This window comes from Kosakonia oryziphila, from assembly GCF_900094795.1.
GTDB classification, from domain to species: Bacteria; Pseudomonadota; Gammaproteobacteria; order Enterobacterales; family Enterobacteriaceae; genus Kosakonia; species Kosakonia oryziphila.
The window spans coordinates 1-43,818 of the sequence record NZ_FMBC01000014.1; the positions used below are offsets into that span (position 1 = coordinate 1).

Sequence of the window (43,818 nt, forward strand, 5' to 3'; positions counted from 1 at the left end):
TGGGACTGAAACACGCCCGCGTAACCTCGCGCTTAACTACATTGTGAGAGCTGCATAATGGATAAAAATGTCGCTGTAATGACTGATGGGTTTGCATCCAGCGAAGGCTGGCTCGACGTTTATCACTTTGATCGTGAAACGTCAGAATACACCGGAACAACAAACGAGTGGATATCGTTTGCCACCAGCGTTCCTGCATGGTCTACGGATGTTGCACCGGGAGAATCAAAGCAGGGCTTCACGCAAGTTTTTGACGTGGATAAAAAAACGTGGGGTTACATTACCGATCACCGGGGAGAAACCGTTTACTCAACAGCCAGCGGTGAATCGTCAGAAGTTGACTATATCGGTGATATTGCAGATGGCTATGTAACTAGCGCTCCCGCAACAGTTTACGATAAGTGGGACGGCGAAAAGTGGGTGACCGATACGGATGCACAGCATGCAGGAGAGGTGGCCAGCGCTAAAGCGCTTCAGGAGAAATACATCGCTGCTGCTAATGCGTACATGTCCGATCGGCAATGGCCAGGCAAGGCCGCAATTGGGCGGCTTAAAGGTGATGAGCTGACTCAATACGGTCTGTGGCTGGACTATCTTGACGCGCTGTATGCAGTAGACACATCAGCAACAGACATTGAGTGGCCTTCACAGCCTGCATAAAACAATGGTGCTGCATCACAGCACATGAAAGAGTGTGATGCAGCCAGACCGTCTGGTGTTCATGCCTGGCAGTCGGCTGCGGATGCTACACCAGTGCTATCGTGAAAACCAGTCATCCGCCGATTCCCACACTTCCTGAAGCAACTCCTGCACATATTCCTTATCACCTTCCTTATCCGCCGATCGCAGCACTGACAGCCCGTCGTTGCTGGCCGTCTTCACTATCACCTCAGCATCTTCATATCTGGCGCTGAGACGCTTAATCATTTCCTGCGTCAATGCCTCAATGGAGCCTTTCGGCATGGCTTTGGCTTTCTCTCTGGCAATGCTGATTTCTACACGCACGATAATCACCTTTTAATTGCTGGTTGGATGTACAGTATTATGTCGGCGGGGATAATCAGTCAAATGGAGAATTAGCTATTTGAGTACATTATTAAGTACATACTGTAGTTGGTGTGTTAATTAAATTAAATAAAATCAATTAATTAATATGAGATTAATATAGTCGTGAAAGAGAAAAGTGGGCGTTGCTGCGGAATCAGACACCAGTTGCTCATCCTGTCAGTAAATATGTCGCTTATGGTAAACCATCCCACCCTGTGCGCCGAAGAAAAAACCGTCACTGTTCCACAGAACCTCGCAAAACCAGTCTGTTAAAACTGATCTGTGTCACATTTTTTTGCAATTTAACCAGGTAACGACACACGAAGTTCCGTAAAAAGGACAGCGATTTTTGATGCTATTGAGGATATTTCATTGAAACGCCGTTTGTTTGCTGCTTCTTTGCTGGCGATTTGCGTATATAACGCCCAGGCCGACGACTTACCTTTTGCCCCACAGCCGCCGGCTATTCAGGCTGGCTCCTGGGTATTGATGGATTACACCACCGGGCAAATCTTAACTGCGGGCAACGAGCATCAGCAACGTAATCCGGCGAGTTTGACCAAACTGATGACCGGCTATGTGGTGGATCGGGCGATCGACAGCCATCGTATCAGCGCGGATGATGTAGTGACGGTAGGAAAGGATGCGTGGGCGAAAGGCAACCCGGTTTTTGACGGTTCATCGCTGATGTTCCTGAAGCCCGGCGACCACCTGACCGTGCGTGATTTGAGCCGTGGTTTGATTGTCGATTCGGGTAACGATGCCTGTGTGGCGCTGGCTGATCATGTTGCGGGCGGCCAGCCACAGTTTGTCGCTATGATGAATGACTATGTGCAGAAGCTGAATCTGCGCGATACCCACTTCGAAACTGTCCACGGGCTGGATGCACCTGGGCAGCACAGTTCGGCTTACGATCTGGCGGTACTGTCCCGCGCCATCATTCACGGCGAGCCGGATTTCTATCATATGTACAGCGAAAAAAGCCTGACGTGGAACGGCATCACCCAGCAAAACCGTAACGGGTTATTATGGGACAAAACCCTCAATGTCGATGGGCTGAAAACCGGTCACACTTCAGGTGCGGGCTTCAATCTGATTGCCTCTAGTGTTGACGGCCAGCGCCGTCTGATTGCGGTGATCATGGGGGCAGATAGCCCGAAAGGCCGTGAAGAGCAGGCTCGCAAATTGCTGCATTGGGGACAACAAAACTTCGATACCGTCGAAATTTTGCGTAACGGCAAAAAAGTTGGCAGCGAGCGCACGTGGTACGGCGATAAAGAGCAGATTGCGGTTGGTACGGATCAGGATTACTGGCTGGTGCTGCCAAAAGCAGAAGTGCAAAACGTCAAAGCAAAGTATGTGCTGAGCAGTAAAGAGCTGGATGCGCCGCTGGCGGCGCATCAGCGGGTGGGGGAGATTCAACTTTACGATCGTGACCAGATGATCGCTCACTGGCCGCTGGTCACGCTGGAAAGTGTCGGCAAAGGCGGTTGGCTCTCGCGTCTGAGCGACTGGCTGCATCATAAAGGTTAATGCGTATACGGGCAGAGTGGCGGTGATGCGAGTCTGCTCGCATAATTGATGACTCCGACACGCCAGACGATCGTCGGACGCTATACTGTATAAACAAACAGTAACGCTACGGGAGTCAACATGAGTTACAACGTGAAGCAACTGGAAAAACGGCGTATCGCCGGGTTCCATCTGGTCGGGCCCTGGGATTTGACGGTGAAAGAGGGCTTTAAACAGCTAATGATGTGGGTCGATAGCAATAAGATTGCACCGCTTGAGTGGGTGTGCGCCTATTACGATAACCCTGACGAAGTGCCGCCAGAAAAGCTGCGCGCTGATGTTGCCATCACCGTCGACGCTGGCTTTCAAATCCCGGCAAATAGCGAAGGAGTGATCCTCACGGACATTCCCGGCGGCCAGTACGCAGTGGCGCAGGCGAGGGTGTACAACGAAGAGTTCGAGGCGTGCTGGGATCTCTTCTTTGATGAGCTGCTTAGCGATCAATCCGTGCAAATTGCTGCGGGTCCTTGCTTTGAAGTCTACCTGAACGATGCTCAACAGGATGGTTACTGGGAAATCGACATGCATATCCCGGTTGAGCCGAAAAATCTGTAAGCGATAAATTAACCAGAAGAGGCAACAGAGAAGCGCTGTCGCCTCTTTTTTTCGCGCAGGGGTGCTATCTGCATCCGAAAAAACCTACAATTGCGCCTTTGTCGGTTCAACCGGGGGAAGCGACTGTGCGTCGTGACAAATCACTCAGTCCTTTCGAAATTCGTCTCTACCGCCATTATCGTGTCGTACACGGTGTGCGTATCGCGCTGGCTTTTATTCTGACCTTTTTGCTGATCCGCCTGCTGAAGGTGCCGGAAGGAACCTGGCCTCTGATCACGCTGGTGGTGCTGATGGGGCCGATCTCCTTTTGGGGAAACGTGGTTCCGCGCGCATTTGAACGCATTGGCGGCACAATTTTGGGTGCGGCGCTGGGTCTGGTGGCATTAAAACTGGAGCTTCTCTCACTGCCCGTGATGCTGCTGTGGTGTGCGGTGGCCATGTTTCTTTGCGGCTGGCTGGCGCTGGGCAAAAAGCCTTATCAGGCGCTGCTCATTGGTATTACGCTATCGGTGGTGGTGGGGGCGCCGCCAGGTGATATGCATACCGCGCTGTGGCGTAGCGGCGATGTGATTATCGGTTCGCTGCTGGCAATGCTGTTTACCGGGATCTGGCCGCAGCGGGCATTTTTGCACTGGCGTATTCAGATGGCCAACTATGTCACCGCATTCAACCGCGTTTATCAGGCGGGTTTCTCCCGTAACCTGGTCGAACGGCCGCGGCTGGAAAAACATCTGCAAAAAATCCTCAACGACGTGGTGAAGATGCGCGGTCTGATAACACCCGCCTGCAAAGAGACACATCTGCAAAAAGCGATTTTCGAAGCCATCCAGACCGTCAGTCGCAATATGGTCTGCATGCTGGAACTGCAAATCAATGCTCACTGGGGCTCACGTACCAGCCATTTTGTGATGATCAACGCACATACGTTACGGGATACGCAGCGGATGACTCAACAAACGCTGCTGACCATTGCTCATGCGCTGTATGAAGGCAACCCGCAGCCGATTCTGGCTAACACTGAAAAGCTAAGTGAAATTGTGGCGGAATTGCGCCAGTTGGGCGACGAACATAAAGGCGATGCGCTGGCTGAAACTTCGATTCACGGTTACGTCTGGCTGAGCATGGAGCTGGCCCGTCAACTGGAACTGCTGTCACATTTGATCTGTCGGGCATTGCGCAAATAACGGCCAGATAACCGCATACCGTTGTTGGGTTGTTTCGATTCAGCTACATTTACGGTTATGATAGCCGACAGGAAAAACCATTGTCTTATGCGACCACATTGGGTAGGTTTGCCTCTAAGGTGGTTGCTTTAACGAATCCGAATCTCACATTATCAGGGGTGTAAAAATGGAAACAAATAAGCCTTCATTCCAGGATGTTCTGGAGTTTGTGCGTCTGTTCCGCCGCAAAAATAAATTGCAGCGCGAAATCCAGGACGTGGAGAAGAAGATCCGTGATAACCAGAAGCGCGTGTTGTTGCTGGACAACCTGAGCGACTATATTAAGCCGGGTATGAGCATAGAAGAGATCCATGGCATTATCGCCAGTATGAAGACCGACTACGAAGATCGTGTGGACGATTACATCATCAAAAATGCTGAACTGTCGAAAGAGCGCCGCGAAATATCCAAAAAACTCAAAACCATGGGCGAACTGAAGCCGATTGAGCCAAAAGCGGAATAACGCCTCCAGCGAGTGGTGAGAGGTGTGCCTCTCACCCTTCCTGTACGCCTCCTGCCACCATTTTCAGCAGATAATTTTGCGGCCAGTGCGCCGTCAACCCGGCCTCTTTCAACTTCCGGCGAACGCTTTCCACATCATGGCGCTGTCTATCAAGCAGCAACCCAACCACGCTTCCGCTGTGGGCAACATTCAGCCCATACAGATCGCAACGCTCCACCAGCTCGAGCAGGTCGGGAAACGCTGGTTTCGGCAGCAGCACCTGGCTGGCAATCGCGCTTAACGTCGCGGCTTCTCCCAGCCGCGCGGCATCATTTTCTACGCAGGCCTGCTGCAACAGGCGCCATGCATTATCCAGTGTACAGGCATTTTCCAGCAGCGCCTGCTGGCGCGGCAGACGATGATAAGCGGCAGTGGTCAGGGTTAGCGGACTTTCAAGCAGCAGCACGTCGCACCCTGGCAAACCGCCGCAGGTAATCTGTGTTGTGGCAGTATTGTGATCGAACAGCGTCAGGCGCGAAAAGATAGTGCTGTCGGTCGGCTCCAGCGCCACGCACAGTTGCGCCAGCGTTTTCTCATCCAGCGGTTGCTCAAGGTGACGGGCCGTTGCCACTGCGGTGGCGGCAATATCCGCGGTGCTGCTGGCCATGCCTTTGGCCAGGGGAATTGTAGAGCGGCACTCGATGCGCAGTGTGTGCGTCAGCGTTGCAGGTAACTGCCAGTGTGCCAGGAGCTGGTTAACCATACGGCGTGTCAGTGGCCGTTCATTCACCTGAGGTTTGCCGTGCGTGACTTCGACACTGCTGTACCAGTCCACCGGGCAGGAGACCAGTTTTTCACCTCCCAGGATCCAGCCCTGGATTATTTCACCGCACGATGCGGGACAATGCGCCAACGCCACGCTGCAACTCCTTTCACAATCAAAGCCCGGATAGTGTCATTTCGACCCGGCGAACGCCAGAAATTCGCGCAGACCCGCTATTTGTGCAAAGTTTTTCGCCAGATCGGTCAATTGACTCCGCAGGCATTTCGTCTGCGAAATAAGGCAAATTATAAGGGCGATTAAATTTCCGTTAGCAATATTTTGTTATTCCGTATGTGCCTGAGCACTTTCTGAAGCCTTAATATGCCAGGGGGGCGATGAAAAGGGTGAGCAATAAATTGTCATAGCGCAACAAATTATTATTTGCTCAAAGATAAACTGAACCCGCTTTTATTTCCCTGCTGCGATATAGTGCGTTCAGGGGAAAATCAGGGTAATAATGACGTGCCATGATTAAAACTCTATCAGGTTTGCCGCAAATGCATTTTGCGGCTGGGAAGGGGGTGTAAATCCCCCGCAGCCCCCGCTGCTGTGATGCTGACGACCCCGTAATCGCCACTGATCGTAAGATCGGGAAGGGCGGGTGAGGATGACGCTAAGCCAGAAGACCGGCCTGATGGACATTATCAACAACTTCGGTGGGAAGTGGGTTGCTCAGTAGCGTACGGTCGAAAGACTGGGTCAATACGCGTCCTGGCTCCGTTCTTTCTACCTGCCACAGGGTTACAGGAATGTCAGACAGACGCAGCGCCTTTATCCTTGCCGGAACCGGCAGCGGCTGTGGGAAAACCACCGTCACGCTCGGATTGCTCACCGTGCTGCAACGTCGTGGTTTGCGCGTACAACCCTTCAAAGTGGGGCCGGACTACCTTGACACCGCCTGGCACAGTGCCGTTACCGGCGTGGCTTCCCGCAACCTGGACAGCTTTATGTTGCCGCCGCCTGTGCTAAATGTACTGTTTCGCCAACATGTTGCCACCGCCGATGTCGCTGTGATTGAGGGCGTGATGGGGCTTTACGATGGCTACGGCTCCGACCCCGACTATTGCAGCAGCGCGGCGCTGGCAAAACAGCTTGCGGTTCCGGTGATCCTGCTGATCGACGGCAAAGCCGTTTCCACCTCAATTGCCGCCACGGTCATGGGGTTTCAGCACTTTGACCCGTCGTTGCACATTGCCGGAGTGATCGTCAACCGGGTAAACAGTGACAGCCATTTTCAACTGCTGAAACACGCCATTGAGCATTACTGTAACTTACCGGTGCTGGGATATGTTCCTGTTACTCCCGGCGTGGCGCTGCTGGAACGTCATCTTGGTCTGGTCACTGCTCGCGAATCGGTCGTCGACGCGCAGCCATGGCATGAATTTGCCACACACCTGGAACAGACCCTCGATATTGACCGCTTACTCACCCTGAGCCAGACAACCACGCTGCCGCAGGGGACGTTTCCTGACATGCCCGCGCCAGAGGCGGGAGCAGGGTTGACACTGGCACTGGCTGACGACGAAGCCTTCAACTTTTATTACGCCGATAATCTGCAACTGCTTGAACACGCCGGCGTGCGCATCGTGCGTTTTAGCCCGTTGCATGACTATGAGTTGCCCACATGCCAGATGCTGTGGCTGGGCGGCGGTTATCCGGAGTTGCATGCGCGTGCATTGTCGGCAAACCAGCCGATGCGGGATGCCATTCTCACCGCACACCGACGTGGCGTGGCGATCTATGCCGAGTGCGGTGGCCTGATGTATCTCGGTGATACACTGGTGGATGCCGCAGGCGATAAGTGGCCGATGGTTGGTGCCATCCCCGGCCACAGCCGGATGAGCAGCAAGCTTATCCGCTTTGGTTACTGCGAAGCCCGTGCAACGCAGCAGACGTTACTTGCTGCCGAAGGGGAAACCCTGCGCGGCCACGAGTTTCACTATTCCGATTTCACCCCGTGCGTCGATGCCGTGCTGGCATGCCATAAAACGCGAGATGGCGAAGTGCTGAAGCGCTGGCAGGGCGGCTGGCAGGTGGGAAACACCTTTGCCAGCTATTTGCATCTGCATTTCGCCCAGCGTCCAACGATGCTGCAACACTGGTTTGCCGCCGCAAGGAGCGCGTCATGACGCTGCTGGCCTGGTGTGTTGCATTTCTGCTCGATCGCTTACTTGGCGACCCGCCACACTGGCCGCATCCGGTGCGCTGGATTGGTGCGCTGATTAACCTCGTACAAAGCACCGTCCGGCGAGTGTGCCGCAGCGATACAGCATTGCGCATCGGCGGCGGCGTGATGTGGCTACTGGTGGTGGGGATCACCTGGGGTGTTGCCTGGGGTGTGCTTGCGCTGGCGCAGACAATCAATCCGTGGTTCGGCTGGTGCGTGGAGGTGTGGATGATTTACACCCTGCTTGCCACACGTTGTCTTGCGGATATGGCGCGGGAAGTTGAGCAGGCGCTGCGCTTCGGCTCTCTTGCCGAAAGCCGCGAGAAGCTGTCGTGGATTGTCGGTCGCGATACCGCGCAGCTCCAGCCACCGCAAATCACCCGCGCGGTAGTGGAAACTGTGGCGGAAAACACCGTCGATGGCGTGATCGCGCCGCTGTTCTTTTTATTGCTCGGCGGCGCGCCGTTGGCAATGGCCTACAAAGCGGTCAATACACTGGATTCGATGGTGGGCTACAAGCATGAAAAGTACCGCGCGATCGGCATGGTTAGCGCGCGGCTGGATGATGTCGCCAACTTTATCCCGGCACGTCTGAGCTGGCTGTTACTCAGTACGGCGGCATGGCTCGCAGGTGATCACGCGGGCAATGCGCTGCGTATCGGTTTTCGCGACCGGCGCAACCACAGCAGCCCCAACTGCGCCTGGCCGGAAGGCACTGTCGCCGGGGCACTTGGCGTGCGGCTTGGCGGGCCAAATGATTACTTTGGCCAGCGGGTCGAAAAACCGTGGATTGGCGATGAGCTTCGCGCCATTACGCCGGATGATATACCCCGCACCATTCGCATGATGTGGTTTGCCGCCACGCTGGCGCTGGTACTGTTTGCGCTGATACATCTTGCCCTCGCAGGCGCATAAGGATGAAGACGATGGATTATTTGCAACAACCGCAGGCTATTGAAGCCAAAAGTTTTGTCATTATCGGTGAGATTATCCAGCAAACACGCCCCGATTTTTGTTTTGCCAGTCCACTGCATGAGGCGGTAATCAAACGGGTTATCCACACCACCGCTGATTTTGACTGGCTCGATATTTTGTGGTTTTCCGATGACGCGCTGCAACGCCTGTGCAAGGCGATAACGCAAGGCTGTACCCTTTATACCGACACCACGATGGCGCTTTCCGGTATTAACAAGCGGTTGCTGGCGCAGTTCGGTGGCGAAGTACGTTGCTACATCTCCGATCCACGCGTAGTGCGCAAAGCCAAAGAGGAGGGTATCACCCGCTCGATGGCGGCGGTCGATCTGGCGCTGACGGAAGCGGAAGCGAAAATTTTTGTTTTCGGCAATGCGCCTACAGCGTTGTTCCGCCTGCTGGAACACCAGGTGCCGGTCAGCGGCGTGGTTGGCGTGCCGGTCGGTTTTGTGGGGGCTGCGGAATCGAAAGAGGCGCTGGTAGAGAGCGGTTTGCCGGCCATTGCCGCACGTGGTCGCAAGGGCGGTAGCAATGTGGCTGCGGCGATTGTTAATGCGCTGCTCTATCACTTGCAGGAGTCGCAATGAGCCAGACCTTCGACGATCCGGTATGGCATAATGGTAGAGCCCTGCGCAAAGGCTATACCACTGGTTCCTGCGCCACCGCAGCGGCAAAAGTCGCGGCATTGATGGTGCTGCGACAGCACATCATTCACCAGGTCTCGATTGTTACTCCCTCCGGCGTCACCCTGCACCTGAATGTCGAATCGCCACACATTGAAGGCCAGCAGGCGATTGCCGCCATTCGCAAAGACGGCGGCGACGATGTGGATGCCACCCACGGCATGCTGATCTTTGCCCGCGTCACGCTCACCGATGATGACCAGATTGTTCTTCGCGGCGGTGCAGGCGTGGGTACTGTCACCCGCAAAGGCATTGGTCTGGCGGTGGGGGAAGCGGCCATCAACCGCACGCCGCGCCAGACCATCGAAGCCGCTGTGCGCGAAGTGATTGGGCCCACTCGCGGCGCACAGGTGGAAATTTTCGCCCCGGAAGGCGAAGAGCGGGCGAAGAAAACCTACAACGGCAGGCTCGGTATTCTCGGCGGTATTTCGATTATTGGCACCACCGGTATCGTGACGCCGATGTCGGAAGAGAGTTGGAAACGCTCGCTATCCCTGGAGCTGGAGCTGAAGCGCGCGGCCGGTATGGAACGGGTGATCCTCGTGCCGGGCAACCACGGCGAGCGCTTCGTGCGTGAGCAGCTTGGCGTATCCGGCGAGATGGTGGTGACGATGAGTAACTTCGTTGGCTACATGATTGAAGAGGCGGTACGTCTGGGCTACCGACAGATCGTACTGGTCGGCCATCCTGGCAAGCTGGTGAAAATCGCTGCTGGTATTTTTCATACCCACAGCCATATCGCTGATGCGCGGATGGAGACGCTGGTCGCACACCTGGCGCTGCTCGGCGCGCCGCATGATCTGCTGCTGAAGGTCAGCGACTGCGACACCACAGAGGCGGCAATGGAGTACATCGACGCTGCCGGGTTCAGCCATCTTTACACGCATCTGGCGAAGCGGATCTGCCTGCGCATCGCACAGATGCTGCGTTTCACGCAAACCCCCCCGCAGTGTGATGCAGTAATGTTCTCTTTTGATAACCACGTGCTGGGCGCAAATCGCCCGCTTGAAGAGATTGCCGGAGAGCTGAAATGTTAACCATCGCCGGCATGGGGCCGGGTAACCTCACGTTGATGACGCCGCAGGCGCTGGAGGCGGTGGCGCAGGCGGACGTGCTGGTCGGCGGCAAACGCCACCTGGCGCAGTTTGCAGATTTTCGCGGTGAAGCCCGCGTTCTGGATGCAGACATCCCCGGCCTGCTGGCGTGGCTTGAGCAGCAGCAACAGCGGCGCGTGGTGGTGCTGGCCTCTGGCGATCCACTGTTTTACGGCATCGGCACACGTCTGGTGGCACATTTCGGCATCGGGCAGTTGCGCATTATTCCCGGTATCAGCGCCGTGCAGTATCTCTGTGCGCGCACGGGCATTGACATGAATGACATCTGGCTCACCAGTAGCCACGGGCGGGTAGTGGATTTCGACGCGTTGGCCCGCGCCCGCAAAGTGGCGATGGTCACTGACGCAAAGTGTGGGCCAAAAGCGATTGCCGAGGCATTGATGGCACGAGGCGCAGAAGCGTGCTGGCTGGTTATCGGGGAAAACTTAGGGCTCGACGATGAGCGCATCCACCGGCTGCGTCCGGCGGAAGTACAGGCCGAATACGCAATGAATGTGGTGGTGATCCTCAATGAAAGATGATCTGTTTATTCGTGGTGAAAAGGTGCCGATGACCAAAGAGGCGGTGCGCGCGTTGGCGCTGTCAAAGCTGGAGTTGCATCGCGCGCAGCACCTGATCGATATCGGCGCCGGTACCGGCAGCGTCAGCATTGAAGCGGCGCTGACGCATCCGGGCTTGCAGGTCACCGCCATCGAGCACAACCCGGCGGCGCTGAGCCTGCTGGAAGATAACTGCCTGCACTTTGGCTGTCGCAACATTACCATCGTCACCGGCGTTGCGCCGCTGTTTGTCGAGCGGCCTGCCGATGCAGTGTTTATGGGCGGCAGCGGTGGCAACCTGACGAAACTGATTGACTGGTCGCTGGCGCAGCTTAACCCCGGCGGACGACTGGTGATGACCTTTATTTTGCAGGAGAACCTTAACAGCGCGCTCTCACATCTGCATACCCGCCGGGTTGCCGCACTGGATTGCCAGCAAATCCAGGTCTCCCTACTTACCGGGCTGGGTAGCGGTCATTACTTCAAAGCGCATAATCCTGTCTTTTTGATTTCCTGCGAAAAGGAGAAGCAGCGTGGCTGATAACACTGATGCGCAAACGGTCTGGTTTGTCGGTGCCGGGCCGGGCGACCGTGAACTGATCACCCTGAAAGGCTACCGGCTGTTGCAACAGGCTCAGGTGGTGATTTACGCCGGATCGCTGATCAACACTGAACTGCTGGAGTATTGCCCGGCTGACGCAGTATGTCATGACAGCGCCGAACTGCATCTTGAGCAAATTATCGACCTGATGGAAGCCGGAATAAACGCCGGGAAAGTGGTGGTGCGCCTGCAAACCGGTGATGTTTCGCTTTACGGCTCGGTGCGCGAGCAAGGTGAGGAACTGACCCGGCGCGGCATCCGTTGGCAGGTGGTACCGGGCGTCAGCGCGTTTCTCGGCGCGGCGGCAGAATTGGGCGTTGAGTATACCGTACCGGAAGTGTCGCAAAGCCTGATTATTACTCGCCTGGAAGGGCGGACACCTGTGCCGGAGCGCGAGCAGCTTGAATCCTTCGCCAGCCATCAGACGTCAATGGCTATCTACCTTTCCGTGCAGCGCATCCACCGCGTGGCGGAGCGCTTAATTGAAGGCGGCTATCCGCAGACCACGCCTGTGGCGGTGATCTACAAAGCCACCTGGCCACAGAGCCAGACAGTACGCGGCACGCTGGCTGATATCGGCGACAAAGTGCGCGAAGCAGGTATTCGTAAAACCGCGTTGATCCTCGTTGGCGCATTTCTTGGTGAGGAGTACCACTACTCGCGGCTTTATGCGGCGGACTTCAGCCATGAATACCGTAAAGCCTGAATCAATTGCGCTGTTCTGTCTGACGCCCGGCGGCGTAGCGCTGGCGAGCCGTCTGAAAGCAGCGTTGCCGATGACCTGTTTTACCAGCGAGGAGTTGCTCACCGACGGCTTTCAGCCCTTTGAAGGCAGCTTTGCACAGACCCTGCGCGAGGCATTTTGCCACTACCCGGCGGTGGTGTTTATCGGTGCGACGGGCATTGCCGTAAGGGTGATTGCCCCGCTGATCAACGACAAATTTCTCGATCCGGCGGTGATCGTCATTGATGAACGCGGCCAGCATGTGATCAGTCTGCTTTCCGGCCACTGTGGCGGCGCGAACGCGCTGACGCGTTATCTGGCGGATGTGCTGGGTGCCGATCCGGTAATCACCACGGCGACTGACGTGAACGAAATGGCGGCGCTGGACACGCTGGCCTGTCAGCTTGATGCGCGAATGGTGGATTTTCGCACGGCGGTAAAGACCATCAACCACATGCTGGTAAGCGGTAAACGCATCGGCCTGTGGTGTGAAGAGGCGCTGCGTGAAGAAGTGGCAAGCTGCGACACGCGTGGTTTTATCCCCGTCACGCACCTTGATGCCCTGCCGAAACTGGACGGGCTGGTCTGTGTCTCCATCCGGGCGCTACTGCCTGCGCTGCCCGTGCCGGTGTTCAAACTGGTGCCAAAGCGCGTGGTAGCGGGGATCGGCTGTCGGCGTGATACGCCGTTTGCCTTGCTGTCGGCGTTACTACAACGCCAGTTTCAGGCGCAGGCATTCGATCCGCTGGCGCTGCGGGCGATTGGCAGCATCAGCGTAAAGCAGGATGAGAAAGGGTTACTGCAACTGGCGGAGAGCCTACAGGTGCCGTTTGAAATTTTTACTGCGCAGGCGCTGCGTCAGCACGAACATCGCTTTCCGTCCTCGGAATTTGTCCGGCAGAGCGTGGGCGTGGGTAGCGTTTCCGGCCCGGCAGCCTGGCTGATGAGCCAGGGGCAACTGGTGGGAGAAACCCTGCGGGAGCAGGGCGTGACAATTACTTTGGGAGTTTCACACTGATGTTGACGGTAATTGGGATTGGTCCCGGCTCACAGGCAATGATGACCATGGAGGCCATCGAAGCGCTCCAGGCGGCGGAAATTGTGGTGGGCTACAAAACCTACACGCACCTCGTCAAAGCCTTCACCGGCGATAAGCAGGTGATCAAAACCGGCATGTGCAAAGAGATTGAGCGCTGCCAGGCGGCAATCGAGCTGGCGCAGGCCGGGCATAACGTGGCGCTGATAAGCAGCGGAGATGCCGGGATCTACGGTATGGCCGGGCTGGTGCTTGAGCTGGTTAACAAGCAGCAACTGGATGTGGATGTTCGGCTGGTGCCGGGTATGACCGCCAGCATCGCCGCCGCTGCGTTGCTGGGCGCACCGTTAATGCACGATTTCTGCCATATCAGCCTGAGCGACCTGATGACGCCGTGGCCGGTTATCGAAAAACGCATTATCGCGGCGGGTGAAGCGGACTTCGTCATCTGCTTCTATAACCCGCGCAGCCGGGGCCGCGAAGGGCATCTCGCGCGAGCATTTGAACTGCTGGCGGCCAGCAAAAACGCCAACACACCGGTGGGCGTGGTGAAATCTGCCGGGCGCAAGAAAGAGGAAAAATGGCTGACCACACTTGGCGAGATGGATTTTGAACCCGTTGATATGACCAGCCTGGTGATTGTCGGTAACCGTGCCACCTGTGTGCAAAACGGTCTGATGATCACCCCACGAGGTTACACCCTGTGACGGCAGGCGAGGTGCTGGTGATAGGCGGCACCAGCGATGCGCGGCTGATTTGTCAGCAACTGGACGAGGCCGGAGTGCGTTATACACTGTCGGTCGCCACGCCGACCGGCACGCAACTGGCAGGCAACATTTGCGGCCAGGTGCGCTGCGGGCGGCTGGAGATGGACGAGATGGTTACGTGGCTCAGACAGAACAACACGCGCTGGGTGATAGATGCTTCTCACCCCTATGCCGAAGTGGTCAGCCACAATATTGCCCACGCCTGTCACCAGGCGCAGGTATTACTGAGCCGTTATCAGCGCCCGGAACAACAGCCGGAGCTGCAACATCCGCTGTTGTTCAACGTCGCCACGCTGGAGGAAGCCTGCGACAAAGCCCGTCATCTGGGTGAGCGCATCTTGCTGACCACCGGCAGCAAAGATCTGGCGCGCTGGCGTAACGGATTGCCGGGAAAAACGCTGCTGGCGCGCGTTCTGCCCGTGGCGGATGTGCTGGCGCAGTGTGCAGAACAGGGTTTTGGCGTGGGGGAGATCTTCGCGCTGTGCGGTCCGTTTAGCGCTGAATTTAACGCCGCGTTTTATCGCCAGTACCGCGTTGAGGTGATGATCACCAAAGCCTCCGGCGCGGAAGGCGGTTATCTGGAAAAAGTACAGCCCGCACTGGATGCTGGCATTCCGTGCATTGTGATTGCCCGGCCGCAACCGCTGGTTATGGGCGATGAGTTACTCAACGGTCAGGATGCTTTTGCCGGACGCTTGCAGCGCTGGCTGGCGGCACAGTGAGGAGAACAGCATGAAGAAAGCCCTTTTGGTGGTGAGCTTTGGCACCAGTTATCACGACACCTGTGAAAAAAACATTGTCGCCTGCGAGCGCGATCTGGCGGCGAGCTGCCCGGATCGTACGCTGTTTCGCGCCTTTACCTCCGGGATGATAATTCGCAAGCTCAAACAACGCGATAACCTGCATATCGACACGCCGCTGGAGGCGTTGCAAAAGCTGGCAGAACAGGGATATCAGGATGTGGCGATCCAGTCGCTGCACATTATCAATGGTGACGAATACGAAAAAATCGCTCGTGAAGTCCAGACACTGCGCCCGCTGTTCAAACGGCTGGTGATTGGCGCGCCGTTGCTTAACAGTCACGAAGATTATCTGCATCTGATGCAGGCGCTCTCCCGGCAGATGCCCCAGGTTGCTGCCGATGAGCGCGTGGTGTTTATGGGCCACGGCGCCAGCCATCACGCTTTTGCGGCTTACGCCTGCCTCGACCATATGATGGCGGCGCACCGTTTTCCGGCACGGGTTGGCGCGGTTGAGAGCTACCCGGAAATCGATCTGCTGATCGACGCATTTCGTCGTGAAGGCGTGAAAGCGGTGCACCTGATGCCGCTGATGCTGGTGGCGGGCGATCATGCGATCAATGACATGGCGTCGGATGACGACGATTCGTGGAAGACGCAGTTTGAGCGCGTCGGTATTGCCGCGACGCCGTGGTTACAGGGCCTGGGCGAGAATGTCGACGTGCGCGCGATGTTTGTTCAGCATCTGCATCAGGCGCTGGCGCAGGTGACGGAGGTTGCAGCATGAGCGGTAAACTCTATGCACTGAGTACCGGCCCAGGTGCTACTGATCTGATCACCGTGCGCGGTGCGCGCATTCTCGGACAGCTCGATGTGCTGTATGCTCCGGCTGGGCGCAAAGGCGGCGACAGTCTGGCGCTTTCCATTGTGCGAGAGTACCTCAATGTGCAGACCGAAGTACGCTGTTGCCACTTTCCAATGAGCGCTGACAGCGCGGAAAAAGAAGCGGTATGGGACGACGTCGCCGCCGCGCTGGCAGCGGAAGTGCAGGCCGGTAAACAGGTGGGGTTTATTACTCTCGGCGATGCGATGCTGTTCAGCACCTGGGTATTCCTGCTGCAACGGCTTGGCCAGCCGCAGTGGTTGGAGATTGTCCCTGGCGTCACGTCGTTTGCTGCCATTGCCGCACGTGCGCAGGTGCCGCTGGCAATGGAGCAACAGTCGCTGGGCGTAGTGTCCTGTACCGCGCCGGAGGAGGAAATCCGCCAGGCGTTACAGCAACATGACAGCCTGGTGCTGATGAAAGTCTATGGCCGTTTTGCCCGAATCAAAGCGCTGCTGGCACAAGCGGGGCTTTTAGCACACGCCCTGATGATGGCGGAAGCTACCCTGCCCGGCGAGCAGTGCTGGCGGCAGCTTAGCGAGGTCCCTGATGACCAACCGCTGCCCTATTTTTCGACCATTCTGGTGAATAAACAGTGGGAGAGAAGATGAAAACGCAACAACGGAAACTGCTGCCGTGCTGTGGGCTTGCCGCTGCGCTGCTGCTGATGTCGGGGTTGGCGCGCGGTTGATGCAGGCAAAACATCTGCTGCGTGAATTTTATGCCCGTATGTGGGCGATGCGGGTTAAGGAGGCGTCATGACACTGGCGATTATGTTGCAGGGCACCGCCTCGGACGTGGGTAAAAGCGTGCTGGTGGCCGGGCTGTGCCGCATTTTTTATCAGGATGGGCTGAAAACCGCTCCCTTTAAATCGCAGAATATGGCGCTCAATTCTGGTATTACGCCGGATGGCCAGGAGATGGGGCGCGCGCAAATATTCCAGGCGGAAGCGGCGGGTATTGTACCGGATGTGCGGATGAATCCGGTGCTGCTTAAACCCACCAGCGACCGTAAAGCACAAGTGGTGCTGATGGGCAAAGTGGCGACCGACATGGATGCCGTTAGCTATCACGACTACAAACCGCATTTGCGGGCGCAAATTATGCGTGTCTGGCAAAGTCTGGCGCAGGAGTACGACGCGCTGGTGCTGGAAGGGGCAGGCAGCCCGGCGGAGATCAACCTGCGCGATCGGGATATCGTCAACATGGGCATGGCGGAAATGGCCGCGTGCCCGGTTATCCTGGTGGCGGATATCGATCGCGGCGGCGTCTTCGCGGCCATTTACGGTACGCTGGCGCTGCTCCAGCAGCATGAGCGCTGGCGGGTAAAAGGGGTGATTATCAATAAATTCCGCGGTGACGTTGCGCTACTGACGCCAGGCATAAAACAGATTGAAGAACTGACGGGTGTTCCGGTTATCGGTGTGATGCCGTGGCTGGAGGTCGATCTCGAAGATGAAGATGGTGTGGCGCTGCAACGTGGCAAATACCTGCGCACCGGCGAGCGGGCACTGGATATTGCGGTGGTGCAGTTTCCACATATTTCCAACTTCACCGATTTTAACGCGCTGGCGGCGCAGCCGGATGTGCGCGTGCATTACGTGCGCTCGCCCGATGCGTTGCAGGGCGCGGATCTGGTGATTTTACCGGGCAGTAAAAATACCCTCGGCGATCTTCACTGGCTACGCGAAAGCGGGTTGGCGAAGGCGCTGCTTGCCAGGCATTGCGCGGGCGTGCCGACAATCGGCGTTTGTGGTGGCTACCAGATGCTCGGCACGACGATCGTCGACGAGGTGGAGTCCGGGTTAGGTACGCAGCCAGGGCTGGGGCTGCTCGATACCATTACCCATTTCGCGCAGGATAAAACCACCACGCTTGTTGAGGCCCGTCTACAAGAGACATTAGCTGGCTGGCTGGCGAACTGCGCCGGGCTGGCGCTGCGCGGATATGAGCTCCATATGGGCGAAACAACATTGCAAAGCAGTTGCCGCCCGGCGCTGTGGTTAGAAAAAAACGGTCAGCGTGTCGCGGATGGCGCGATCAGTGATGACGGTCTGGTGTTTGGCACTTATCTGCACGGCCTGTTCGACAGCGATGCGTTTACCCGCGCCTTGTTGAACGGCCTGCGCGAGCGTAAAGGGTTGGGGCCGCTCGATATAACCGTGAATTATGCCGACTATAAAGCGCAGCAGTTTGATATCCTCGCCGACGCCATGCGCAAGCATGTCGACATCGATCGTATCTACCAGATTATGCAGCAACATCAGGAGCAAACATGTTAACCCTTGTTACCGGCGGGGCGCGCAGCGGCAAGAGCCGCCACGCCGAGTCGCTGGTTGCAGACGCCAGTCGCGTACTCTATATCGCCACTTCGCAGATCTTTGATGCAGAAATGGCGGCGCGTATTGCACACCATCGGGCGAGCCGCCCGGCCCACTGGCGTACCGAGGAGCGCTGGCAGCAGTTGGCTGAGATCATTACTCCCGCCAACGATAGCCGCGAAGCCGTACTTCTGGAGTGTATTACCACGCTGACGACCAATCTGCTGTTTGCCTTTGGCGGCGAGCGTGACCCGGAACAGTGGGATTACACCGTGCTGGAAACACAGGTACAGCAGGAAATTGAGGCGCTGATAGCCGCCTGCGTGGCCTGCCCGTCGCCAGTGGTGCTGGTCACCAATGAAGTGGGAATGGGCATTGTGCCTGAAAACCGCCTCGCACGGCATTTCCGCGATATTGCCGGGCGCGTCAATCAGCGGCTGGCGCAGGCGGCGGATCACGTCTGGCTAGTGGTTTCCGGAATTGGAGTCAAAATCAAATGAAACTGTTCTTCGCCACGCTGTCGTTTATCAGCCGTCTGCCGGTACCAGAGCGTTGGGTACAGGGGCTGGATGTCGCCGATTATGTGCGCGGGATTGTCACTTTTCCCCTGATCGGCGCGCTACTGGGCGCTATTAGCGGCGGCGTACTGGTGATATTACAGCCGTGGTGCGGCGCACCGCTGGCAGCGCTGTTCTGCGTGCTGGCGCTGGCGCTGCTGACCGGTGGCTTCCATCTTGATGGTCTTGCCGATACCTGCGACGGCGTTTTTTCCGCCCGGCGGCGCGAGCGGATGCTGGAGATCATGCGTGACAGCCGTCTCGGCACACATGGCGGTCTGGCGCTGGTGTTTGTGCTGGCCGCGAAAATCCTCACCCTTAGTGAACTGCAACTGCGTGATGCGCCGATGATCGCAGCACTGGCAGCGGCCTGTGCTGCCGGACGTGGCTGCGCGGTGCTACTGATGTTCGGTCATCGCTACGCCCGTGAAGAGGGGCTTGGCAATCTGTTTATCGGCAAAGTTTCGGGGCGCGATACGTCAGTCACGCTCATCATTACCGCGCTGGTAACGATCGGGTTGCTGGGCGCGAAAGGGCTTATGGCGCTGCTGGTGACGCTGGCGGCGGTATTTCTGCTCGGGCAGATGCTGAAGCGCACGCTTGGCGGGCAGACCGGCGATACGCTTGGCGCTGCCATTGAGCTTGGCGAACTGATTTTTCTTCTGGCGCTGTTATAAACAGCCCACAACATAACGAGAAACAGCATGCAGAGATTAACGACATTACTGGCAAGCATTCCGGCACCCGATGACGTGGCGATGGCGCAGGCACGGGTTCATCTGGATGGTTTACTGAAGCCGCAAGGCAGTCTGGGGCGACTGGAAGCACTAGCGGTACAACTGGCCGGTATGCCGGGGCTGAATGGCGCGCCACAGATCGCGGAAAAAGCGATTGTGGTGATGTGCGCCGATCACGGTGTCTGGCATGAAGGCGTGGCGATTTCACCGCAGGTGGTGACCGCCATTCAGGCGGCGAACATGACACAGGGCACCACGGGCGTCTGTGTGCTGGCGGCGCAGGCCGGGGCGAAAGTGCATGTGCTGGATGTCGGTATTGATGCTGATCCGATCCCGGGGATTGTCAATATGAAGGTAGCGCGCGGTAGCGGGAATATCGCCAACGGTCCGGCGATGAGCCACGGGCAGGCGCAGGAACTGCTGTTGGAAACGATGCGTTATACCCGTGAACTGGCGGCGCAGGGCGTGACGCTGTTTGGCGTTGGCGAACTGGGAATGGCCAACACCACGCCCGCCGCGGCGATTGTCAGCGTGCTGACCGGTGAAGCGCCGGAATCGGTGGTCGGTATCGGTGCCAATCTGCCGGAAACGCTGCTCGGTCATAAAGCGCAGGTGGTGCGCAGAGCCATTGCGGTGAACCAGCCGGATGCGGCCGATGGCCTTGACGTGCTGGAGAAAGTGGGCGGTTATGATCTGCTCGGCATGACCGGCGTGATCCTCGGCGCCGCAACCTGCGGTTTGCCGGTGGTGCTTGATGGTTTCCTCTCTTACGCCTCGGCGCTGGCCGCCTGCCGTATCGCGCCGCAGGTTAAGCCGTATCTGATCCCGTCGCATCTCTCGGCGGAAAAAGGCGCGCGCATCGCACTCGAACATTTAGGCCTGGAGCCGTATCTCAATATGGGCATGCGGCTCGGCGAGGGTAGCGGCGCGGCGCTGGCGATGCAACTGGTGGATGCTGCCTGCGCGATTTACAACAAGATGGGCACGCTGGCGGCGAGCAATATCGTACTGCCGGAAACTAAATAAATGTGCCCGCTGGACTAATCAAGCGGGTGATGGAAAAACGTCCCGTGGGGGAAGTGTTGCTAACTCGCCGCCTGTCATCCTCGGCGAGTCAACGTTGCAGGTGGCGGCTGACGCCGGTTTATTGCCGCTCCATTACCTTTAACAGCGTATCCAGCAGCCCCGGGAAGCAGGCATCCAGATCTTCCCGGCGCAGCGAAATCATATTTTCCCGCCCCTGTGGGCGCTGCCAGACCACGCCGCTATCGCGCAGTACGCGCCAGTGATGCGTCATGGTTGACTTCGCAACATCCTGCGGTCGCAATGTATTGCAGCTCAGTTCAGCGCCATCGGCGAGCCGTTTGATCATCGCCAGGCGCAGCGGGTTACCGAGGGCGAAGAGCACATTTTCCAGGCGAAATTGCTCACGTTCTGGGTGATTAGCGATCATAATATTCCTGTGTGGCGAAGGCCTGGTTTAAGAAAGTCACGGTCGGGCCGGTACTATACGCAAACTCAATTTTTAAAGCCACGACGTCAGTCCTGGCTCAACCAATCGTTATAATAGCAAAAATAGTTCGAATATACTCGTACAGTTGTACTATGATACATGCCAGTGAATTGCGGCCAATTCCGGCCGCGAGTTAAAAGTCAAATGACTAAGGACGCATCATGCCCCGACCCATCCCCCTCGAACGTTATCGCAACATCGGTATCTCCGCGCATATCGATGCCGGTAAAACAACCACCACCGAGCGCATCCTGTTTTACACCGGAATGAGCCACAAACTGGGGGAAGTACATGATGGCGCGGCAACAACCGACTGGATGGAACAGGAGCAGGAGCGCGGGATCACCATTACTTCTGCGGCGGTAAGCTGCTTCTGGCCCGGTATGGACAGAAGTTATGAGCCGCACCGTATCAACATTATCGACACCCCTGGGCATGTGGATTTCACCATTGAAGTGGAACGCTCCATGCGCGTACTCGACGGCGCAGTCATGGTGTATGACTCGGTGGGCGGCGTGCAGCCGCAATCGGAAACCGTCTGGCGGCAGGCCAACAAATATCACGTGCCGCGTCTGGCCTTCGTCAACAAGATGGATCGCCCCGGCGCGGATTTCTTCCGTGTGGTGCAGATGATGATTGATCGTCTGAAAGCCAACCCGGTGCCGATCGTGATCCCTATTGGCGCTGAAGAGCATTTCACCGGCGTAGTGGATTTGATCAAAATGCGTGAAATCATCTGGGATGACGCTACGCAGGGCATGGTCTTCAGCTACGCGCCGGTGCCGGAAGAATTACAGGCGACCGCACTGGAGTGGCGGGAAAAAATGGTCTCTGCGGCGGCGGAAGCCAGTGAAGCGTTGATGGATAAATATCTGGAAACGGGTTCGCTCAATGAAGACGAAATCATTGCCGGTCTGCGTAAACGTACGGTCGCCGGGGAGATCCAGCCGATGCTGTGTGGCAGCGCCTTTAAAAACAAAGGTGTGCAGCGCATGCTTGATGCGGTTGTCGAACTGATGCCATCGCCGCTGGATATTCCTGCCATTCAGGGCGTGGATGAAAAAGGCCGGCCTGCGGAACGCCACCCGAGCGATGAAGAACCGTTCTCGGCGCTGGCGTTTAAACTGATGACCGACCCGTATGTCGGCCAGCTCACTTTTATCCGCGTCTATTCCGGCGTGCTGAAAAAAGGTGATGCGGTCTATAACCCGGTGAAAGGTAAGAAAGAGCGTATTGGTCGTATCGTGCAGATGCATGCCAATGATCGCCATGAAGTGGATGAGCTGCGTACCGGCGATATCGCAGCCTGTGTCGGGCTGAAAGATGTCACCACCGGCGATACCCTAAGTGACCCGGATGCAGTGATCACGCTGGAGCGTATGGAATTCCCGGAACCGGTGATTTCGCTGGCTATCGAGCCGAAAACCAAAGCGGACCAGGAAAAAATGGGTATCGCGCTGCAACGGCTGGCCTCCGAAGACCCGTCGTTCCGTCTGCACACGGATGAAGAGTCCGGCCAGACGATCATTTCTGGTATGGGCGAGCTGCACCTGGAGATTATCGTCGACCGTATGAAACGTGAGTTCGGCGTGGAAGCGAACATCGGTCGCCCGCAGGTGACTTACCGTGAAACGCTGCGTAAAACCGTGAAAGACATTGAAGGCAAGTTTGTTCGTCAGTCCGGTGGGAAAGGGCAGTATGGCCACGTGGTGCTGACGCTCGAACCGCTGGAGCCGGGTAGCGGCTTTGTCTTTGAAGACGCCACCAAAGGCGGCGTGGTGCCGCGCGAGTACATTCCCTCCGTGGAGAAAGGGCTACGTGAAGCTATGAACAGCGGCGTGCTGGCTGGTTATCCGGTGGTGGATGTGAAAGCGACGCTGACATTCGGCTCCTACCATGATGTCGACTCGTCGGAAATGGCGTTCCGCATGGCGGCCATCTTTGGTTTCAAAGAGGGTGCGCGCAAAGCGGATCCGGCAATTCTGGAGCCGGTGATGCACGTAGAGGTGGAAACGCCGGAAGAGTACGCTGGTAATATTATGGGCGATCTCTCTTCCCGTCGCGGTATGGTGCAGGGCATGGAAGAGCGCTTCGGCAGCCAGATCATTCGCGCTGACGTGCCGCTGGCCGAGATGTTCGGTTACTCCACCACGCTGCGCTCCATGTCTCAGGGGCGTGCAACCTACAGCATGGAGTTCCATCACTACGCGGAAGCGCCGCGCAATGTGGCGGACGAGATCATCTCCAGTCGCGCCAAAGGATGACCGCGATGTTCTGAACCTAAACTCCGCTACGGCGCTGAGGGATCTCAGTAATGGGCGGGTAAAAAAGCAGGCATAGAATTTGTGATCTACTGGTTTGAGCAACCTATTTAATGCGATCATCTCTATGCCTGCTTGCCAGAAATGTCAGAATTTTTTCCGCGGTGCGCTGGCACCGTTCTTAACTCTTTCGCCAGAACTTACCACACCAGGGTGCTGGTTTATTAGCGCTGATTTATAAGGGTTTTTCAGCGTCCGGGCAGGCTATACACAAGCATTTGGTGAACCATAAAAAGTTGGTATAAAAACGTTTACTAACAGGAGAAGGAACATTCATGGAGTGGGTAAACGCCCTGATGAGCCATTTAGCGCTTCATCCATTCAGATTGTGGGGACTCCTTTTTGTAATAGCATTCGCAAAATCTACGTTCCTTATTTCAACGGTATTACCGCCAGCATCTGTTATGTTGGCCGCTGTAATTTCCGTCGGTAATGCGGTGCTTTCAACATGGGAGGCGGGAATTGCTGTCATGATTGGCGCATGGTGTGGGACAATCGTTAATTATCATCTTGGTATGATGATGGGGCATCTGCCCTGGTTTGCACGCATAATGTCGCGTCATGCCGATACCGTAGTGCGGGTTCGCCGTCGGTTGCAAAACAGTACTGTACCGGTACTTTTCACCTCACGCTTTATTGCCGTGCTGCGTTACATTGTGCCGTTGGTAGCTGGAATGTTGCGGCTTCATCCGGTGAAAGTGTATGCAGTCAGTCTGATCTCTGCGGCGAGCTGGTCAGTGCTGTATGTTGGCGGCTTTAGTCTCGTTTTGCCTTTTTTTAGCTAAGAGCCTATCCCGGTATGTCAGGATTTTTACCGCGCGTATAGTATTCACCACGCACGATAAACCGGGAGTGTAAGTTTTCTCGCTGCGTCATAACCTGCTGTAAAAAAGCAGAAAATGTGTAAAACGGACTATGCTTATCTTGTCTCCGCCGTTTTTAAGGAATGTCACCATGTGCCGCGTAAAACTGCTTTGCTGTCTGCTTGCCCTGATCTCCACCCGCGCTGCGCTGGCAGTCAGCTACCCTTTGCCACCCGAGGGCAGCAGGCTGGTGGGAAGCCCGCAAACCATCACTATCGAGCGGGGCAATACATTGCCGCTTGAAGCCTTTGCCGCGAAGTACGGACAGGGGTTGAGCAACTTGCTGGAGGCGAACCCCGATGCCGATCCGTTCCTGCCGAAAGCGGGTTCAAAGCTAATTATTCCCCAACAGGTAATCCTGCCTGATACGGTGCGTGAAGGCATTGTCGTCAACGTTGCGGAGATGCGCATTTACTATTACCCGAAAGAGAGCAACACGGTGGAGATCCTGCCGATTGGTATTGGTCAGGCGGGACGAGAAACGCCGCGTAACTGGGTTACCTCGGTGGAGCGTAAACAAGCAGGGCCGACCTGGACGCCGACGCCCAAAACCCGTCAAGCCTATGCCGCAGAGGGGAAAACTTTGCCCGCTTTTGTACCTGCCGGGCCGGACAACCCGATGGGGTTGTATGCTATCTATATCGGTAAGCTGTATGCCATTCATGGCACCAATGCCAACTTCGGTATTGGTTTACGCGTCAGTCAGGGCTGTATTCGCCTGCGTAATGCGGATATCAAATATCTGTTTGATAACGTTCCGGTCGGGACGCGTGTGCAGGTTATCGATCAACCGGTGAAAATGACCACCGAGCCAGACGGCAGCCGCTGGCTGGAAGTTCACGAACCCCTCTCGCGCAATCGCGCAGAATTTGAATCCAGTAATAAAGTTCCCTTACCGGCCACGCCGATGCTACAGACACTGATGAAAGGTAACGAGGTCAATGTTAGCCGGGCATCTGCCGAACTTGAACGCCGTTCGGGGATGCCGGTGAATATTAGTATTCAACCCGGGCAGCACCTGTAATCTGGCGGCGGGCTGGTTGTGCAGTTGGAGAGCCATCCCGCAGCGGGCATCAATTAATTTGAAGCTTAATGTTAAATAAATGATATTTATTTGCATCAGATAGTGCGTAGAGTAGGGGGACTCAAGGGCAGGATAAGCGGCGCATATATTGGTATGTGGCGTAAATATATTCCGCCTGCTGCGTTTTTCCTAAAAGGACCCCCGAAGCCATGAAAAAGATCGGATTTTTGACCTTTGGTCACTGGACGCCTTCAGCGCAATCTGCCACTCGCTCAGCCGCTGATGCACTGTTGCAATCCATCGATCTGGCGGTTGCCGCTGAAGAGCTGGGCGCGGATGGTGCCTATTTCCGCGTACACCATTTTGCCCGTCAGCTCAGTTCTCCTTTCCCGCTGCTGGCCGCCATCGGTGCGAAAACCCGCAATATCGAGATCGGCACCGGTGTTATTGATATGCGCTATGAAAACCCGCTCTATATGGCCGAAGATGCAGGCGCGGCAGACCTTATTTCCGGCGGTCGCCTGCAACTGGGGATCAGTCGGGGTTCGCCAGAGCAGGTGATTGATGGCTGGCGCTATTTCGGTTATCAACCCGACGAAGGCGAGAGTGAGGCCGACATGGCGCGTCATCGCACCGAAACGTTGCTGGAGATCCTGAAAGGTGAAGCGTTCGCCACGCCAAACCCACAGCCGATGTTTCCGAATCCGCCCGGACTTTTACGTCTGGAACCTTATTCTGCGGGTTTGCGTGAGCGTATCTGGTGGGGAGCAGGTTCGAATGCGACCGCTGTCTGGGCAGCAAAACTGGGGATGAATTTGCAAAGCTCTACGCTGAAAGACGATGAAACCGGAGAGCCATTCCACATTCAGCAGGCGCAGCAGATCCGCGCGTATCGTGCGGCCTGGGCAGAAGCAGGGCACCAGCGCACGCCGCGCGTTTCCGTTAGCCGCAGCATTTTTGCGCTGATGGACGATCGCGACCGCGCTTATTTCGGCAGCAGCCGCAACGATCAGGACAAAGTGGGGTTCCTTGATGAGAAAACCCGTGCGGTGTTTGGTCGTAGCTACGCGGCAGAGCCGGAAAAACTGGTTGAAATGCTGAAACAGGACGAGGCGATTGCTGAAGCCGATACCTTATTGTTGACCGTGCCAAATCAGTTGGGTGTAGATTACAACGTGCATGTGATCGAATCGATTCTTAAGCATGTGGCCCCGGCTATGGGCTGGCGTGATTAATGTGAAAAAACAGGCGTGAAATATTGCGTGAGTTCACAAAATAACGCGACGGAGTGATTTGTCGCTTGTCAGTGAATTAAAAGCCAGTATCCTTTCGCAGGACAAACTGGATTGCTACCGTATTATTCTCTGACCAATACGGGCAAAACCTGAATCTTTTTTCTGAGCATTTACTGCCTGGGAAAGTGATTCAGGTTTTTTTTTTGGGGCTTTGAAAGGGTATCGGATTTTTATCAGGTGGCGCGAATACATGAAAATACCGATTACCTGCCAGTTTGGGTAAAGCATGAAATACTCTGCTAGTCGTTGCGGCGTATTTTGTGAACGGTTCTGGTTTGCGTGATGAATGATTTGTCTATGCGCCACCGGGGGAATAACCAGCCGTTCATTTTACTGGTACAGATAATTAACTACCTGATCTCGATTCGTCTCATCAGGCGGGGTTGTATTGCCTGAATATCTAACCAGCTCATGTTAATCAACCCATTTATTACCATGGATAACAGGAATAAAAAGATGATAAATAAAAAGCATCAACTGAAATGGATTGCACTCTTAATCTCTTCTGCGCTGGTTTCCGGTAGCGCTGCTGCTGCAAAACTCTCTGTTGAACAGCGTCTGGAATTACTGGAAAAAGCACTGGCTGAAAACCAGCAGGAATTACAGACTACTAAGCAAGAGCTACAGCAATATAAAACCCGGTTTGACAGACAGCCGGATCCTGCACGTGAAACGGGTACTGTCGCAAATAATAATTCCGCCGATAAAACCGATGTGGCAACATCTGCACCAACCGGCGCGACACCCGCACAAGAGGTGACACTGGCGGATATCACTCAATATGTGAAAAACGAGCTCGGCTTCAGTTACACAGGCTACTTCCGCTCCGGCTGGTCGAGCGGAACACGCGGCGCACCGAAGTCTTACGCCATTGGTTCCCTGGGACGATTCGGTCAGGAAAACAGTGCCTGGTTCGACCTGGAATTGTCGCAGAAAGTCTACGATGCTGGCGGCAAGGTGGCGAAAGCCGTGGTCAAACTGGATGGTAACGTTGGCCAGCAGTACAGCGCGGGCTGGTTTGACAGCACGTCGGAAAATCTCCTGCAATTCTCGGATATCTACCTGACGACCAAAGGGTTCCTGCCGTTTGCGCCGGAAGCGGATTTTTGGGTGGGTAAACATAACCTGCCGGTGTATGAAATTCAGATGCTTGACTGGAAAAGCCATCGCACGAACGCCGGATCTGGCCTCGGTATCGAGAACTGGCAGCTCGGCCCCGGCAAGTTAAATATGGCCATCACGCGAGAAGATGTTAATGCTCATTCGGTCGATTATGTGACCTCGGGCAATACGCAGCAGGTTAACGCCAACAGCGCAGAGGTGCGCTATAAAGATATTCCACTATGGGATACAGCATCGCTGGAAATGTTTGCGCGTTATGCGATGCCCAATGAAACCAACAGCAATCATAAAAATGAAGATAATGGTAGCTATTACAGCGTCAAAGATGCCTGGCATGGAGGCTTAATTCTGCGGCATAAATTTAGCAACGGCGGATTTAACGAATTAACATTCCAGGCGGCGAATAACTCCATCGCCAGCGGATTTGCGTTAATTTCGGATTCTAACCCAGCGTACGGTTATTATGACCAATATTATGGTGAGCATAGTTACGGCAAAGCCTTTCGCGCGATTTCTCAGGGCGAGAACTATTTAAGCCCGGATGTGATTATGGCGCATGCGCTGGTCTATACTCACGGTAATGATGTTTACGACTACAATAGCGGTGCCCATACTGACTTTAATTCTGTTCGTGCGGCGGTTCGCCCGGCATATATCTGGGATACGTTTAACCAAACTGGTGTGGAGCTTGCCTGGTTCGATCAGAAAAATAAAACTGGCGGCAATGAATATCATGAATCAGGTTATAAAGCTACGCTCTATCATGCGCTGAAAGTGGATACCAGCCTGTTGGCCTCGCGCCCTGAAATTCGTTTCTATGGAACTTATCTGAAGGTGAACGATAATGGCATCAGCCAGTTTGAGTTTGCTGATGCGAAAAGAGACCAGTTCACCGTTGGCGTACAGGCAGAAGTGTGGTGGTAATAAATTAAAAATTCTGTGCCTGCATATAGCAGGCCTTTTTAGTTAAAGATGTTTAAGCATATGATCGAGAAATGCGCGTACCGCAGGATTGGAACGACGGCTTTCATGCCAGACAGCCGAAATATTGCGGCGCTCTATCGCAAAATCTGCCAGTACGGGAACTAACTTTTTATCCCTTACCAGGGAAGCCACCATAAAATTCGCGGCCATGCCTATTCCGGCCCCGGCAGTAATTGCGGCGATGACGGCTTCGCTTGCCTCAACAATGATCGTTGACGAAGGGACGATCTCGATTTCCCGCTCTCCGACGCGGAACGGCCAGCGAAAAAGTTGCCCCGTATTCTGGTAACGCAGATTAATCGTTTTATGCCCAATTAAGTCGTTGGAATGCTCCGGAGGTGTGCAACGGGATAAATATTCAGGCGAAGCATAACAACCTATCTGATAGGGCGGGAGGCGGCGAGACAGGAGACTGGAATCCGCAAGCTCACCCATTCGAATGGCAATTAGCCAAGGCATCGACTGCCCATCAGCGTGCTGCCAGGGGAAGTATTCAGGGCAAAATTGTGCTGACAAACGATTAACCATTTCCCCGATTTGTCCTGCATTGCGATCGGGTGAGGTTTTGCAATATGACGCCTTTAACGAAAGAGGGTTGTTGGATATGCAATAACCCTTTGATGCCGGTTGAGTTGGTTATGCGCTTTAGTTACCGTTTTACGGGTAGCTGAAGCGCACGAATCTGAATTAGTGTGAGCTTGTTTTCCGTTCGGCAAAATAGTGGGCCGGCGTGCTGCCCATCGTTTTTCTGAACATAGTGATGAATGCATTCACGGACTCATACCCCAATTTAGCCGCCACGTTTTGCACGGATACGCCGCTGGCTAACTCCTGTAGCGCAATAATCAAATGGAGTTGCTGGCGCCATCGTCCAAAGGTCAGCCCCGTTTCGCGCAACATCAATCGCGCCAGAGAACGTTCGCTTATTGCCAGGCGTTTCGCCCACTCTTTAAACGTACTCCGATCCTCCGGCTGGCTTACCAGCGTATCGGCCATGGTACGTATTTTGGGATTCGAAGAGACAGGCAGGCTCAGTTTCTGCTGCGGCATGGTGGCTAATTCGTCGAGCGTCACCCTGGTAAGCCTGGCAACGTGGCTATCCGCCGGGTAATCAATGCCCTCGTGGGTTAAACGGTCAACTAATTCTTTAATCAACTGAGAAATGGCCAGCGTGCAACACTTTTCCGGGAGTGCTGCGGCGCCGGGTTCAATAAATAAATAATTAAGATGCGCGTTCCAGGTCGCTTTGGCGCTATGTGGGATCCCGCCGGGGATCCAGACAGCACAGTGCGGCGGCACGATCCATATATCATTTTCCGCGCGACAGATAACAGCGCCATACAGCGCAATGATCAGTTGTCCCTTGCGGTGTGTATGCATTGGCACTTCGGCTGCGTAATCAACGAACTGGAGATGACGTGCAACGGCAGGGCACGGTGTGGCGTCAGGATCAAATACTTGAGTGGCATCATTAGTCTGCATAGCATTGGCAACATTTAGTGATTTTTTGACAGAATAGAGTATTTAAGCGAGTACGCAAGTCGGTAATAATCCCGGCATGAACAAAATAAACTTCTGTCACTGCCGCTTTGGCCGGGCGATATCCAACGTGTTTCATCGTACAGGCACCGTAATGGCTTCATTGACGCTGCAAAATGACGCCAATGCGTTGCTGTATTCCATCAAGAGCTTTGCCGCAGCGATGCTCGCTTATTACATCGCCTTATCGATCGGTCTTGAAAGGCCTTCCTGGTCAATTATTACCGTTTATATTGTTTCGCAGACCTCGGTTGGCGCTTCACTCAGCCGATCCCTTTATCGGCTGGCCGGAACAGTTATCGGTGCCGCAGCGACCGTGTTGATTGTGCCCACTTTCGTGAATATGCCGATTTTTTGCAGCGTGGTGCTTACCGCCTGGATCACTTTCTGCCTTTACTTATCCCTGCTTGAACGAACACCCCGCGCTTACGCTTTTGTCTTAGCCGGTTACACCGCGAGCCTGATTGGTTTTCCTGCGGTAGCGAATCCCGGCGCGATGTTTGACACCGCTATCGTCCGGGTGCAGGAGATCGTGATTGGCATCCTCTGCGCGTCGCTTCTTCACCGTTATGTCCTGCCAAAACGGATCTCCGGCCTGTTCAACAGCAAATTATCGGAAACGCTGCGCTCGGCGCGACAGACCCTTGCTGACGCGCTGGCAGGCAAATCCGATAAGGCGGCAAACAGTCTGCATCTGGCACTGGCGTTGCAGTACCTTCAGGGCGTCAGCCACCACATTCCCTATGACTTCGCCCTTTCCGTACCTGTCCGGCATGCCAGAAATGCCCTGCATGACAAGCTGGCCCGACTGTTAATCGTGATCTGTGAATTACGCGATCGCGTGCAGATGATTGAGGCGATGCCGGACGATCTACGCAGACTGCTGTGCGATGTTCAGCACTGGCTCGCCTGCCAGGATGAGCGGGAACGAAAAATTACGGCAGAAACGCTAAGAATACGCAGCGAGCAGTTAACGGCGCAGCAGGCTAAACACGCGCTGACGTTGCAAGATGCAGTGCAAGCAAGCTTTGCCCGCCATCTGACGGAAGCCATCCTTCTTATACAGCAATGCGAGCGTCTTGCCGGGGCCATACATGACGCGAAACCGGCGCCAGGGCTGGTGCAAGACCACACGGTAAAAGGCTATGTTTTCCATCGCGATCATTTTGCCGCTGCACGCACTGCGCTGGGGGCGTTTGCGATAATCATGAGCGGCTGCCTGGTATGGATTTTCTCGGCCTGGCCTGATGGCGGCACGGCAGTTTCTATCCTTGGTGTCTGCTGTACGTTGTTTGGCAGTTTCGACGCCCCGGTTCCGCATATTGTGAAATACATTATTGGCTCCTTCTGGGGCGTATTGATAAGCCTGATCTACAGCTTTGCCCTTCTTCCATACGTTACTGAATTCACTGTATTGGTTGCGGTGTTTGCACCGGCATATCTGCTGGCCGGATCGCTCCAGGCGCGGCCACCCACCACGTTTATGGCCATGGGGATCACCCTCACGCTGCCGGTGTTGTGCGAGTTAGGTCCCCACTACAGCGGAGACTTCGCCGTGGCTGTCAACACCGCCATCGCCTTATTTGCCGCGACCGGTTTTGCCGTGATCGGTATGAGCTTGCTGCAAACGGTGCAGGCAGACGCGGCAATAAACCGCCTGCTGAAGCGTTGTCGTCGCGATATACGACGCAGCGTGAAAGGCGCCTTTAAACCCGACGAGACACACTGGACCAATCTAATGATCGACAGGACTGCCTTGTTACTTCCGCGTTTGCAGCGTAGCAGGCAATCGCCAGCGCAGACGCTTAATCAGATGCTGCACTATTTGCGGATTGGCCTCGGCGTTATGCATTTGCGTCGTGGCTATTCCCCGGCGGGAGATGATACGGGTAAAGCGCTCAACGAGGTGTTCTACCTGCTTAGCCGCGCCACGGATACCGCTATCTTGCGCCAGCGTATTGCCGCCATGATTGGCCTCTGTTTGCCGGGCGGGCAGCAACAATCGCAGCAATTCATTGGCAGGTTGGTTGATTTGTACTGCGCATTGCAGGAGCAGAACAGGGAGCAGGCCGATGATCAATGACATGAATATTGGCGGTGTCTTTTTCCCCGGCCTGCTGGTTATCGCGGTTCTGGCTCTGGTCTTTACCTTGTTGTGCGTGTCGCTTTTCTCATTCAACAGGTTTTACCTGCGTTTGCCTTATCGCCCGCTGATGGGTTTCTCAATCTATATCGTTACTTTTTCCCTGTTTATCCAGGGGCTGAATGCGCTGGGGTTATTTGCATGAAATCTTTGCTCTCTCTGTTTGTACGTTATGCACTGACATTAAGCGCAGTGGCAGTGGCAACCCTTCTGGCTTTTATGATGTGGAAACATTATGCGCAGATACCCTGGACCCGCGATGGCCGGGTGCGTGCCGATGTGGTGCAGATTGCACCTGAGGTTTCCGGGCCGGTGAGCAGTATGGAAGTCAAAGATAATCAATGGGTTAATCGTGGCGATGTGCTCTACACGATCGATCCGCGCTGGTTAAAGCTGGCCGTGGTCAGCGCTCAGGCCGACGTCGAGGCTAAACGCCATGAGATGTTAATGCGTCAGGATGCGGCGACAAGACGTTCCCGCATCAAAGGCGTGATCTCCAGCGAAGATTTGCAGCAAACAGACAGTGCGGCGAACGTCGCGGTGGCGAACTACCATGGCGCGCTGGCTGCGTTGGAACTGGCTCAGCTTAATTTATCCCACGCCACCGTTCGCTCGCCGGTTGCAGGTTATGTCACGCATCTGCGGCTTCGCGCTGGCGACTATGCCAGCGCTGGCGAAACAAAAGTGGCCATCGTCGATGCGAACAGCTTCTGGGTTGTGGGGTATTTCGAGGAGACCAAACTTCGCCATATCCGTGTGGGAAGCAGTGCGCAGATAGCATTGATGGGGTTTGAGCCCGCCATTATCGGCCATGTCGAGAGTATCGGGCATGGGATCGGTGACAGTAATGACGAGACGGGTGGGCTTGGCCTGCCAGACGTGGAACCGACATTCAGTTGGGTACGGCTCGCACAACGTATTCCGGTGCGCATTCATATCGACACTTTACCGGCGGGAATTGATCTGGTGGCTGGCTTGTCCGCGAGCGTGTTGATTACGCCATAACGACATCACGTTTCTGGTCAATATTCCGCACACTTTGGGTTTAACGCTATGAACCACAGAAAAGAACTTATCATCAATTTAATCGCGTGGATTAATCGCAATATTCAGTCGCCAATGAAAATTGATGATGTCGCAGCAAAATCCGGCTATTCAAAATGGCACTTACAGCGACTGTTTTTTGCGGAAACGGGCCAGAATCTGGGCCAGTTTATCAGGGAGCGAAAGCTCAGTTTAATTGCCGAGCAACTGATAACCTCCAATGAGTCATTAATTAGTCTGGCAATGAAATACGGCTTTGACTCTCAGCAATCATTAACCCGGGCATTTCACAAAAAATATCAACTGCCGCCGCATAAATACAGAAAGACATTTTTCCGTCAGCATTTCGATGATTTTCATAGCAGCATAAAACTACGGAAATAATCACCGCATAATAGTAGCGGTGAGTCTTCTGTTGCCGATACGGCCCTGTGCGGGTTATGCCGATCGCGGCTGTAACTGGTAAATCCATGCGCTGACGCGCTTGCCCTCAGTGGTGGTGACTTCGACCAAAACGCGATCGTAGCCCTCTTCAAATTCATCCAGCATCGGCCAGTGTTCAGTAAGGTTGTTGGATAAAAACAGATAACCGTGTACCTGTGAGCCGTTTTTATCCAGGACGATGCCAGGAAAATCGGCGGCGGCTCCCCAGCCACGCGCGTAAAACGTACCGGTGACGTAGCCCGGCAGCCATTCACCGCCGATGTTTTCCAGGATATGTGCATTAGAACAGCCGGGACGCAGTGTGCCATAGACAAATAACGATTCCATTTTCCCTCAACAATCAATGCGATAAAGCCTTAACGGGCGAAGAGTATCCAAAATACGTTTTTGTGATGAGGTTCGCAACTGTCTGCAAACGTGGGCGAGGTAAACGCCGAAAAGCAAAAAGCCTGCTCGAAAGCAGACTTCTCTAAATCTGGCTCCTCTGACCGGGAGCGTTTTAGTCAGTAACTTGATGATAAATAAGCTAAATATCGTAGCCCTTCCTGTCAAGACCACCAGAATGACCACCAATATCGAATGAGTGTGCACCAAAGCGCAGATGCGATGCTTATTACTGCAGTAAAGTAGAACTATCTACTACAGGCAAAGGCAGTGGCCTGCTTCACTGGATTGCATTTTTACAGGTAATGGACGCAACAGGATAGATGTTATTTCCATGAAGTTAATGTTATGTCTTTAAAAAAGATAAGGGGATGGGAATGTTAAGAGCTTTTAATTATTTCTTCTATATGTTGCTGGCGCTTTGTGCGGTATCGGCATTTGCACAAGAGACAACGCAGCAACCGATTAAAGTTTCCGATGGGATAACCTATGAGCTTATTGGCCGCTGGGACGTAGATCGTTTGAATAAAATATTGACAGTTGATACACCCGCATTTTCAGGCGTTAATGTGAAATACACACCGGCTAAAAATGCCGTTAAGCTTTATCGAGTGATCTATCCTTCATCCATTCCTGAACACGGCAACAAACCTACGATGACCTCAGGACTGCTTGCCATCCCTGACACCGCGGGAAAATCTTTCCCAATGGTTTCTTACCAACATGGGACTGTTTATGGAAAACACCAGGTTCCCTCTTTTCCTGATGAATCTCCTGAGACGCAATTGATGATCGCGCAGTTTGCTTCACAGGGCTATATTGTTATTGGGGCTGATTATTTTGGCCTGGGCGTCTCCACTGAACCCGAAGGTTATATGGTAAAAGCCAGTCATCAGCAGGCAACCTACGACATGATTAACTCATCGCGGCAGGTTCTGGCGCAAATGGGGCTGGAAAATCCTCATCTTTTTTTGGCGGGATGGTCACAAGGTGGTTTTGTGACCATGGCATTGCTTGAAAAACTCGAAGCTATAGGAATGAAAGTACAGGCGACGGCAACCGCTAGTGCACCATTAGATGTTTTTGCCCTCATGAATGGATTTCTTTCATTCCCGCGCAAATTTGATGCGGACTGGTTAAATAGTATTGTGATACTTTCGGCCTTTGCCTATGAAAACTATTACGGTATTCCAGGCCTGGCGCGCTCTGTTATTACCGATGAATATTATGATGTGGCGAAAAAAGCCTATGACCGCCAACCTTTTAATCCAGCAGATATTACTTCTGACCTACACAAACTTATTCGTCCTGAATATTTCGACCCGCAATATTTCGCTAATTCGGCCTATGGTCGGTTAATGAGCGATGCCCAGGCCTATCGGTGGGTAATCGCTTCTCCGGTACACAACTACTACGGAGAGGCTGATGAAGCGATCACAGTAGGGGTAGGTAAAATGGCCATGACTTATGCACAGTCTATGGGAGCAGGTAATACGTTGGTTGAGGCCATATCCACCGGGAAAACGACGCATAGAGGCACCTTTGCCACGGCAGTCCCGCTTTGGAAAATCTGGTTTGACTCTAAACAGTAACAATAAAGAACTCGCTCAACCTGTATGCCCTGATATTATTATCAGGGCATACAGAGTGGTCATAATGTGATATCAGCGGTATATAAAGCTGATATTATCCTCGTCTGTATCGCTGATATGAATGAGCACAGTTATATCTCTTCGGGTAAGCTGCCTGCTTCTCAAGCCGCTTCAACGTTTTCCTGGTTTGTTCGTCTGTAGTGACACACTGAACTACAGGGCGCATGAAACAAGGGCATTCACCCGGATGCATTACCAACATATTTACCAGCAAAGGGTATGGCTTCGAGTGGTTTTTAGTGAACGCGAAAGAAGGGATAACCACTGACAGAAATGCAAAAAAGCAGACGTCGGTAAACGTCTGCTTTCTTTAAATCTGGCTCCTCTGACTGGACTCGAACCAGTGACATACGGATTAACAGTCCGCCGTTCTACCGACTGAACTACAGAGGAATCGTGTGGAGGCCTATCTTAGCGGCGAAAAATCTTTTGTCAAACCTCATTTTAGCGATAACGAGCTGACTGATGAATCCATCGACAGTTTGACCTAATAAGCACCAATTTTCGGAGTAAATGCTTTGCAGGATCAGTGTTTCTACCTCATCATTTGAAATGTGATTTCATCTTTCGCGGCTAAGGACCATTTTGAACCTCGTCACCCCCTTACGCCAGGCCGTCATACGTACGCCCTGGTACAGAAAACGTAAAAGTTACCGTGTATTATTCTGGCGAGAAATCACTCCCCTTGCCGTACCAATTTTCCTGGAAAACACCTGTGTTTTGATGATGGGTGTACTCAGCACGTTTCTGGTGAGCTGGCTGGGTAAAGAAGCGATGGCAGGCGTCGGCCTGGCGGATAGCTTCAATATGGTGGTGATGTCTTTTTTTGCCGCCATTGATTTAGGGACGACGGTGGTCGTGGCTTTCAGCCTTGGCAAACTGGATGGTGAGCGGGCGAGGGCGGCAACGCGGCAGTCGCTGGTGATCATGACCTTGTTTGCCATTGTACTGGCAGCGGTGATCCACTACTTTGGCACACAAATCGTCGACTTTATCGCCGGTGCGGCGACAGCCGAAGTTAAAGCGCTGGCGCTGACCTACCTTGAACTCACCGTTATCAGCTACCCGGCGGCGGCGATTGCCCTGATTGGCAGCGGCGCGCTGCGTGGTGCAGGCAATACCAAAATCCCGCTGTTGATTAATGGCGGGATGAATATCCTCAACATCATTATCAGCAGCATCCTGATTTATGGCCTTTGGGGCTGGAAAGGTATGGGTTTTGCCGGTGCCGGGTTGGGGCTGACCATTTCCCGCTATATTGGTGCGGTGGCAATTATCTGGGTGCTGATGATTGGTTTTAACCCGGCGCTGCGGATCTCGCTGAAAAGCTACTTCGAGAAACTCAACTTCTCCATTATCTGGGAAGTGATGGGAATCGGTATTCCGGCCAGTATTGAGTCGGTGCTGTTTAACGGCGGCAAGCTGTTGACGCAGATGTTTGTCGCGGGCATGGGTACTAACGTTATCGCCGGTAACTTTATCGCCTTCTCCGTGGCGGCGCTGATTAACCTGCCGGGGAACGCGCTCGGTTCCGCGTCTACCATTATTACCGGTAAGCGCCTTGGTAAAGGGCAGATAGGCCAGGCGGAACGCCAGCTACGCCATGTCTTCTGGCTTTCGACGCTGATGCTGACGGCCATTGCCTGGGGTACTGCGCCTTTTGCCGGGCTATTCGCCTCCTTTTATACCCAGGAAGAGGACGTAAAAGAGGTGGTTAAAGTGCTTCTGTGGCTTAATGCGGCGTTTATGCCGATCTGGGCAGCGTCGTGGGTGCTGCCTGCGGGCCTGAAAGGCGCGCGTGATGCCCGTTTCGCTATGTGGGTTTCTATGCTGGGGATGTGGGGTTGCCGGGTAGTGGCAGGGTATACGCTGGGGATCATGCTCGGTATGGGTGTGATCGGCGTCTGGCTCGGGATGTTCCTCGACTGGGCGGTACGCGGCGTCTTCTTCTACTGGCGTATGGCGAGCGGCAGGTGGTTGTGGAAGTATCCCAGGCCGCAGAAAAGCGCCATTTCTGCGCAACCTGGAGAATAATTCGGCAAACGCGCCGAAAAACGCAAATCAGACTTTGACAAGGGCCAGGGGCATCGCTAATATGCGCCCCGTTCACACGATTCCTCTGTAGTTCAGTCGGTAGAACGGCGGACTGTTAATCCGTATGTCACTGGTTCGAGTCCAGTCAGAGGAGCCAATTTAAGGGAAGCAGACGTTCGCTGACGTCTGCTTTCTGCAAAAACAGTGACATACGGATTAACAGTCCGCCGTTCTACCGACTGAACTACAGAGGAATCGTGTGAACGGGGCGCATATTATCGGTCACGTCCGGGCTTGTCAAAGGGTGGATCGCCTGAGGGCGATCGTTTGCTGACAATTTGGGCAACCTGCGTGTGTGCCAGCTCAATAAGCCGGTATTTGCACTAGTATGGTGCAAATTACCCCTAATGGGGCAGTTATCAAACCGTGTTTCAGTGATAATACCCCGCATTGTAATTAGAAACTCTTATTATCCAGCCTGTTAAGGGTTAATTGAATCCTTAACTAAAACTGGCAAGCATATTGCAACTCCTCCGACATCATAACAACCGGCGTTGGCATTGGTATCCCTTACAGGAGGCAAAATGAACTTAAGACGACTGAAATACTTCGTAAAAATCGTCGATATTGGAAGCCTGACTCAGGCAGCCGAAGTATTGCATATTGCGCAACCCGCGCTGAGTCAGCAAGTCGCCACTCTGGAAGGTGAGCTGGATCAACAGTTGCTGATCCGCACGAAACGGGGCGTAACGCCAACGGAAGCAGGCAAGATTCTCTATACCCATGCCCGCATGATTTTGCGTCAGTGTGAACAGGCACAACTGGCGGTGAACAATGTCGGCCAGTGTTTGCGCGGCCAGGTTTCTATCGGCCTTGCGCCGGGCACGGCAGCGTCTTCGGTCACCATGCCATTATTACAGGCGGTGCGTAACGAACTGCCCGAGGTAGCGGTCTATCTGCATGAAAACAGCGGCGCGGTGCTGAATGATAAATTGCTGAGTGGTCAACTGGATATGGCGGTGCTGTATGAACGCGCGCCGGGTGCGGGAATCAATAGCCTGCCGCTGCTGAAAGAAGACCTCTATCTGGTCGGTACTCGTGATTGTCCGGGGCAGAGCGTGGATTTAACTGCCGTCGCTGAAATGAATCTGTTCCTGCCGCGTGATTATAGTGCTGTGCGTCTGCGCGTGGATGAAGCGTTCTCTCTACGTCGTCTGACGGCAAAAATCATTGGGGAAATCGAATCCATTGCCACGCTGACCGCAGCAATCGCCAGCGGAATGGGCGTTACCGTATTGCCGGAATCAGCCGCGCGTTCGCTGTGCGGCGCAACCAACGGTTGGATGGCGCGTATTACCACACCATCTATGAACCTGCCGCTGTCGCTGAATGTCTCGGCTCGCGGTGCATTGTCGCCACAAGCGCAGGCGGTAAAAGATATTTTAATGTCTTTAGTCAGCCGTCCGGCGATGGAAAGCCATGAGTTGCAGTTGGTGAGCTAATGATTATTCCTTAATGGAATAAGATGCTGGTTTTTATTATTTGTTCTGCCAGGCCACAGACTTTAACAATAGCGTTATGTCTGATTGGCCTGGAGGAAAGGGTGAATTTCCAGCAATTAAAAATAATCCGCGAGGCGGCGCGGCGGGATTACAACTTGACCGAAGTCGCCAACATGCTTTACACGTCACAGTCAGGCGTCAGTCGTCATATCCGCGAGCTTGAAGAAGAGTTGGGGATTGAGATTTTCATCCGCCGTGGCAAACGGTTGCTGGGAATGACTGAACCAGGTAAAGCACTGCTGGTGATTGCTGAGCGCATCCTCAATGAAGCGAGCAACGTGCGGCGGCTCGCCGATCTCTTCACCAATGACACCTCTGGTGTGCTAACCATCGCTACCACCCATACGCAGGCGCGTTACAGCTTGCCATCGGTGATCAAATCGTTTCGCGCGCTGTTCCCGGAAGTCCGTCTGGAATTGATTCAGGGAACGCCGCAGGAAATCGAATCGCTACTGCATAACGGTGGAGCGGATATTGGTATCGCCAGTGAACGCTTAAGCAACGACAGTTCGCTGGCGGCTTTCCCGTGGTTTCGCTGGCATCACAGCTTACTGGTTCCGCAGGATCACCCGCTGGTGCAGTGCTCGCCGCTAACGCTTGAAGATATCAGCTGTTGGCCGTTAATTACTTACCGCCAGGGGATCACCGGGCGTTCACGTATCGATGAAGCGTTTGGCCGCAAGGGGTTAATCCCTGATGTGGTGCTTAGCGCGCAGGACTCGGATGTGATTAAAACCTATGTGGAGCTGGGGCTGGGTGTTGGGCTGGTGGCAGAGCAATCGAGCGGCGAGAATGAAGAGGATAAGCTGGTGCGGCTGAATACGCAGCATCTGTTTGATGCTAACACCGTGTGGCTGGGGCTGAAACGCGGTCAGTTACAGCGTAATTACGTGTGGCGTTTTATCGAGCTGTGTAATGCCGGGCTGTCGGTGGATGACATTAAACGTCAGGTAATGGAGCCGGATGAAGCGGTGATTGATTACCAGATTTAACAAAAGACGCAGCTTATCAACGGCTGCGTCTTTTGTTTCTTCTTAATTACTGTTTATGCCGTTGCGGTGTTTTCATCAACATCGCGGTTAGCGCCGAAAGCAGGCAACCTGCCATCAGATACATCGCCACTGAATGCCACTCGCCGCCGAAGAACGTCACCAGCGCGGCCGCGATAAATGGTGTAAAGCCTCCGCCCACCACGCTCGCAACCTGATAGCCCACTCCTGCACCGCTGTAGCGGTATCCTGCACCGAACATTTCGGTGAACATCGGCTGCTGTACGCAGACCACCATATCGTGGGCGATATTCGCCAGCATCAGTGAAAAGAACACCACGCCGAAAATTGAACGTGCTTCCAGCGCCATAAAGAACGGGAACGCGCTCAGTGCGCCGAGTAACGCGCCGGTAATATAGATACGACGACGCCCGTAGAGATCCGCCAGTAACGCGAATAGCGGGATGGTCAGGCAACTGATACCGCCGACCAACAGACCGATATTTAAAAACAACTCGCGCGGCAGACCGAGGTTTTGCGTCGAGTAGTTCAGTGCGAAAGCGGTCACGATATACATGGTCAGTAGTTCGCACAGGCGCAGGGCGATAATCTTCAAAAACGCGCCCGGATGACGGATCAGCGCTTCAAATACCGGCAGCCGTTTTTTCTGCTGTTTTGCGGATTGCGCCTGCGTATGCTCGAACTCGCTGGACTCTTCCATGCCGTTACGCACCCACAATGCACCGAGCACCAGCACAATGCTGAACAGGAAAGGCAGACGCCAGCCCCAACTAAGAAACTGTTCGTTGCTGGTCATGTTACTGATCAGCGACACCAGCCCGGTGGAGAGCAGCAAACCGACGCCATATCCCACCTGCACACCGCTGCTGTAAAACGCTTTTTTGCCTGTGGGGGCGCTTTCAACGGCGAGCAGCGCCGCGCCGCCCCATTCGCCGCCAACGGCAAAACCCTGGAGTGCGCGCAGGGTAACCAGTAGCACAGGCGCCCACCAGCCAATGGTGGCGAACGAAGGCAATATGCCGATGCAGGCCGTGGCAATGCCCATCATCCAGACGGTCATCATCAGCATGCGTTTACGGCCCAGACGATCGCCAAAATGGCCGAAAATGATGCCGCCCAGCGGGCGGAATAAAAAGCCGACGCCGAAGGTGGCGAAGGCGGCAAGCGTACCCATTGCCGGATTGATCTGCGGGAAAAACGCTTTGTTAAACACCAGCGCCGCAGTAATGCCATAGAGTAAAAAGTCATACCAGTCGACGACCGCACCGGCAAAGCTACCCCAGGCAGCGCGACGGGCACGGTTGAGAGAAGGGGTCTCCTCATCGGGGCGGGTTGTAATGAGCATGGAATCCATAATTGTCCTGTCCGTTCCTCAAATTTCTAAATTTTTCTAGTTTTTTGTATAGGGAAAAGGCTACTCACATCGCTTGCAGCAAAATAACAGCCGTTTATGAGACTACAGCGCCTATCGGCGGGTGAAAACCTTTTTGGAAAGCAGGATGCATGAAAGGGGAATTTAACTCAGGGAAGCTGGCGACGCAGAAGATTATGCGGCTGTGAAGGTAAAAAAGGGTAGGGTCAACGTCTTGTCGTCACTCTGGTTTTTAGTACCACCGCCGAAGCTCTTTACTGGTAGTGGTGCTAAAAACCGCAGGAGTTACAGGTTAACTAAAGAATCTTTGGTTGCAGGATATCGAGACATTCCTTGTTCCGCTATCTGTCCCTGGTCTTGCTGTACTTGTTCTTACGTTAAAAAAATAATCCGTTGTATTACGTCCTTCCCATGATAAAGAACTGCTGTCCCAGCCCTCATTGCCTGAAGAATCGGTAATACCAGGATATATTTTATTACTCATCGAGTCAGCAGACTTTATGTGTGAGCCATTATCATCAATATCATTTGGTTTTATAATAATGGTTCTGCGCCGTTACCTTTCTGTAATATTCTTTGTGATGCAAAGCGGTCTCCTGTAGCCAAAGTACCTAAGTTAACGACCGGTTGATAATTCATTGAGCATGTAGATGTCGCCGGAACTGTAAATGTCTCCGTATGCCAACCAGAGGAACCCATTATGCCTGTTGCTTAACGGGAGTTGCTGATGTGGAGCATATATTGTATATAGTGATTGCTCAGGCTTAATCCTTATATGATTACTTCTCACCCCCCCAAGAATTTAGCTTGGGCAATAATCTAATTCGATGTACTTTTGGGACTTGTAAAGGGACAGCAATTACAATTAGTTGTTAGATTTATGATGATTAGGGAGATTGTCATGTCAAAATATCACGAGCCTATGTTGCTTCACCCCTCTCGATTATTTTCATCTGTCGGGACCTGCGGTACCAATGCTTCTGAAGATGTAAAAAATATCCAGAAAATTTTGGTTGATATATTTTTCCAGGGGGTGGAGAATGCTGAAGCATTATTCAGAGCGGCAATAAAAGGAAAATCCGCCCTAATTGAACTTGTCCGGGCATCATCTATTTATATGTCATATGAAAGTAACAGGAAAAGATTAAGGTATTTGAAATGAAAGAAAAGATATTTTCATTAATAGTGGTGCTGATGTTTTCCTTGCCTTCTTATGCGAAATTGTCAATCGGATATGAAAGAGACTCCTGTTTTAAAGAGCATAAGGAAATTGCTGATGCATATAATTGTCTCTATCAAAAACGGGTAGAGAGTGATAGTCAGTTAGATGCTTTGATATCTGAAGCCAGTAAAAAAATTATATCCAACTATGATTATCCCACAGAGAAACCTGATAGTTCAGATGAAACTGTTGGTTCTGTATATAGTAAATATTTTTTAGATTCGCAGAAAGCCTGGATGACTTATAAGAAAAATCTTTGTCTCGGTGTGGCAAGTTCAATCGGGGAGGGGGCGCATGATTATCAATCATATAAAGATCAGTGTGAGATAAACTTGAATAAGCGTCATATAGAAGAACTTCATATGATGGATTTACCTCCCGCCAAGTAAACATGCAGGGGAGCATGACACAATTGTGTTATATGCTCCCCCGTTTGTGATTGTAAGGCAGAACTAAGATCGTAAGACAAACAACATCGTTGAATGTGTCAACAAAAGCCCTTTCTTGCCCTTTTTCGAAGATTTCCATAAAGATGTACTTATTGTCCTGTCCTTCTCTACCAACATTTTTACCAGCAAATGGGTACGGCTTCGAGCGGTTTTTAGTGAACGAGGGTGAACGTGAAAGAAGGGATAACCAACTGATAGAAACGCAGAAAGCAGACGTCAGCGAACGTCTGCTTCCCTTAAATTGGCTCCTCTGACTGGACTCGAACCAGTGACATACGGATTAACAGTCCGCCGTTCTACCGACTGAACTACAGAGGAATCGTGTGAACGGGGCGCA

Annotated in this window: 43 protein-coding genes, 3 tRNA genes, 1 pseudogene and 1 riboswitch; of the genes and pseudogenes, 38 read left to right on the plus strand and 9 right to left on the minus strand. The window is 53.9% G+C overall.

What is annotated here, in order from left to right:
- Positions 1-57 precede the first annotated feature (57 nt).
- Positions 58-660, plus strand: a complete 603-nt coding sequence (locus GA0061070_RS08450) for a tail fiber assembly protein (RefSeq protein WP_425256043.1) — start codon at positions 58-60, stop codon at positions 658-660.
- A gap of 96 nt (positions 661-756) precedes the next feature.
- Here the strand turns inward: GA0061070_RS08450 and GA0061070_RS08455 are convergent, their stop codons facing one another.
- A complete protein-coding gene (locus GA0061070_RS08455; RefSeq protein WP_090135443.1) occupies positions 757-1,005 on the minus strand; it encodes a DinI-like family protein in 249 nt (82 codons plus the stop codon).
- A 414-nt stretch (positions 1,006-1,419) separates the two neighbouring features.
- On the opposite strand from GA0061070_RS08455, the gene dacD reads away from it, so the two are divergent.
- The 4 genes from dacD (at position 1,420) to GA0061070_RS08475 (ending at position 4,860) form a co-directional block, all read left to right on the plus strand.
- Positions 1,420-2,580 (plus strand): serine-type D-Ala-D-Ala carboxypeptidase DacD, encoded by a 1,161-nt coding sequence (dacD, locus tag GA0061070_RS08460; protein ID WP_090135262.1) that lies wholly within the window; start codon positions 1,420-1,422, stop codon positions 2,578-2,580.
- A 120-nt stretch (positions 2,581-2,700) separates the two neighbouring features.
- Positions 2,701-3,174, plus strand: coding sequence for a DNA gyrase inhibitor SbmC (gene sbmC / locus GA0061070_RS08465; protein WP_090135264.1), 474 nt, complete (start codon positions 2,701-2,703; stop codon positions 3,172-3,174).
- A gap of 125 nt (positions 3,175-3,299) precedes the next feature.
- Positions 3,300-4,358 (plus strand): FUSC family protein, encoded by a 1,059-nt coding sequence (locus GA0061070_RS08470; RefSeq protein WP_090135266.1) that lies wholly within the window; start codon positions 3,300-3,302, stop codon positions 4,356-4,358.
- 166 nt (positions 4,359-4,524) lie between these two features.
- Entirely contained in the window at positions 4,525-4,860 is a 336-nt protein-coding gene (locus tag GA0061070_RS08475; protein WP_139109740.1) for a DUF496 family protein, read from the plus strand.
- A 31-nt stretch (positions 4,861-4,891) separates the two neighbouring features.
- Here the strand turns inward: GA0061070_RS08475 and GA0061070_RS08480 are convergent, their stop codons facing one another.
- A complete protein-coding gene (locus GA0061070_RS08480) occupies positions 4,892-5,758 on the minus strand; it encodes a GHMP family kinase ATP-binding protein (protein ID WP_090135270.1) in 867 nt (288 codons plus the stop codon).
- 371 nt (positions 5,759-6,129) lie between these two features.
- Positions 6,130-6,311, plus strand: a riboswitch (cobalamin riboswitch).
- Between the two features lie 100 nt (positions 6,312-6,411).
- Here GA0061070_RS08480 and GA0061070_RS08485 point away from each other — a divergent pair.
- The 16 genes from GA0061070_RS08485 (at position 6,412) to cobT (ending at position 20,530) form a co-directional block, all read left to right on the plus strand.
- Complete coding sequence (locus GA0061070_RS08485) at positions 6,412-7,791, plus strand: cobyrinic acid a,c-diamide synthase CobB (protein WP_090135272.1); 1,380 nt, start codon at positions 6,412-6,414, stop codon at positions 7,789-7,791.
- Positions 7,788-8,744, plus strand: coding sequence for an adenosylcobinamide-phosphate synthase CbiB (cbiB, locus tag GA0061070_RS08490; protein ID WP_090135274.1), 957 nt, complete (start codon positions 7,788-7,790; stop codon positions 8,742-8,744). Before GA0061070_RS08485 ends, cbiB begins: the two co-directional genes overlap by 4 nt.
- Before the next feature lie 11 nt (positions 8,745-8,755).
- Positions 8,756-9,388: a cobalt-precorrin-8 methylmutase gene (locus GA0061070_RS08495; RefSeq protein WP_090135445.1), complete on the plus strand. Its 633-nt coding sequence runs from the start codon at positions 8,756-8,758 to the stop codon at positions 9,386-9,388.
- On the plus strand, positions 9,385-10,521 hold the full coding sequence (gene cbiD, locus GA0061070_RS08500) for a cobalt-precorrin-5B (C(1))-methyltransferase CbiD (RefSeq protein ID WP_090135276.1): 1,137 nt from the start codon (positions 9,385-9,387) through the stop codon (positions 10,519-10,521). The genes GA0061070_RS08495 and cbiD overlap by 4 nt, the downstream gene beginning before the upstream one ends.
- On the plus strand, positions 10,515-11,120 hold the full coding sequence (cbiE, locus tag GA0061070_RS08505) for a precorrin-6y C5,15-methyltransferase (decarboxylating) subunit CbiE (RefSeq protein ID WP_090135278.1): 606 nt from the start codon (positions 10,515-10,517) through the stop codon (positions 11,118-11,120). Before cbiD ends, cbiE begins: the two co-directional genes overlap by 7 nt.
- Complete coding sequence (locus tag GA0061070_RS08510) at positions 11,110-11,679, plus strand: decarboxylating cobalt-precorrin-6B (C(15))-methyltransferase (RefSeq protein WP_090135280.1); 570 nt, start codon at positions 11,110-11,112, stop codon at positions 11,677-11,679. Before cbiE ends, GA0061070_RS08510 begins: the two co-directional genes overlap by 11 nt.
- Complete coding sequence (locus GA0061070_RS08515) at positions 11,672-12,445, plus strand: cobalt-precorrin-4 methyltransferase (protein WP_090135281.1); 774 nt, start codon at positions 11,672-11,674, stop codon at positions 12,443-12,445. Before GA0061070_RS08510 ends, GA0061070_RS08515 begins: the two co-directional genes overlap by 8 nt.
- On the plus strand, positions 12,426-13,481 hold the full coding sequence (cbiG, locus tag GA0061070_RS08520) for a cobalt-precorrin 5A hydrolase (RefSeq protein WP_090135283.1): 1,056 nt from the start codon (positions 12,426-12,428) through the stop codon (positions 13,479-13,481). Before GA0061070_RS08515 ends, cbiG begins: the two co-directional genes overlap by 20 nt.
- Positions 13,481-14,206, plus strand: coding sequence for a precorrin-3B C(17)-methyltransferase (locus tag GA0061070_RS08525; protein ID WP_090135285.1), 726 nt, complete (start codon positions 13,481-13,483; stop codon positions 14,204-14,206). The genes cbiG and GA0061070_RS08525 overlap by 1 nt, the downstream gene beginning before the upstream one ends.
- Complete coding sequence (locus GA0061070_RS08530; RefSeq protein WP_090135287.1) at positions 14,203-14,988, plus strand: cobalt-precorrin-6A reductase; 786 nt, start codon at positions 14,203-14,205, stop codon at positions 14,986-14,988. Before GA0061070_RS08525 ends, GA0061070_RS08530 begins: the two co-directional genes overlap by 4 nt.
- A 10-nt stretch (positions 14,989-14,998) precedes the next feature.
- Positions 14,999-15,793, plus strand: a complete 795-nt coding sequence (gene cbiK / locus GA0061070_RS08535) for a sirohydrochlorin cobaltochelatase (RefSeq protein WP_090135288.1) — start codon at positions 14,999-15,001, stop codon at positions 15,791-15,793.
- Positions 15,790-16,500 (plus strand): cobalt-factor II C(20)-methyltransferase, encoded by a 711-nt coding sequence (locus GA0061070_RS08540; RefSeq protein ID WP_090135290.1) that lies wholly within the window; start codon positions 15,790-15,792, stop codon positions 16,498-16,500. Before cbiK ends, GA0061070_RS08540 begins: the two co-directional genes overlap by 4 nt.
- Before the next feature lie 147 nt (positions 16,501-16,647).
- Positions 16,648-18,171 carry a cobyric acid synthase gene (locus GA0061070_RS08545; protein WP_090135292.1) on the plus strand — a complete coding sequence of 508 codons (1,524 nt, stop codon included), beginning with the start codon at positions 16,648-16,650 and terminating at the stop codon, positions 18,169-18,171.
- Positions 18,165-18,710 carry a bifunctional adenosylcobinamide kinase/adenosylcobinamide-phosphate guanylyltransferase gene (gene cobU, locus GA0061070_RS08550; protein WP_090135294.1) on the plus strand — a complete coding sequence of 182 codons (546 nt, stop codon included), beginning with the start codon at positions 18,165-18,167 and terminating at the stop codon, positions 18,708-18,710. The genes GA0061070_RS08545 and cobU overlap by 7 nt, the downstream gene beginning before the upstream one ends.
- Positions 18,707-19,444: an adenosylcobinamide-GDP ribazoletransferase gene (gene cobS, locus GA0061070_RS08555; protein ID WP_090135296.1), complete on the plus strand. Its 738-nt coding sequence runs from the start codon at positions 18,707-18,709 to the stop codon at positions 19,442-19,444. Before cobU ends, cobS begins: the two co-directional genes overlap by 4 nt.
- A 27-nt stretch (positions 19,445-19,471) precedes the next feature.
- Positions 19,472-20,530, plus strand: a complete 1,059-nt coding sequence (gene cobT / locus GA0061070_RS08560) for a nicotinate-nucleotide--dimethylbenzimidazole phosphoribosyltransferase (protein WP_090135300.1) — start codon at positions 19,472-19,474, stop codon at positions 20,528-20,530.
- A 118-nt stretch (positions 20,531-20,648) separates the two neighbouring features.
- Here cobT and GA0061070_RS08565 read toward each other — a convergent pair whose 3' ends face one another.
- Complete coding sequence (locus tag GA0061070_RS08565; RefSeq protein ID WP_090135302.1) at positions 20,649-20,957, minus strand: ArsR/SmtB family transcription factor; 309 nt, start codon at positions 20,955-20,957, stop codon at positions 20,649-20,651.
- Between the two features lie 221 nt (positions 20,958-21,178).
- Here GA0061070_RS08565 and fusA point away from each other — a divergent pair, with 221 nt between their 5' ends.
- The 5 genes from fusA (at position 21,179) to GA0061070_RS08590 (ending at position 28,566) form a co-directional block, all read left to right on the plus strand.
- Entirely contained in the window at positions 21,179-23,281 is a 2,103-nt protein-coding gene (fusA, locus tag GA0061070_RS08570; RefSeq protein ID WP_090135304.1) for an elongation factor G, read from the plus strand.
- Positions 23,282-23,613: 332 nt separating this feature from the next.
- Entirely contained in the window at positions 23,614-24,123 is a 510-nt protein-coding gene (locus tag GA0061070_RS08575) for a DedA family protein (protein WP_090135306.1), read from the plus strand.
- 169 nt (positions 24,124-24,292) lie between these two features.
- A complete protein-coding gene (gene ldtA, locus GA0061070_RS08580; RefSeq protein ID WP_090135308.1) occupies positions 24,293-25,225 on the plus strand; it encodes a L,D-transpeptidase in 933 nt (310 codons plus the stop codon).
- A 209-nt stretch (positions 25,226-25,434) separates the two neighbouring features.
- The gene (locus GA0061070_RS08585) at positions 25,435-26,460 is read left to right on the plus strand and encodes an LLM class flavin-dependent oxidoreductase (protein WP_090135310.1); all 1,026 of its coding nucleotides are present in this window, start codon (positions 25,435-25,437) and stop codon (positions 26,458-26,460) included.
- Positions 26,461-26,976: 516 nt separating this feature from the next.
- Positions 26,977-28,566 (plus strand): carbohydrate porin, encoded by a 1,590-nt coding sequence (locus GA0061070_RS08590; RefSeq protein ID WP_090135312.1) that lies wholly within the window; start codon positions 26,977-26,979, stop codon positions 28,564-28,566.
- A gap of 42 nt (positions 28,567-28,608) precedes the next feature.
- Here the strand turns inward: GA0061070_RS08590 and GA0061070_RS08595 are convergent.
- Positions 28,609-29,073 (minus strand): annotated as a pseudogene (locus GA0061070_RS08595) (substrate binding domain-containing protein); the annotation flags it as partial.
- A 240-nt stretch (positions 29,074-29,313) separates the two neighbouring features.
- Entirely contained in the window at positions 29,314-30,108 is a 795-nt protein-coding gene (locus GA0061070_RS08600; protein ID WP_090135313.1) for an AraC family transcriptional regulator, read from the minus strand.
- Between the two features lie 76 nt (positions 30,109-30,184).
- On the opposite strand from GA0061070_RS08600, the gene GA0061070_RS08605 reads away from it, so the two are divergent.
- Genes GA0061070_RS08605 through GA0061070_RS08620 form a run of 4 tightly spaced genes read left to right on the plus strand, consistent with a single transcriptional unit; the run spans position 30,185 to position 33,736 of the window.
- Positions 30,185-32,248 carry an FUSC family protein gene (locus GA0061070_RS08605; protein WP_090135315.1) on the plus strand — a complete coding sequence of 688 codons (2,064 nt, stop codon included), beginning with the start codon at positions 30,185-30,187 and terminating at the stop codon, positions 32,246-32,248.
- Entirely contained in the window at positions 32,238-32,453 is a 216-nt protein-coding gene (locus GA0061070_RS08610) for a DUF1656 domain-containing protein (protein WP_090135317.1), read from the plus strand. Before GA0061070_RS08605 ends, GA0061070_RS08610 begins: the two co-directional genes overlap by 11 nt.
- Positions 32,450-33,313 carry an efflux RND transporter periplasmic adaptor subunit gene (locus GA0061070_RS08615; RefSeq protein ID WP_090135319.1) on the plus strand — a complete coding sequence of 288 codons (864 nt, stop codon included), beginning with the start codon at positions 32,450-32,452 and terminating at the stop codon, positions 33,311-33,313. The genes GA0061070_RS08610 and GA0061070_RS08615 overlap by 4 nt, the downstream gene beginning before the upstream one ends.
- 48 nt (positions 33,314-33,361) lie before the next feature.
- A complete protein-coding gene (locus GA0061070_RS08620; RefSeq protein ID WP_090135321.1) occupies positions 33,362-33,736 on the plus strand; it encodes a helix-turn-helix domain-containing protein in 375 nt (124 codons plus the stop codon).
- Positions 33,737-33,790: 54 nt separating this feature from the next.
- On the opposite strand, the gene GA0061070_RS08625 is transcribed toward GA0061070_RS08620, so the two are convergent.
- On the minus strand, positions 33,791-34,123 hold the full coding sequence (locus GA0061070_RS08625; RefSeq protein ID WP_090135323.1) for a gamma-glutamylcyclotransferase family protein: 333 nt from the start codon (positions 34,121-34,123) through the stop codon (positions 33,791-33,793).
- Positions 34,124-34,557: 434 nt separating this feature from the next.
- Between GA0061070_RS08625 and GA0061070_RS08630 the strand changes: the two genes are divergently transcribed.
- Positions 34,558-35,772 (plus strand): alpha/beta hydrolase family protein, encoded by a 1,215-nt coding sequence (locus GA0061070_RS08630; protein WP_090135325.1) that lies wholly within the window; start codon positions 34,558-34,560, stop codon positions 35,770-35,772.
- A 377-nt stretch (positions 35,773-36,149) separates the two neighbouring features.
- Here the strand turns inward: GA0061070_RS08630 and GA0061070_RS08635 are convergent.
- Positions 36,150-36,225, minus strand: a tRNA-Asn gene (locus GA0061070_RS08635).
- A gap of 5 nt (positions 36,226-36,230) precedes the next feature.
- Between GA0061070_RS08635 and GA0061070_RS25945 the strand changes: the two genes are divergently transcribed.
- The 5 genes from GA0061070_RS25945 (at position 36,231) to cbl (ending at position 40,420) form a co-directional block, all read left to right on the plus strand.
- Complete coding sequence (locus GA0061070_RS25945; protein ID WP_425256044.1) at positions 36,231-36,323, plus strand: DUF5951 family protein; 93 nt, start codon at positions 36,231-36,233, stop codon at positions 36,321-36,323.
- Positions 36,324-36,414: 91 nt separating this feature from the next.
- Entirely contained in the window at positions 36,415-37,866 is a 1,452-nt protein-coding gene (locus GA0061070_RS08640) for an EmmdR/YeeO family multidrug/toxin efflux MATE transporter (RefSeq protein ID WP_244153072.1), read from the plus strand.
- Between the two features lie 81 nt (positions 37,867-37,947).
- Positions 37,948-38,023 (plus strand) — tRNA-Asn (locus GA0061070_RS08645).
- 427 nt (positions 38,024-38,450) lie between these two features.
- Positions 38,451-39,368, plus strand: coding sequence for a nitrogen assimilation transcriptional regulator NAC (gene nac / locus GA0061070_RS08650; RefSeq protein ID WP_090135329.1), 918 nt, complete (start codon positions 38,451-38,453; stop codon positions 39,366-39,368).
- Between the two features lie 101 nt (positions 39,369-39,469).
- The gene (gene cbl, locus GA0061070_RS08655; protein WP_090135331.1) at positions 39,470-40,420 is read left to right on the plus strand and encodes an HTH-type transcriptional regulator Cbl; all 951 of its coding nucleotides are present in this window, start codon (positions 39,470-39,472) and stop codon (positions 40,418-40,420) included.
- 46 nt (positions 40,421-40,466) lie between these two features.
- On the opposite strand, the gene shiA is transcribed toward cbl, so the two are convergent.
- Positions 40,467-41,792, minus strand: coding sequence for a shikimate transporter (shiA, locus tag GA0061070_RS08660; protein ID WP_090135333.1), 1,326 nt, complete (start codon positions 41,790-41,792; stop codon positions 40,467-40,469).
- A gap of 919 nt (positions 41,793-42,711) precedes the next feature.
- Between shiA and GA0061070_RS25325 the strand changes: the two genes are divergently transcribed.
- Positions 42,712-42,972, plus strand: a complete 261-nt coding sequence (locus GA0061070_RS25325) for a hypothetical protein (protein ID WP_208598163.1) — start codon at positions 42,712-42,714, stop codon at positions 42,970-42,972.
- Positions 42,969-43,421 carry a lysozyme inhibitor LprI family protein gene (locus GA0061070_RS08670; protein ID WP_090135337.1) on the plus strand — a complete coding sequence of 151 codons (453 nt, stop codon included), beginning with the start codon at positions 42,969-42,971 and terminating at the stop codon, positions 43,419-43,421. Before GA0061070_RS25325 ends, GA0061070_RS08670 begins: the two co-directional genes overlap by 4 nt.
- Before the next feature lie 302 nt (positions 43,422-43,723).
- On the opposite strand, the gene GA0061070_RS08675 is transcribed toward GA0061070_RS08670, so the two are convergent.
- A tRNA-Asn gene (locus tag GA0061070_RS08675) sits at positions 43,724-43,799 on the minus strand.
- Positions 43,800-43,818 lie beyond the last annotated feature (19 nt).

Excerpts from the sequence above, each read along its gene's own strand:
- GA0061070_RS08620 (WP_090135321.1), top strand. The coding sequence starts at position 33,362 with ATGAACCACAGAAAAGAACTTATCATCAATTTAATCGCGTGGATTAAT.
- GA0061070_RS08485 (WP_090135272.1), top strand. The coding sequence starts at position 6,412 with ATGTCAGACAGACGCAGCGCCTTTATCCTTGCCGGAACCGGCAGCGGC.
- cbiK (WP_090135288.1), top strand. The coding sequence starts at position 14,999 with ATGAAGAAAGCCCTTTTGGTGGTGAGCTTTGGCACCAGTTATCACGAC.
- GA0061070_RS08610 (WP_090135317.1), top strand. The coding sequence starts at position 32,238 with ATGATCAATGACATGAATATTGGCGGTGTCTTTTTCCCCGGCCTGCTG.
- cbiB (WP_090135274.1), top strand. The coding sequence starts at position 7,788 with ATGACGCTGCTGGCCTGGTGTGTTGCATTTCTGCTCGATCGCTTACTT.
- GA0061070_RS08585 (WP_090135310.1), top strand. The coding sequence starts at position 25,435 with ATGAAAAAGATCGGATTTTTGACCTTTGGTCACTGGACGCCTTCAGCG.
- GA0061070_RS08630 (WP_090135325.1), top strand. The coding sequence starts at position 34,558 with ATGTTAAGAGCTTTTAATTATTTCTTCTATATGTTGCTGGCGCTTTGT.
- GA0061070_RS08495 (WP_090135445.1), top strand. The coding sequence starts at position 8,756 with ATGGATTATTTGCAACAACCGCAGGCTATTGAAGCCAAAAGTTTTGTC.
- cobS (WP_090135296.1), top strand. The coding sequence starts at position 18,707 with ATGAAACTGTTCTTCGCCACGCTGTCGTTTATCAGCCGTCTGCCGGTA.
- cbiD (WP_090135276.1), top strand. The coding sequence starts at position 9,385 with ATGAGCCAGACCTTCGACGATCCGGTATGGCATAATGGTAGAGCCCTG.
- GA0061070_RS08590 (WP_090135312.1), top strand. The coding sequence starts at position 26,977 with ATGATAAATAAAAAGCATCAACTGAAATGGATTGCACTCTTAATCTCT.
- cobT (WP_090135300.1), top strand. The coding sequence starts at position 19,472 with ATGCAGAGATTAACGACATTACTGGCAAGCATTCCGGCACCCGATGAC.
- GA0061070_RS08540 (WP_090135290.1), top strand. The coding sequence starts at position 15,790 with ATGAGCGGTAAACTCTATGCACTGAGTACCGGCCCAGGTGCTACTGAT.
- GA0061070_RS08670 (WP_090135337.1), top strand. The coding sequence starts at position 42,969 with ATGAAAGAAAAGATATTTTCATTAATAGTGGTGCTGATGTTTTCCTTG.
- shiA (WP_090135333.1), bottom strand. The coding sequence starts at position 41,792 with ATGGATTCCATGCTCATTACAACCCGCCCCGATGAGGAGACCCCTTCT.
- cbiE (WP_090135278.1), top strand. The coding sequence starts at position 10,515 with ATGTTAACCATCGCCGGCATGGGGCCGGGTAACCTCACGTTGATGACG.
- GA0061070_RS08615 (WP_090135319.1), top strand. The coding sequence starts at position 32,450 with ATGAAATCTTTGCTCTCTCTGTTTGTACGTTATGCACTGACATTAAGC.
- GA0061070_RS08605 (WP_090135315.1), top strand. The coding sequence starts at position 30,185 with ATGAACAAAATAAACTTCTGTCACTGCCGCTTTGGCCGGGCGATATCC.
- GA0061070_RS25325 (WP_208598163.1), top strand. The coding sequence starts at position 42,712 with ATGTCAAAATATCACGAGCCTATGTTGCTTCACCCCTCTCGATTATTT.
- cobU (WP_090135294.1), top strand. The coding sequence starts at position 18,165 with ATGTTAACCCTTGTTACCGGCGGGGCGCGCAGCGGCAAGAGCCGCCAC.
- GA0061070_RS08565 (WP_090135302.1), bottom strand. The coding sequence starts at position 20,957 with ATGATCGCTAATCACCCAGAACGTGAGCAATTTCGCCTGGAAAATGTG.
- GA0061070_RS08575 (WP_090135306.1), top strand. The coding sequence starts at position 23,614 with ATGGAGTGGGTAAACGCCCTGATGAGCCATTTAGCGCTTCATCCATTC.
- sbmC (WP_090135264.1), top strand. The coding sequence starts at position 2,701 with ATGAGTTACAACGTGAAGCAACTGGAAAAACGGCGTATCGCCGGGTTC.
- nac (WP_090135329.1), top strand. The coding sequence starts at position 38,451 with ATGAACTTAAGACGACTGAAATACTTCGTAAAAATCGTCGATATTGGA.
- GA0061070_RS08510 (WP_090135280.1), top strand. The coding sequence starts at position 11,110 with ATGAAAGATGATCTGTTTATTCGTGGTGAAAAGGTGCCGATGACCAAA.
- ldtA (WP_090135308.1), top strand. The coding sequence starts at position 24,293 with ATGTGCCGCGTAAAACTGCTTTGCTGTCTGCTTGCCCTGATCTCCACC.
- GA0061070_RS08475 (WP_139109740.1), top strand. The coding sequence starts at position 4,525 with ATGGAAACAAATAAGCCTTCATTCCAGGATGTTCTGGAGTTTGTGCGT.
- cbiG (WP_090135283.1), top strand. The coding sequence starts at position 12,426 with ATGAATACCGTAAAGCCTGAATCAATTGCGCTGTTCTGTCTGACGCCC.
- GA0061070_RS08600 (WP_090135313.1), bottom strand. The coding sequence starts at position 30,108 with ATGCAGACTAATGATGCCACTCAAGTATTTGATCCTGACGCCACACCG.
- GA0061070_RS08450 (WP_425256043.1), top strand. The coding sequence starts at position 58 with ATGGATAAAAATGTCGCTGTAATGACTGATGGGTTTGCATCCAGCGAA.
- fusA (WP_090135304.1), top strand. The coding sequence starts at position 21,179 with ATGCCCCGACCCATCCCCCTCGAACGTTATCGCAACATCGGTATCTCC.
- GA0061070_RS08525 (WP_090135285.1), top strand. The coding sequence starts at position 13,481 with ATGTTGACGGTAATTGGGATTGGTCCCGGCTCACAGGCAATGATGACC.
- GA0061070_RS08625 (WP_090135323.1), bottom strand. The coding sequence starts at position 34,123 with ATGGAATCGTTATTTGTCTATGGCACACTGCGTCCCGGCTGTTCTAAT.
- GA0061070_RS08545 (WP_090135292.1), top strand. The coding sequence starts at position 16,648 with ATGACACTGGCGATTATGTTGCAGGGCACCGCCTCGGACGTGGGTAAA.